Here is a 57671-nt window from a genome sequence, read left to right on the forward strand (position 1 = left end):
TTACCACCGAGGGTAGTCTTACGTTTGAAGTTATAGCCCACTTCTGCCTGATAGGCCCACTCACCATCGGCCAACTGGGTGGCATAGGGGTAGAGAGCGGCAAGGGCATAGGTGTGATCGAGTGTGAAGGCGGGTAGGTGGTTGATAAATGATGATGTGCCCAACATGCTTCGCTTGCTGCGGAACGACATGTTTTCTGAGCGCTTGGCCTGTACCAGAATGCTGAGACCGTTCTCGGAATAGGAGCCTGAGAGCATGGCTACGTGTCCCGGGTCATAGGTGTAGTCATTATCGAATGAGGGGTCTTGTGTCTTTTGGGCATATTCTGCAAGGATACCCCAGGGGCCGCGGTTCAGGGTGGTGCGAACGTCCCATGCGTTGACATACTTGGGGAGGTTCAGACGATGGGTGGGGTCTACGAAAATATCCTCGTCCTTTTCATATTTGTTTACCCATGAGGCACCGAGACTCAGACGGGTGTCGTGTTGCTGTAACTTTGATATCCATTCGTCAAGGGCTACCTCTGCGTCAGCACCTGATACCAGTCCGCCATCCCACTTCCAATAGTGACGTTGCTTGCCTGAGAGGAATTTCAGAACAACACCCTTGAGGGGTTTTGCCTGTAGACGGGCACCCAACAGTGAATTGTCGATGCCTAGTGACCGCTCTTCGTAAGTGCGGAGGATAAAGCCTGATCCGAACTGCTCATAGAAGGTGCCTAAGGTGAACTCGTTATTCCCCAACTTGCCTTTCACCCACAGGTTTGGGATTCCCCAGCCTTTGAAATCGTTCTCAAAGCCTGGCAGTGGGTGCTCAAGATATTCCAGACGGGCCCCAGCATCTACATGCTTACTCTGCATCTGCAGGTCAACATAGGTGTTGGTAAGGAGGTCACCTGTTTTCTTTGCACCAATCTTTTCGTCGTCCTGTGGCAGAAGTACGTCACTTTGTATGCTACCAGAAAGTGTGATGCCTTTTTGCTCCTCTTGCGCACCAATATGTAGAATAGATATTGTTAAACTGAAAACTATCAATAGTGTTCTCTTCATGTTACGCTTATTTTATGAGTTCGCGTACTTTTTCAATGAGTTCTTCTTCGGCACCATCGGTATAGCCGTTATGCTTGTAGACTATATTCCCTTTCCCATCGCAGATTAGTACAAAGGGGATTGTCTGAATGCCTAATGCACGCTTGAAGTCGCTGTTGGGGTCAAGTAATACATCGTATTCCCAACTATGGTTATTGACTAGGGGTTTAACTTTGTTCATATTCTGAGCCTGGTCTATACTAACGGCAAAGATCTTTACACCCGTCTCTTCTTTCCATTCGTCGTAGACTTCGGCGATGGCATCCAACTCACGATTGCAGGGCTTACACCAAGTGGCAAAGAAATCAATGATGAACGGCTTGCCGTCATTCTTCAAAGTGTCAGTGTTAACTGTTTTCCCGTCAATGGTCTTCAAGGTTACAGTTGGTAATTCTGCTTTTGCTCCTATCGTAAATATCCCCGAAAACATAAAAAATAGCAAAAATTTCTTCATTTTTTCAATAAATATACTGTTAATCCTTACAATTCTGCTGCAAAGGTAGTAAAAAAAGTAATAAAATGAAATAAAACTTACTTTTTTTGCACAAAAAAACGGTATATCCTTACGAATATACCGTTTGTATGGTAGATAAAACCAAGGGTATTACACCTTAATCTCAACCTCAACACCGCTGGGGAGCTCAAGCTTCATCAGGGCGTCAACAGTCTTTGCTGTTGAGCTGTAGATGTCAATCAGACGCTTGTAGTCTGACAACTGGAACTGCTCACGGCTCTTCTTGTTTACGAAGGTAGAGCGGTTAACGGTGAAGATACGCTTGTGAGTGGGGAGGGGGATAGGACCGCTGATAACAGCACCTGTAGCCTTTACTGCCTTCACAATCTTCTCGGCTGATTTGTCTACGAGCTTGTGGTCGTAGCTCTTCAGCTTGATACGAATTTTCTGACTCATGTCTTAAATTAAAAATTAAATATTAAAAATTAAATTTTTGAACTGCCACTAAAGAGTCATTTGCTCAGCGACAGCATTTATTGTAAGTGAAGAGCGGAAGCAAATTATTCACTTTTCACTCTTCACTTTTCCTTTCTTTATACGAGGTCTGCACGGCCCTTAACCTCCTCGAGCACTGCCTTAGCGATAGCGCTTGACAGAGGAGCGTGGTGATCGTACTCCATAGAACTGGTGGCACGACCTGAGGTGATGGTACGCAGAGCGGTTACATAACCGAACATCTCTGACAGGGGAACCATAGCCTTAACGACACGGGCACCTGAACGAGCCTCTTCCATACCTTCTACCTGACCACGACGCTTGTTGAGGTCACCGATAACGTCACCCATGTTCTCCTCAGGTGTTACCACCTCGAGCTTCATGATAGGCTCCATCAGAACGGGCTTAGCCTTAGCGCAAGCCTCCTTGTAAGCCATCTGGGCAGCGATTTCGAATGAGAGCTGGTCAGAGTCAACGGGGTGGAAACCACCATCGACAACAACTACCTTCAGTGAGTCAACAGGATAGCCGCCGAGGATACCATTCTTCATAGCTGTCTCGAAGCCCTTTTGGATTGAGGGGATGAACTCCTTAGGAATGTTACCACCCTTAACCTCGTTGACAAACTGCAAGCCAGGATTGTTCTTCAAGTCGTAATCCTCATCAACGGGACCAACCTTAACGAGCATCTTAGCGTACTTACCGCGACCACCAGACTGCTTCTTGTAAACCTCTTCGATTTCAACCTCCTTGGTGATAGCTTCCTTGTAGTTAACCTGGGGCTTACCCTGGTTACACTCAACCTTGAACTCACGCTTCAGACGGTCGATAATGATGTCGAGGTGGAGCTCACCCATACCTGAGATAATGGTCTGACCACTCTGCTCGTCGGTACGTACGGTGAATGTGGGGTCTTCCTCAGCCAACTTAGCAAGACCGTTGTCCAGCTTAGCGATGTCGGCCTGTGACTTAGGCTCAACGGCGATAGAGATCACAGTGTCAGGGAAGGTCATTGACTCCAGCACGATGGGCTTCTCCTCGTCGCAGAGGGTGTCACCAGTGCGGATATCCTTGAAACCTACACCTGCGCCGATGTCACCTGCGTCGATAGAGTCCATAGGAATTTCCTTGTTAGAGTTCATCTGGAACAGACGGCTGATACGCTCCTTCTTACCTGAACGGGGGTTGTAAACGTAAGAACCGGCCTTCACGCTACCAGAGTAAACGCGGAAGAATACCAAACGACCCATGTATGGATCGGTAGCAATCTTAAATGCAAGAGCTGAAGTTGCTTCGTCCTCGCTAGGCTTACGACTTTCCTCTTCGTCAGTGTTGGGGTTTGTACCAACCACAGCCTCTGTATCCAGAGGTGAGGGCAGGAATGAGCAGACAGCGTCGAGCAGGGGCTGTACACCCTTGTTCTTGTATGAAGAACCGCAGAGCATAGGAGTACACTCCATAGCGATAGTACCCTTGCGGATAGCTGCGATAATCTCGGCTTCAGAGATTGAGTCGGGATCGTCGAAGAACTTCTCCATCAAAGCCTCGTCGTACTCGGCTGCAGCCTCGAGGAGCTTCATGCGCCACTCGTCGCACTCGTCCTTCAGGTCAGCGGGAATCTCCTCAACATCGTACTCAGCACCCATGGTCTCATCGTGCCACAGGATAGCCTTCATCTTGATGAGGTCTACCAGACCCTTGAAGTTCTCCTCTGCACCGATGGGCACCTGAAGAACAACGGGGTTGGCACCCAGGATGTCCTTCATCTGCTGCACAGTTTCGAAGAAGTCAGCACCAGAACGGTCCATCTTGTTCACATAACCGATACGGGGTACGTTGTACTTGTCGGCCTGACGCCAAACGGTCTCTGACTGAGGCTGTACACCATCAGCAGCAGAATAAGTAGCAACTGCACCATCGAGTACACGGAGTGAACGCTCTACCTCAGCGGTGAAGTCCACGTGTCCCGGAGTATCAATCAGGTTGATCTTGTAATTGTTGTTGTTCCACTTCCAGTTACAGGTGGTAGCAGCAGAGGTGATAGTGATACCGCGCTCCTGCTCCTGTGCCATCCAGTCCATGGTAGCAGCACCATCGTGCACCTCACCAATCTTGTGGGTCTTACCTGTGTAGAACAGGATACGCTCAGAAGTGGTGGTCTTACCAGCATCGATGTGAGCCATGATACCGATGTTACGGGTCAAATGCAAATCTTGTTTTGCCATCTTTTCCTTTTCCTTTTAATCTTTTTACCTAAAATTAGAAGCGGAAGTGTGCGAATGCACGGTTAGCCTCGGCCATACGGTGCATATCCTCCTTACGCTTGAATGCGCCACCCTGGTTGTTGAAGGCGTCCATAATCTCAGCAGCCAGCTTGTCGGCCATAGATTTGCCACTGCGCTTGCGAGCAAAGGCAATCATATTCTTCATAGAGATACTTTCCTTACGGTCGGGACGAATCTCAGTAGGAACCTGGAAAGTAGCACCACCGATACGGCGGCTCTTTACTTCTACCTGAGGAGTGATGTTGTCCAGAGCCTGCTTCCAAATCTCCAGGGGAGCCTTCTCTGCATCCTTCATCTTGTCTTTTACAATCTCCAGAGAGTTGTAGAAAATCTCATATGACTTCGACTTCTTACCGTCGAACATCAGATGATTCACGAACTTTGACACCTTAGTGTCGTTGAAGACGGGATCCGGCAGGATCACACGCTTCTTTGGTTTTGCTTTTCTCATTGTTTTGTTTGAATGATTTTGTCTGCTAGGGCTGTTCTTTGTCTGTTCTTCAACGTCCACACTCGGACATTTACTCAACCTTGTGTAAGATTCACCAGCAAAACGGTTTTCTTTTTCTTTTCTTTGATTCGGCTACTTAACCATCACCGGTTAATTACTTCTTAGCCTTTGGACGCTTAGCACCGTACTTAGAACGACGCTGTGTGCGGTTTGCTACACCGGCGGTATCCAGAGTACCGCGAACGATGTGATAACGTACACCGGGAAGGTCCTTTACACGACCGCCACGAACCAGCACGATGCTGTGCTCCTGCAAGTTGTGTCCCTCTCCGGGAATGTAACTGTTGACTTCCTTCTGGTTAGTCAAACGAACACGGGCTACCTTACGCATAGCCGAATTAGGCTTCTTAGGAGTGGTCGTGTAGACACGTACACACACACCGCGACGCTGAGGACAGTTGTCCAGCGCGGGTGACTTAGACTTGTCTACGATCACCTTTCTGCCTTTGCGAACCAATTGTGAAATTGTAGGCATAATTTAATTTTTTAATTTTGTTGTTTATTATATATATTATTGTATAAATTTTCGCATACTATCATATCTCCACACTTCTGCGGAGACATTTCGGGCTGCAAAGGTACGCAATTTTCCGCAATCTACCTAATCTATATGGCTAGGAGGTTGCGGAAAAAGAGTATAATTAACAAAATATAACGTTAGTAACGTTTTTTAAAAGCCGATTTTGCTTTTTATTTCATTACTTGACGCACCGATGTAGGCCATGAACTTTGTTGGCTCATATTTCCAGTTGTGGGTTTGCTCGTCCCATGTCATGAGGTCTTTTTCTGTAATTCGGAAGGTGGCTGTCTTGGTCTCGCCCGGCTTCAACGACAGTTTGGTAAAGTTCTTCAGTTCCTTGATTGGACGGGTTGCTGCGACCTTGGCCTGACCCACGTAGAGTTGTACGGTCTCTTTTCCTTCGCGTGTTCCCGTATTGGTCACGTCGATAGTCAGCTTCCATCCCTCAGCATCTTTTGTAATGGCGGGTTTACTGTATTTGAAAGTGGTGTAACTCAGTCCAAAACCAAAGGGGAAGAGAGGCTTGGTCTTATTCTTTTCAAAACCGCGATAGCCTACAAAGATGTCTTCCTTGTAATATACCTGACGTCGAGCCATTTCACCAGCACTGTTCTTTGGCGTCTCAACACCTGTAATGCCGGGGTAGGCTTCCTGACCATATTTTACGTAAGGGTAATCCTCGTAGTTCTTTGCGAAAGTAACAGGAAGCTTGCCACTGGGATTCACCTTTCCGGTAAGCACGTTGGCTAATGCTGTGCCCGACTCGCTGCCTAAGTACCAGCAATGTAGGAGGCCCTCCACCTTGTTGAGCCAAGGCATATGATAGGGGTTGCCGCCAAAGTTCGCCACGATCATTGGAGCATCGAATTCGGCCAAAGCAGAGATGAGTTCGTTCTGACCGAATGAAAGGTCATATGACTCGCGATCGCCATTCTCGCAATCCTGTTTGTGGTTCTTGTTGAGTCCTCCTATATATATAATAAGGTCGGCATTCTTGGCTTTCTCCAGTGCTTCCTGCTTCAGTGCCTCCTGTTTGGCTGGGTCAACCTTGTCCTCGTGGTCATACATCGCACGGCCGGAGGCGTAGCCTGTGGCGTAGTCAATTGACAATTGAGAATTGATAATTGACAATTGGGTGCGTAGGGCTTCTAGTGGCGAGATATCCCGGAGTGTTTTCAGTTCCGATGAGCCACCGCCTTGGGTTAAAGAGCGTGTGGCATTCTCGCCAACAACAAGTATCTTCTTGTATTTGCTGAGCTCAAGGGGTAGCAATGACGACTCATTCTTCAGCAAAACAATACCTTCTTCGGCAATCTGTCGGCACACATCGTAATGTGCTTCACTACACTGGTTGCCAATCACCTTGTTGGGATTCATGGCTGTGCGGAAGATGGTGCGCAACACGCGGGCGGCTTTCTCGTCGAGCACAGACATAGGTACCTTGCCATCGTTGACCAACTCTCTAAAGGGTTTTGCCAAGTAGTAGTCGTCATAGCCAAATGCGCTTTCACGCAGTTTGCCGTCTGTGTAAGTGCCCATCTCGATATCCAGTCCACCGTAGATAGCCTGCATGGTATTGGTGGTACCGCCCCAGTCGCTGACCAGTGCGCCGTCCCAGTTCCAGTCTTTTTTCAGAATGCCGTTAATCAGTTTGTCGTTATGACAGCAGTGGTCACCTTCCCACAGGTTGTAGGAGCCCATAATGGTCCATACATGTGCTCTCTCTACAGCCTGTTTAAACGGATACAGGTAGATCTCGTGGAGGGCACGCTCAGACACGTTGACGTTGACAGAGAAACGGTCAATCTCCTGGTCGTTCAGTACGAAATGTTTCAGACAGCAGGCGATGCCGTTCTTCTGGGCAGCCTTGATGTAGGGCACTACTATCTCACCAGCCAGGTAGGGGTCTTCACCCATATACTCAAAGGCGCGTCCGTTCATCGGCGTGCGCTGGATGTTGACACCGGGCCCCAGCATAATATCCTTGCCTCGGAAAGCAAACTCCTCACTGACAGCATTGCCGTAGGCGTTGGAAAGGTCACGGTTCCACGTGGCTGCCAGGCAGGTGAGAGAAGGGAAGGCCACTATATAGTCGTTGGTCCATTTCGCTGGACTCCAGGTGTTCCATTCCAATTCTTCGCGTACCCCATGGGGGCCGTCGTCCATATTCAGTTGTCGGATGCCTAAGCGGGGTACGCCAGCGCTGGTAAACTTGCTCTGTGCGTGGAGAATTTTAATCTTCTCCTCAGTGGTCATACGTTTCAGTGCATCCTTTACGCGCTCCTCAATAGGTGCCTGTGGGTTGAGGTACGTCTGTGCTTTGACAGCAGAGGAAATCAGTGCTAATGAAGCAAGGATTAAAAACTTTTTCATTTCTTTGTTTTGGATCGGTGTTATGTGTTGTTAAAAGAATATCATGGATAGAGCGTAAGCCACGATAGTTGATACGAACACACAGATAAGACCAGGCATCATAAATGAGTGGTTGAGCAGGTACTTACCGATAATTGTGGTACCACTTCGGTCGAAGTTTACCGTGGCAATATCTGATGGGTAATTGGGGATGAAAAAATAACCATAGACGCTTGGCAATACGCCCAACAGGATAGGGCCTTCGATGCCAAGAGAATAGGCAAGTGGCAACATGGATACCACCACAGCACCTTGTGAGTTGATCAGTACCGATACTAGGAAAAAGACGATGGCAATGGTCCATGGATGTGACTTTACGATATCTTCGAGCATGGCCTGAATCTCTGGCATGTAGTTGGAAAAATATGTGTCGGCCATCCAGGCAATACCGTAGATAGCCACCACAGCCACCATGCCACTTTGCCATACAGGTCCTGCAACGGCTTTCTTGGGTTGTGCTCTACAGAAGATAATCATCAGGGCAGCTGCCGAAATCATCACAATCTGAATGACGAGATTCATCTTCAGGGGCTTACCATCCCAAGATGGCAGGATGTTGATGCCGAATATCTGTAACACAGATAACATCACGATGACACCTAGAGCAAGCATGAATACATAGACGGCTCGCTTGGCTTCTGGAGCAATTCTTTTGTCGAGTGTTGTGGCACTGTTGCCATAAATGTAATTGTACTGCTCTGGGTCTTTTAGCTTTGCCTGGAATTGCGGATCCTTGTCCAAATCCAGACCGCGGTTGTAAGAGGCTGCTGCAGCTGCCATCAGTCCGCATAGACAGGCGGGAATGGAGATAAGCACAATCTGTATATTATTGACCTCAAAACCGTTTTCTGCAGATATGGCAGAGAATGCCACCACGGCTGCGGCAATGGGGGAACACGTAATACCCACCTGTGAGGCTATGGATGCAACACCACAGGGACGTTCTGGACGGATTCCTTTCTTCAGGGCGATATCGCAGATGATGGGCATCAAGGTATAGACTACGTGACCGGTACCCACAAAAACAGTGAGGAAGAAGGTACAGAGAGGTGCGAGGAACGTAATCCATTTGGGGTGGTTGCGCAGTAACTTCTCGGCTATTTGTATCATCCAGTCCATACCGCCTGACGCTTGTAGCATACCTGCACAGGTCACGGCTGCAATGATGATGTAGATAACATCGGTAGGAGGATTGCCTGGTTTCATACCAAAACCGAAAACGAGGATGGCTAAGCCAATACCGGAAATAGCACCCAACGCCAAACTGCCGTAGCGTGAGCCGACGTACAACGCAAGGAGTACGACCATTAGTTCTACAATCATCAAAATACTCATAGGATATAGTTTTAAGTTATAAGAATACGCAAAGATAGGAATTATTTCCAATATTTGGGAAGTATGAATGGCGCAAAAATCCGTCTTTAAGATTTTTTAAGTATAGGATTCTGATATTATTGTGTATCTTTGCAACCTGTAATATCATAAACGAAGAGCTTATGAAGAAGTATCTATTGCTTGTTTTTATCATAGTCGTTGACCTGTTGGTAGTGATGCCTTCGCTTGCGCAGAAACGTGGAAAGTATGAATTTAAGCGCAACTTGCCTGTTTATGCTGACTCGTTAATCAAGGACCTGACTTATCCCTTGGCTTGGGGAAATAGTGATATCAAGGATTTTGATGTGTGGCGAAAAGTGGCGCGCCAGAAGGTGTTCGACTGTATGTTGACGCCCCCGCCAGCTCCAGCAGACGGCTTTCAGATGAAAGTATTGGCTGAGGAACAGCGTGATGGTTATAAAGCTCGTAAGATAGAGATTCGGTTGTCGCGCTATTATACGGTACCTGCCTATCTGTTGATACCAGACGGTAAGGGGCCTTTTCCTGCAGTTAATGCCTTGCACGATCATGGGGCACATCTCTTTATCGGAAAGGAGAAGATGATCCGTCCGTTGGCTTGCGAGGACTCACTTGTCAGAGCTGATGCCCAACAGTGGGCTGATCAACTTTACGAGGGGCGGTTCGTTGGTGATGATTTGGCTCGTCATGGATATGTTGTTTTCTCTGCCGATGCTCCGATGTGGGGTGAGCGTGGACAACAAGAAGGACCTAAACGCGACCGTTATGATATGATTGCCGGCAACATGATGATGTATGGCATTGACTTATCAGCCTATATGACCTATGACGATATTGCCGGTACGGAGCTTCTTGCCTCGTTACCAGAGGTGGATGCTGAGCGTATCGGTTGTATGGGTTGTTCCATGGGGGGCTATCGTGCCTGGATGTTGTCGGCCTTGAGTGATCGTATCAAGGCTGGTGCGGCCGTTTGTTGGATGGTGACTACCGATGAACAGATGTCGTTCAACTATAGTCGCACGGAGAATGGCGGTTTTGCCAACTGTTTCCCGGGCTTGCGTCGTTGGCTCGACTATCCTCATGTGGCCAGTATGGCTTGTCCTAAGGCGATGCTGTTTATCAATGGTTCGCAGGATAAACTCTTCCCTGTGCCTGGTGTCGAGAAAGCCTTCAAGGTGATGCACGATACCTGGAAGAGTCAGGGGGTCAACGAAAAACTGGAGACGGAACTTTGGGATATTCCCCACAGTTGTCCTGTGAGGGCCCAAGAACGCGTACTCCAGTTCTTCCAGAAAAATCTGTGATGTGTTTCTTATGCCTCGCCCTTACCTGATCCGAAGGGGGCGATAGTGCGTGGACCTTGCTCTTCTTCTGGCATTTTTATCTTTCCGAATTGATGCTCGTAGCGCATGAGATTCTCCTGGAGTGCACCCAACAGACGTTTGGCGTGTTCGGGAGCCAGGATGACACGACTACGTACCTGGGCCTTTGGCAGGCCTGGGAGCATGCGTGCGAAATCGACGATAAATTCTGATGATGAATGGGTGATGATGGCAAAGTTGGCATACTCACCTTGCGCCTTGTCGGGCGTCAGTTCTAATTGCAGTCCTTGCTGCTTCTGTTCGTTTTCGTTCATTGTATGTTTTTTATCTTTTTGCAATTTTATCTTTTATTGTGCCTCACGTCCTAGTGCCAGAGCCTTGATGTTGGCCTCTACAATGGCTTCACCCTTGCGACCGAAAACTCGACGGATGGCATCTTCCAGTTTTTCATATTCAATACCGAGGGCCTTTTGGGCAGCCCCCAGCAAAATTACATTAGCAGAGCGGGGAACCCCGTTGTCCTTGGCCATCTGCTCGATATTGATGCTGATGACATGAGGCAGTTTCTTGAGGTCGGCCTCAATGACAGCCATGTCAGGATAATTGGGGATATTCACGAAAGGAGTGGCTGAGGTGATAATCCAACCGTCTTTCTTCAGGTAGGGCAAGTAGCGCAGAGCCTCCATGGGCTCCATGGAGATGATTACGTCGGCTCCACCCTTGGGTATCAAGTCGCTATGGATGGGATCGCTGGAAATGCGCAGGTTTGACTGCACATCACCGCCGCGCTGACTCATACCGTGTACCTCGGCCTGCTTGATATAGAGGTTCTCGTTCATGGCTGCTTCGCCAATGATGGTGGCGATAGAGAGGATACCCTGTCCTCCTACACCGCACAATATAATGTCTGTCTTCATTTTGCTGCTTTCTTTTGTTTCAAATGACGTTGTAGGGTCTGCATACATTCACGACGTGGAATGATGACAGATGTGCCCTTGTAGTTGATCTCATCGCGAATCATCTGTGTGATTTCCGGCATGTTCTTGGGCAGAGGGACAACAACCTTCAGGTGTTCTTCGCTCAAACCGAGTCCGCGGCAGATGGCTTCAAACTTATTCGTACCTGCAGAATCCTGACCGCCAGTCATACCTGTGGTAAGGTTGTCGGAGATAATCACGGTGATATTTGCATTCTCGTTGATGGCATCCAATAGACCGGTCATACCTGAATGGGTGAAGGTGGAGTCCCCAATAACGGCAACAGCTGGCCACTGGCCTGCATCGGCAGCACCCTTGGCCATAGTGATAGAAGCGCCCATATCAACACAAGAGTGGATGGCGCGGAATGGGGGCAGGAAACCAAGGGTGTAGCAACCGATATCACCGAAAACACGGGGATTCTCGTATTCCTTCAGAACTTCGTTCAATGCAGCGTAGACATCACGGTGACCACAGCCCTGACAGAGTGCAGGTGGACGTGGAGCAACATCTGCGCAGGGGTCGAAGCATTCGCCAATCTCCATGCCCAGTGCTTTCTTTACAATATCGGGGGTCAGTTCGCCTGTACGGGGCAGGGTCCCGTCGAGCTTGCCTTTGATGTTCATACTCTCGCTGACACCGCGTACCATATCCTCGATGAATGGCTGCCCCTCCTCAACGATGAGCACTTGCTTGCATTCGCTGAGCATGCGGCGTACCAGTTTCTTGGGGAGCGGATACTGTGAAATCTTCAGGATGGGGTAGGGACTTCCACTGGGGAAACACTCGTTTACGTAGTTGAAGCCGATACCACTGGCAATGATACCCAGCGACTTGTCCTGACCTTCTATATATATATTATAAGGTGAATTGGCGGCATCTTCCTCCAAGGAAGCCTGTTGAGCCGTCACGATATCATTGCGCTTACGGGCATTGGCAGGCAGCAGCACCCAGTTCTTGGCCTCGGCGTTGTAGTTAAGCTCGTTCTGTTGGCGCGGAACGTCAACACACTCAACGACGGCGCGACTATGTGCCATACGGGTGGTGACGCGCATCAATACTGGCAAGCACTGCTTCTCTGAGTAATCGAAGGCTGCAGCCATCATGTCGTAGGCCTCCTGCTGATTGCTGGGTTCGAAAATGGGCACCATTGCAAACTTGCCGTAGAAACGAGAGTCCTGTTCATCCTGAGAGGAGTGCATCGAGGGGTCGTCAGCCACGAGGACTACCACACCACCGTTCACGCCAGTCATGCCGCTGTTGACAAACGGGTCGGCACAGACGTTCATGCCTACGTGCTTCATACATACCAGTGCACGCTTGCCCATGAACGACATACCCAATGCGGCCTCCATGGCTGTCTTTTCGTTGGTTGACCAACGGCTGTGTACGCCGCGTTCCTTAGCAAGGGCGTTGCCCTGGATGAACTCCGTAATTTCTGTCGACGGGGTGCCAGGATAAGCATACACACCTGATAGTCCGGCATGTAGCGCTCCCAGCGCAATGGCTTCGTCGCCAAGTAATAGTTGTTTCTTCATATTTACTGGTTTTTTAATATAAAATCATCTGCATCCTGTAAAACAGGGAATTTCTCTCTGAAGCGCAGTAGTCGCGCTATGTTGAGTTCGCCAATAGCAATTCCTTCTTCGTGATCGTTGCAATGGGCTATCGTCTTTCCGTAGGCATCTATGATGGCAGAGGCTCCAGAATAGGTACAGGCAGGGTCCTCTCCTATGCGATTGACGCCAATGACGAAGCATTGGTTCTCTAATGCACGGGCCTTGAGCAGCGTCTGCCATACGTCAATGCGTGGTGTTGGCCAGTTGGCCACATAGATGACTGCGTCATAATCCAAACAGTTGCGACTGAATACGGGGAAACGCAAATCGTAGCATACCTGCAGGAGAAATCTGATTCTGCGCCACTCTACGATAACACGCTCCTGTCCGGCTACATAGGCATCCGTCTCACCTGCATAGCTGAAGAGGTGATGCTTGTCGTAATAGTCGTAGGTGCCGTCGGGACGTACAAAGAAAAGACGGTTGCGTAAACTCCCGTCCTCATCTTTTGTGGCGATGCTTGCAGCAAAGGCGGCATCCTTTTCTTTTGCCTGCTGTTGTAGCCACGTCAGACCGTGGGAGATGTCTGTGGTTTCATTACCTTTAGCCATGAATCCCGTGGTGAAAGTCTCTGCCAATACGTATAAGTCAGCCTCCGACTGTCGGTCGAGAAGTTGGCTAAGGTGGCGGAGATTTTCCGTCGGCTGTGCCCATACAATATCGTGCTGTACGATGGCTACTTTCATGCTTAGGTTACTATTTGAGTTTGCAAATTTACAATGTTTTTGCGGGATTGCCAAAGTTTTTGTGATTAAAAATTATAATAAATAAGGTAAAAACTGCGTTATTGATAACGTGTTAAGGCGAAATCTGTTGATATTGGCCCTACTACTGATGGCCTTGCAGGGGGTGCAGGCACAGTATGATCCGTCGTTCAGTCACTACTGGGCGATGGAGACGGCGTATAATCCTGCCGCTGCTGGTAAACAGAATAAAGTGAACGTGGTGGTGGATTATAATATGTCGCTGGTGGGTTTTGAGCATAATCCAAAGACGATGTTTCTTTCTGCGGATCTGCCCTTTCAGTTCCTAGGTACTTATCATGGCGTAGGCGCGCAGATCGTGAACGATGATATCGGTGTGTTCTCGCATAAGAAATTCTCGGTGATGTATGCACCGAAAATAAAACTTCTCGGTGGTGTGTTGAGTCTGGGTATACAACCGGCGATGCTCAGCGAGACTTTGAAAGGCTCTGAACTGGATTTCATTGACTCTGGTGATGAAGCACTGCCCACGTCAAATGTTGACGGAACGGCCTTTGATCTTAATGCAGGAGTCTATTATCAGCAGAAGTCGTGGTATGCAGGTGCATCGGTTCAACATCTGCTTGCACCCGAGGTAGAAATAGGCGAAACCAATCAATTGGACATTGCTATGTCATATTATTTTATGGCTGGATGCAATATTCGCCTTAGAAATCCGTTCTTATCAATACAGCCATCTGTTATGGGACGTTCAGACGGGGTGGGATATCGCACTGATTTTACAACACGTCTGACCTACGTTCATGAGCAGAAAGTGATGTATGCAGGACTGGGCTATAGTCCGGGAACATCGATTACGGCTTATGTTGGCGGCAAGTTCCACGGTGTGATGTTGGGCTATAGTTATGAATACTACACAACGGCCCTGAGCATCGGCAATGGCGGGCACGAATTGTTTGTGGGCTATCAGACAGATATCAATTTCTCGAAGAAAGGCCGGAACCGTCATCAGAGTGTGAGACTATTATAAATAATGAATAAAGAAAAAAGTCGAAATATGAAACAAAATGTTTTTTGCCTTCTAGTCGTAGCACTTGTTCTCGCAAGTTGTTTCGGTGGAAAGGAGACAACATCTGCAGGAGGTGAACTGACAGGATCCAACGGACATGCTTTTACAGAACCCGCTCCTTATGGAATGGTGCTTGTGAAGCGTGGTCATCTGCGTATGGGACTGGAAACCGCTGATTCGCTATGGGGAAAACAAACACCTGTAAAGGATATCTCAGTAGAGGGCTTCTGGATGGATGATACGGAGATTACAAATTCTGAGTATCGTCAGTTTGTGAATTATGTACGCGACTCAATCATTCGCGAGCGTCTGGCTGATCCTAACTATGGTGGTGACGAAAGTTATAAGATTGAGGAGGAGGAAGACAAGGATGGAAATCTTGTGAAGCCACACCTGAACTGGAAGAAAGCTCTGCCCCGTAAACCTAATGAGGATGAACGTCGTGCCATAGAGAGCGTATATGTGACGAACCCTGTAACGGGCGAGAAAATGTTGGATGCCAGTCAGATGAACTATCGCTATGAGGTTTACGACTATGTTGAGGCAGCCAAACGTCATAACCGTCTGAATCCTCAGGAACGCAACCTGAATACGGATGTGGTTGTGAATCCTCAGGAAGAAGTGTGGATTTCCAAGGATACTGCTTATATTGATGAGGAGGGTAAGATTATTCGTCAGACCATCAATCGCCAGTTGAGTGGTCCATGGGACTTCCTTAATACTTATATTATTAATATCTATCCTGACACTACCTGTTGGGTGAACGACTTCCCCAATGCTGATAACGAGGTGTATATGCGCAATTATTTCTCAAGTGCGGCCTATAATGACTATCCCGTGGTGGGCGTTACTTGGGAACAGGCTAATGCTTTCTGTGCATGGCGCACGGAGTTCCTGCTGAAGGGACTTGGCCCTGCTGCCCGTCAAGTTCAGCGCTATCGTCTGCCAACGGAGGCAGAATGGGAATATGCCGCTCGTGGCAAGGAACAGAATGAGTTCCCTTGGGCTAACGAGGATGTGGCAAGTGGCAAGGGTTGTTTCTATGCTAACTTCAAACCTGAGAATGGTAACTACACCAAGGATGGTAACCTGATTACGTCGAAGGTGGGAATTTATAGTGCAAATAGCAACGGCCTTTTTGATATGGCGGGTAATGTGGCTGAGTGGACTTCTACCATTTACACAGAGGCTGGTGTGGATGCTATGAATGATATCAACCCGCAACTGAAGTATAATGCGGCCCTTGAGGATCCTTATCGTTTGAAGAAGAAGAGTGTACGTGGTGGTTCATGGAAAGATCCCGAGAACTATATCCGTTCTGCATGGCGTAGCAGTGAATATCAGAACCAGCCTCGCTCGTACATCGGCTTCCGTTGCGTACGTTCGTTGGCAAATACGACAAGTGAGAAAGTGAAGCCCGCTAAGGCGTCTGCAAAGAAATCAAGAAAGTAAAATAAGTCGTTATATCGTAATAACGGAATAACGCCATAACGAAATATCACAATGACAAAGTATAGTAAATTCAATATCATCTACCGCTTACAGAAGTGGTTGGATAGTGTACCAGGGCAGACATTCATGAACTATGCCTATAGTTGGGGTGCATCAATCGTTATTCTGGGTACACTTTTCAAATTGACCCACCTGCCAGGAGCAAACTTGATGCTGTTTATCGGTATGGGTACTGAGGTGTTTGTGTTCTTTATCGCAGCCTTTGACCGTCCATTTGACAAGACTGCAGATGGTATGGACCTGCCTACGCATGTTGATGGAGAGAATGTTGAGATGGCCTCTGGTGTTTCTGGTGTATCAGGTATCTCTGGCGTAGGTGGCGGTACCGTGATTATCGGTGGCGGAAATGTTGGTGGTGGTACCATTGCCGCAGACGGAACTGCTGGAGAGAATGTGGCAACCGGTGGTGTAGCGACTGCTGGTGGCGTCGTTGGCGGTGGTATCATCGGCGGCGGTGTCATTGGTGGCGTTGTTGAGCAGCCAGAGTTGCCCGAGATTGATGCAGAGGAAATGGAAGAGGCTACGGCTGGTTATGTGGAGCAGTTGAAGAAACTCACAGAAACCCTGCAGAAGGTGTCTGAGCAGAGTGAGCGTCTGACACGCGACAGTGAGGAGATGGAGAATCTCAACCGTACCCTCACAGGCATCTGTAAGGTTTACGAGATGCAGTTGAAGGGTGCTTCTCAGCAGATTGGCACTATCGATCAGATTAACGAGCAGAGCAAACGTATGGCAGAACAGATTGCGGAACTTAACCAGATCTATACCCGCATGATTGAGGCTATGACGGTGAATATGCCGAAGGTAGTGAAAAGTGAAGAGTGAAAAGTGAAGAATTTGCTACTGCCAGATGGCGGCAGAAACAATAAGAAACTATGGCAATAAAGAAAAGACCTGTATCTCCGCGCCAGAAGATGATTAACTTGATGTACGTCGTCTTGATGGCAATGCTTGCGCTGAATGTCTCGAATGAGGTGCTCAACGGTTTCTCTATCGTGGAGGAGAGTTTGAAGCGTACCACTGAGAATGCAGCAAAGGAGAACCTGGCTATATACGAGGATTTTGACCAGCAGATGAAAGCCAACCCTCAGAAGGTGAAGGAATGGTATGAGAAGGCACAGCTTGTAAAACTGTCGAGCGACTCTCTCTATAATTTGGCTGCTGATTTGAAATTGGCTATTGCGCAGGAGGCAGATGGTGCTGATGGTAATCCTGCTAAAATCGTAAACAAGGAGGACCTTGAGGCCGCGAACCAGGTGATGCTGGCTCCAGGACGCGGACGTGGCGATGAGTTGAAGAAAGCGATTGAGCGTTATCGTGAAGGTATCCTCAAAATGGTGGATGATAAGGACCAGCAGCGCCGTATTGCCAGTGACCTGACTACGGAAGTTCCGTCCACAGGATTGGGTAAGAACTGGCAGGAGTATATGTTTGAGTCCATGCCAGCGGCAGCTGCTGTTACTCTGCTGTCTAAACTGCAGAGCGATGTGCGCAATGCAGAGAAGGAAGTGTTACATAAACTGGTTCAGAACATTGACGTGAAAGATATCCGTGTGAATGCGCTGAATGCGTTTGTGATTCCTAACTCCCAGACCATCGTTCGTGGTGATAGGTTCTCTGCTCGCATCGTCATGGCTGCCGTGGATACCACGCAGGTACCGGAGATATTCATCGGTAACCAGAAAGTAGACTTGAAAGACGGACTTTATGAGACCGTTTGCGGACGTACTGGCGATTTTACCCTGTCGGGTTATATCCAGACAACAAATGGTAATGGTGATGCCATCCGTCGGGACTTCTCCCAGAAATATACTGTGGTCGATCCCAGTGCAACGGTTTCGGCAGACCTGATGAATATGTTGTATGCCGGCTATTCTAATCCCATCAGCATCTCTGTACCAGGTGTGCCTCTGAATAAGATTTCTGCAACGATGACCAACGGTACTCTGACACCTACAGGGCCTGGTAAGTATATCGCCCGTCCGTCAAAGATAGGCGAGAATGCTACGATAACGGTTATATCGACAAATACTGGACATCCTCAGCAAATGGGACAGTTCTCGTTCCGTGTTCGTCGTCTGCCGGATCCAACACCTTATATAGATATGAAGGATGAGAAGGGTAATCCTTTGCGTTTCAGAGGCGGTGGATTAGCAAAGGGTAGCTTGTTAGGCGTAGAAGGTATTGGTGCTGCTATCGATGACGGTATCTTGGATATAGGTTTCCGTGTACTCTCGTTTGAGACAGTATTCTCAGGCAATATGGGTGAGTCTGTCTTGATGGCAGGTGATGGTGACAGATTCTCAGCTCGTCAGAAAGATACGTTCCGTAAGTTGGCACGTAATCGCCGTTTCTACATCACGAATGTCGTGGCGATTGGCCCTGACGGTATCCAGCGTACGCTGAAGACCCCGATAGAAATCATTGTGAAATAATTGAAAACAGATAATTATGAAGAGACTATTGTTCTTTTTGATGATAATGCTGGCTGCAGGTACCGTGACTGCCCAGCCAAAAAAGAGTCGCACTCAGCAGAATGCTAATGCTACCCAACAAAAGCAGCAGAATAATACGCAGGGTATGACCCGCCGTATGCAGATTCAGTATCCCACGGCGTTTGATATGCCAGAGGATGTAGTATGGCGTCGTGACATCTATCGGGAGATTAATCTTGAGGATGAGATGAATTCGGGTCTCTACTATCCTGTGGAGCCTGTCGGGAAGCAGATGAATCTCTTCACCTATATTTTCAAGTTGGCGCTGAACGGATATATCCCTGTCTATGAGTACAACCTGGATGGCAATGAGGTATTGGAGGCTTCAGCCAAGGTTGACATCAAGACTATCCTGGACAACTATCATATTTTCTATGAGGAGAAGAATGGTAAGCTCCAGGTGGAAAACAGTGATATCCCCTCTTCAGAAGTAAAGGCTTACTATTTGAAGGAGAGTGCCTATTACGACCAGGCTAATTCTTCTTTCCACATCAAACCCCTTGCTCTTTGTCCTGTCATGATGCGTGAGGATGACTTTGGTGGTGACGCTATGAAGTTGCCTTTGTTCTGGGTGAAGTATTCAGAAGTGGAGCCATATTTGAGTCGTCAGTCAGTGATGATTAGTGACAAGAATAATGCGGCCACGATGAACTTGGACGATTACTTTACTTTGAACCGTTACAAGGGAAAGATCTATAAGACGACAAATATGTTGGGTAAGACGCTGGCCCAGATTGCCGGTGAGGACTCTACTAAGTATTCGGCTGAGCAGAAGCGCATTGAGGCCGAATTGGAGGCTTTCCGCAATAATATCTTTGGCGACAAGGCCAAGCGCGATTCTTTGGATAGTATAGCAGTCAACGACCCTAAGGCGCTGAAGGAAAAGGCTAAGCAACAAAAGCGTGAGCGTACGAGAACGACGAAGAGCAAGAGTACGTCATCCGCTTCATCGAGTAGTAGCTCTTCTGCTCCCCGCGTCTCTGTGCGGCGACAGCGTCATTAAGGTCTGTCTATATGATAAAGAGGTTATTCCAGATAGCACTCCCGATAGTTATGGCATGGCTGATGGTCATGCCTTTGTCGGCTCAAGGCGTAGCGTTTGGCGTGAAGGGTGGTCTTGAGGTGGTCAGTATGGAGTTTAATGATGATGTGTTTGACAAATCCAATCGTGCCGGTTTCTTTGTTGGGCCTACCTTTGTGATATCTACTGCCTTGCCTGGACTGGCAATTGATATCTCTGGTCTTTATAATGAGCGTACGCTGAAGGTTGAGGGGGAGTCCGTTCAACAGAAGTCTATACTGATTCCTGCCCATGTCCGTTATGGTGCCAGTATTATGGATTTTGGTGGTGTGTTCCTTACGTCAGGTCCTCAATTGTCATTTAATGTAGGTCCTTCAAAGTTCTATTGGGAGGATGTGAATAAGAATGCAAAGCAGTTCCTCTTGCAAGACACCAAACTGGCAATAGACTTTGGCGTTGGTCTTTCAATAGGGCAGCATCTGGAGGCTATTGTCTATTATAGTATCCCGATAGGTAAGACTGGAGATTTTACATGGAACAAGGTCAGTAAGGCTGCCAATGAGGCTTCCTCTGCTTTGAATAATACGAATACGACCGCCAACTCATGGATGTTGTCGGCCACCTATATATTCTGATGAATCAGTATGCGGATGTCATATTGCCTGTGCCGCTCGATGGCTATTTTACTTATGCCGTCCCGCAGGAGGCACAAGGACGCGTAGCCACGGGGATACGCGTTATCGTGCCTTTTGGACGTAGTAAGAACTATGTGGGCGTCATAGCTCGTCTGCATGATGATAAACCGCAGGGCTATGAGGTGAAGCCCATTTCTGTTGTCATTGACACTCTTCCTATTCTCCTGACCGGTCAGCTGGATTTCTGGCAGTGGATATCCTCTTATTATATGTCACCTATAGGTGAGGTCTATAAGGCTGCTCTCCCTGCAGGCTTGAAGGCAGAAGAAGGTTATAAACCACGTACGGAGACTTTTATCCGACTCACCGCTAACTATCAGAATGAACCTACGTTGCATGCCGCACTGAATATGTTGGCACGTGCTGCTAAGCAACGTGATGCTTTTATTGCCTATCTTTCCTTGTCGCATTGGGATAGTATCGAGGGTAATGTGTGTCGTGAGCCGGTGGTGGAGATTACCCGTGAGGAACTGATGAATGCTTCAGAGTCCACGCTTCCTACGATAAACCAGTTGGTGAAGCGTGGTATGCTGGAGACCTATGAGGTTGAGGTGGGACGATTGAATCAGGGAGGAACTCCTCATCCAGAACATATTAAGCCTTTGAGTCATGCCCAACAGGATGCCTATAATCAGATTCTGTTGTCGTTTATGAAAAAGCAGGTCACTTTGTTGCATGGCGTCACCTCCAGTGGTAAGACAGAGATTTACATCCATCTTATACAGCGTGAGCTGGATCAACATCGTCAGGTGCTTTTCCTTATGCCTGAGATTGCCCTCACAGTGCAGATGATGCAGCGCCTGCAGCGTGTGTTCGGTAATCGCTTGGGTATCTATCATTCTAAGTACAGTGATGCCGAACGTGTGGAGATATGGCAGAAGCAACTTTCGCAGAATCCTTATGATGTAATCCTGGGTGCCCGCAGTTCCGTATTCCTTCCTTTCCAACGATTGGGTCTTGTCATTGTAGATGAAGAACATGAGACCTCTTATAAACAGCAGGATCCTATGCCTCGTTATCATGCACGCAGTGCGGCGATTATGTTGGGAGCAAAAACTCTGCTTGGTACGGCTACACCATCAATGGAGTCATATTTTAACTCACAGACGGGAAAATATGGTTATGTGTCGTTGACGGAACGCTATCAGGGTATTCAGTTGCCGGAAATCCAGGTGGTGGATACGCGTGATTTGCAGCGAAGGAAAATGATGCGTGGACCATTCTCACCAGTCTTGCTGAGCAGTGTGCGACAAGCTTTGGAACGTGGTGAACAGGTCATCCTTTTTCAAAACCGTCGTGGCTGGGCTCCGATGATTGAATGTAAACAGTGCGGCTGGGTGCCTCGCTGCCAGCATTGTGATGTTAGTCTGACGCTCCACCGTAACATGAACCAACTCTCATGCCACTACTGTGGTTTTACCTATCAGGTGCCTACGGAGTGCCCCGCCTGTGGCGGTAAGGACTTACAGGGACGGGGTTATGGTACGGAGAAGATAGAGGATCAGATTCGTGACATCTTCCCTGAGGCGCGTGTGGCCCGTATGGACCTTGACACTACTCGTACCCGTAATGCCTACGAACGTCTGATTACAGACTTCTCCGCAGGTCGTACCAATTTGCTTATTGGCACCCAGATGATTAGTAAAGGACTGGATTTTGATAAGGTCAGTGTTGTTGGTATATTGGATGCCGACAGAATGCTCAATCAGCCCGATTTCCGTGCCTTTGAACATGCTTTTATGATGATGGCTCAGGTCAGTGGACGTGCGGGTCGTAAGGGGCGGCAGGGACTTGTTATCCTGCAGACAAAGAATCCCGAATTGCCTGTCATCCAACAGGTCGTACGTAATGATTTCGAGCAGTTCTCGCGCGAGCTGTTGGAAGAACGACAACTGTTTCATTATCCCCCGTATTATCGTCTTATCTATGTTTATCTGAAGCATAGTAAGGATGATGTGGTGAATACTGCCGGCATTGAATTAGGTTCCCGCTTGCGCCAATGGTTTGGTGACCGTGTACTTGGTCCTGATAAGCCTGCCGTGGCTCGTGTGAAAACCTTGAGTATTCGTAAATTGGTGATAAAACTCGAAAACGGTATTGATATGCCACGTGTGCGTCAATACCTTCTGTTGGCACAACAACAGATGTTGCAGGATAAACGCTATGGTTCCCTTCAGATTTACTATGATGTAGACCCGTTATAGTATGTTTTCCTTTTTTTTTGATTGTTTTTTCTGTAAATGAGACTTCGTTTCACTATTTTTTTGTAACTTTGCAGTCGATAACAAATAATAGTTCATAAAACCATTAATCATTTAATTTTTTCCCTTTTATGAAAAAGATTCTGATGACGTTTGCAGCCGTCCTCTGCTGCGTAATGACAGCAACAGTGTTTACCGCATGTGGTGATGATGACACCAGTTATCCTGCTACCTATCGTTACGAAGTGAGATTGGAACAAGGTAGTGTCGCCTATACCCAGGAACTTCAGGAAGTTCTGGCAGCCTTTAACCATGCTGTTGGTGCTGATGCCTATTACCAGACGATGCTCAAAAGCCCTAAGGATGAAGAGATGAAGGCAGAGTGTGAAGTCGTAAGAAAGAGATACGAGAACATCCAAAGTGCCTATATGAAGTTCTATCTTATTCGTATCACGGCAACTGCAGAGCCTGGAAAAGAAGCAAAGGGTGATGTGATTGCTACTTACGAATTGGGACAGGCTCTTACAACACCTTATGTCACTTATTCCTTTGCTTCTTCTGAGGATGAAGCCTATGCAGCTTTGGAAGCCAAAAAAGAGGAACTTGGTGATTCGCTCTATAAATTGAATCGTAGAACACTCCTCAAGATTGTAGGCAGACACACAAGCTATAGTACATCCCAGTCTTTGTATGAGCAGACTTTCAGTGATGTATTTGGAAAGTATTTTAAAGAGTCTCAAAATGATGAGGAGCAAATTATACTGCATTGCGAAGGAATTGCAGAAACCTGTTCTACAGAACCGCTGGCTGTTGATGTCACTGTTTCAGTCTCAAAGATAGGTCTTCTTGATAAAAAGGAGACGAAAATCTGGGAAAAAACTTTTAAGGCCAATATGTAATAGGTGTAAAGATAAAAAGAAATCAGGAGGGAAGCCTCCTGATTTCTTTTTGTGATATCTCTAATTTCCTTGTGTGATATACCAACGTACAGACCAGTGGAGCTGTTCACTAGGCTGAAGCAGTGTATAGGCACCCTGACTCTCCAACTCGATATAGGTCTTTCCGCGGTTTACGTAGACCTGGATTTCAGCCTCACCGGGAGCTGCCTCGCCAGGTTTCAGGTCTTGGAATTTCTTGGTCAGTGTCAGCCCGTTAGCGGTGTATGACAGCCAACCAGTGCCATTGGCATTTACTTTTCTGTTCTGAGGTGCCTCATCAGTTTTGTACCATGCTACACCGTTTTTCTGCTCAAAGGTCATGAGACCTGCAGGCCAGATACTGTCAATGGGGGCTTCAAAGCTAATCTGTCCGTCGCCATTGGATACGCGTGTAATCTCCCAAGGGGCTACACGACGGGGCTCCGTGCCTTCGTTCTTAATGGAATATGTGATAACTATGGCGCCGTCTTTTTTATCCACCTGAAAGTCTTTGCCCACGCTGAGGCCCAGGCGCTGAGACACAGGACTGGTGATAAAGAGATGATTCTCTTCTTCTGTGTTGACGGAATAGGTCTGTTTATCGAATTCGGGTACTGGTGGCCAGTTCCATTCCTTTTGTGGTGAAGTCCAGAATGTACTGCCGAAGGATTCGGGAAAACGCGACTGTGAGATAACTTCCTGGTCCTTATACTTCAGAGAAAGAATCTTGCCGCCTTTTGTGATGTTGACAGTCATTGTGACATCACCATTTTTAAGGGTGAATACTTTGTCGTTGTTCTCCTGAGCCGATGCCGTGAAGACTGTGCATACGCATAAAATAGTTAATAGAATTTGTTTCATCTTTTATGGTCTTTTTTAGTTATACGCCGCAAAGGTATGAAATAATTGATAATTTACAATTGATAATTGAAAAATATTTTTTATTTTTGCAGTCGCGAACCATTAACTATTAAATAATTAACGCATATTATGATGAAAAAAGCATTCTTACTTTTGACGTTGACACTCCTGACGGTATCAACAACACATGGCAAAACAGCCCGCCAGTTTACACTCAACCTAACGGACGATGGGAAGGCACAGATGGTATGTTTCCTGCCAGAGGAATCTAATGGAAAAGCTATCGTAGGTATTCCCGGTGGTGGTTACTCCATGTTGTCGAATACACACGAGGGCACCCTGGCTCATGAATGGCTCAATAATCAGGGTATTGCCTATTTCGTGGTGAATTATCGATTGCCTAATGGCGATCGTACCATCCCCGTAGGCGATGTGGAAAAAGGCTTCCGCATTGTGAGAGACTCTGCACAGGTTTGGGGTATCAATCCGGAGAAAGTGGGCATCATGGGATTCTCTGCCGGCGGCCATTTGTCATCGGTCATCTCGACACACTCCCCCAAGGAGGTACGTCCTAACTTCACCATCCTGTTTTATCCCGTTATCTCGATGGACGAGAATGTGAGTCATAAGTGGTCGTGTAAGAATTTCTTAGGAGAAGAGGGACAAAAAGACTCTGCTCTGGTGCGCGATTTCTCAACACAGAATGCTGTGAAGAAGGGTGAGACACCTCCCGCCATTATCATCATGTCGACCGACGACAACCTGGTGCCACCGGTGACCAATGGACTTGAGTACTATAAGGCCATGAAGGAAGCTGGCAATGAGTGCGCCATGATGATCTATCCCAACGGTGGCCATGGCTACGGTTTCGGCAACTGGTTCAAATATCACGACGAGATGCTAGCCACTCTTGGTAAATGGCTGGATGCACGATAAATTAGAAAATCCCGAAAGGCAATCTGCTTTTCGGGATTTCTTTTTTATCGTAAATGCTTAGAGTTTCCACTCATTCTGCCAGCGGACAACGGGCTTGCCGTTCTCAAACTCAATGGGCAGCCAGATGTAACGGGCATCAATGGGATGGCGAGGACGCCAGATGTCGGCCATGAAGATATGACGGCCATTATCGAGCGTGAGCACATAGGTACTCTGTCCTTCGAAAGTCTTATCGGCCTTCGGACCGCGACAGGGGTTTGGATGCTGTGTCCATGGGCCCCAGATGCTGGGAGCCGAGAACATGCGAGCCTCGTTAGGTGCCCATCCGGTACAGCCTGAGGTAATCATCCAGTAGGTGCCATTGTGCTTAAAGATGGCAGGTGCCTCGTTCTGTCCGCCAGGAGCTACGCGGGTATAGCGGCCGGTGTGGTGCAGATAGTCGTCGGTCAACTCGGCTATATGGAGTGTGAGGTTCTCCTCCGATGAGAAGATATGGTATGCCTTACCATCATCGTCGATATAAAGAGTCATGTCGCGTGACATCTGGCCAGTGGCGAAGTCGCGCTTCAGGATGAGCCCCTGATTAACGGCCTTGCGCCAGATGGGCGTCCACCATTCCTTGAAGTTGTCTTCGTTCAGAGTGTCGGCAGTAGTGATATCCTGTGCTTTGAACTCCACAGGCCAGGTACCGGCATCGGCACGCTGTGAATACAGGAACTTATAGGGCCCTTCGGGGCGGTCGGCCACGGCCACACCATAGCGGGCCGCATCATAGCCACGACCCTTCAGCTCGAGGTGAAACCACATGCAGAACTTCTTCGTCACAGAGTTATAGATGACCTTGGGACGCTCCAGGATACAACCGCGCTCAATATCGTGGCCACGTTCATCGCTCACGCTGAGAGCCACACCGCAGTTGTGCCAGTTCACCAGGTCCTTCGAAGCATAGCACATCACACCTACCAGTGCATCGCTGGTACGTTCGCTCTTATGCTCGCCAAACCAATAGTAGGTGTCGCCATACTTCATCACACCACCGCCATGGGCGTTGATGTGGCGTCCCGTATCGTCGCGCCACAGCTCACCAGGACGGATCGTCTTTTGTTGCTTGCGTACCTGTTGGTTGTTCCAATACTGTTCCAGACGCTTGGCCTCGGCCTTGGTGATATGAATGACAGAGCCGTGCTTGGGCGACACGAAGTTGGTCATCTTCATCTTTCCATCGCCAAAGTGGCCCAACGGCGTGAATGTCTTGAAGTCGGAGGTCTCTACAAATCCAAAGTTGTTAGGGCGGATGGAATAGATATCATACATCACAACCCATTTGTTCTCACCGATTCGTTTCCATACGTTAGGTGCCTCACAACCCGTGCGCTCTGTATCAATCTGCTCAGCATGGTAGTCGTCGAAATGATTAATCTTGTCGGATATCATATATTTGATGCCACCAGGATTCTCCTGTGATACGTAGGTCATGAAGTAGCGACCGTCGGGCATTGGACAGATATCGGCATCGAGCACCTGAATCGTTGTGTCGGGGTATTCAAAGAGCAACTGAGGCTCGGTCTCGAGGGTCGTAAAGTCCTCGTTAGCATAACTGTAATAGAGTTTTGTGCGACCGCCAGCCTTCTGACGGATGGTGAAATAGACCATCGGTTTACCCACGGCAGCGTCCCAAATAGTCTGCGGTGCCCAGGCACAGGCTATCTCGCCGAATCTCTCAGGGAATAGTTTGTCTATACGAGCTACATGGTGAGTCCAATGTATCAAATCATCGCTGGCCATCAGTACCAGTCCACGATTGTTGCCCCAGCCGTATGCCTCGGGACGCTCCCATTGTGTGGTGCGGATACCTTTCTGTTTGCCAAAGATATGCAAGTCGGTCATGGCGATATAGAATTTACCGTTTGGTGCGCGATAGATATGTGGATCGCGGATGCCATGTTGCTGGGCAATCGAGTCGCCAGAGATAATTGGTTCGGCATTATTTACTGCGGTAAACGTATAGCCATCGTAGCTGATAGCCATGAACAGACCATGGGTGGGGTCACTAAAGTAGGTGAAGAGATAGGCGCCCATATCCTTTTCTGTAAGCACCTTCTTTGGCTTAGCAGCCGATGTATGTCCTGCAAGGAATAATGATGCAAATACTAAAAAGAGAATTCGTTTCATATTCTATGTCTTATGGTTTTATTATGAGTTTGTCACCGCTTAGATCTACATTGAAGAGATGGGGAATGCGCACGGTGCGACCGCGGTCGTCCTTGGAATGGTGGTGTACTGACATCATCCACTGACCGTCGAAGCGCTGGAAGAGCATGGAATGCCCAAAGCCTGGAGGCGTGATGGGATTGGGCTCCTGAATCCAAGGACCGTCGAGGGTACCGCTTTCGCTGTAGGCTACTCCCTGTGTATAGACATCATAGACCCATGAGGTCCAAACCATGCCGAGTCGGCCTGTGGCGGTACGGAAGAGATAAGGTCCATCGGTCACTTTGTTCCATGTTATTTCGCCTTTGTCGTTCTTCTCCCTGCTCCAGGGGGAATCGCTGGCACGGAAGAGCACCTTCGGCTCGCCTATGGTACCACTGAGGTCGGACTTCAGTTCTATCTTTTCCATCGTGCCGTTCCAGTTCTGCAGCCACTCACCACAGAATATCATATAGGGCTTGCCGTCGCTATCCTTCCAGTAGGTGCCGTCGAGCGTAGGACGATTGGCTGGCAGATAGGTAGCATCACCAAAGGTACGATAGGGTCCCATGGGATTATCTGCACGGAGTACCTGCGAGGCACGTCGTTCAATGACATTACCGCGCACCGTATCAATTTTTACTTCTTGGTTTGTAAATGTAGCAAAATAGTAATACCAGCCATCGCCCGTCTGATGCAACTCGGCTGCCCATATCATTGGGCGCGGTCCCATCCATGAGTTGGCCTCAAATTCCGTCACACGGAATGGTCCTTCCCATAGCTTCAGATCGCTGGAGCGCCACATCATGCCACCCGTACCCGTCATATAGTACATCTTTGTTTTCTGGTCGGCCAAGATAGCCGGGTCGCTCAGACGTATCGAATCCAGTGGGATATTTTTTCGAATGCGAATGTTGCGCTGTGCAGATACCGCCAGAAGACAAATGGTTGCAAACAGGCTGATAAAGAGAGTTCTTCTCATAATAGCTTATTTAATAGAATTTTACGACATCGTCCAACTGCTTATGACGGGGCAGTACGGGTTGATTCTTGCGATAACCAAGGGCGATGACGGCCATGATAGCCTCGTTTTCCGGGATGTTAAAAAGAGAGCGGAGCTTGTTGGCATCGCGCATACCCATGATGAGCGTGTCGAAACCCATGGCGCGAGCCTGCATGATGAGATAACAGTTAGAGAGACCGTTGTCGTAGGCGCCCCAGCCGTCGCCTACCTCATTGGCAGGATTGCCCTGGAAAAAACCACTCTTGCCACGTTCGAAGGTGGATACGATGAGTACGGGTGCTCCCTGCACATTACGTTTGTTGCCACCGATGAGCTCCTGCACAGCAGCGAGTTTTTCGGGTGTCATCGCCACGTAGTATTTAGAAGGCTGCTGATTGGCCCACGAAGGAGCCTCTTGTACGGCCTCCATCAGCGTGCGCACCTCCTGTTCGGAGATTTTCTTTGTGGCATCATAACTACGAATGCTGCGACGGGTGGTTAATACTTCATCAAATGAAGGTGATTTCTTCTCTTGTGCAACGAGTGGTTGCATCAGCAATGCAGCAAAGGCTGTCAATAATATTTCTTTTCTCATATTTCTTGTTTATTTGAAAATCTTTTGTGCGAATATCGTTAGGTAGATGCGCCAGTTGCGCCAAATGTGACCACCGTCGTTCTCGTAGTATTCATAAGGGTAACCCTTAGAGTCGAGATATTTGCGCAGGTCGGTATTCTGTTGCATCAGAAAGTCGTCTTTGCCAATGCCAATCCAGTATAGCTTGGGTTTTGAGTTGAAAAGACGTGCCATCTGTGCGTCATATTCGGCATTGGGTTTTGGAGCCTGACTGTTCAGCCATCCACCAAGAGCCATCATTGTAGCAGCTGACTGTAAACCGTAGTAATCGAATTCTTCTGGATAAAGACGTGAGATTCCAAAGGTGTGGCCGCCCCCCATTGACAAACCTGTAACGGCACGGCCAGAGCGTTTGGCAATGGTCTTATAACGACTGTCAATAGCACGGACGATATCCATAAAACTCTCTTCCATTGATGCTTTGGCAGGACGATTTTGGAAGGCGTTGCCATCGGGCACGTACATTCCCTCGTGCCACCAGCCAGGAGCCGCATCACAGGTGGGGTTGCCATTAGGCATCACAACAATCATCGGCACACATTTTCCTTCGGCAATGAGGTTATCCATAATCTGCGAGGCACGCCCCAGGTCGCCCCATGCTGTCTCGTCGCCACCCCATCCGTGAAGCAGGTACATTACGGGGAAACGCTTCTTTCCGTCGTAGGCAGCTGGCAGGTAGACTGTCATGCGTCGCTGCTGACCAAGTGTGGGACTGTCGTACCATACGCGAGACAGGGTGCCGTGAGGCACGTTATTTACGGCATAGGTATGTCCTTTGTCCTCGTTGCTCTTGGATACAATAAAGATATTGCTCAGTGTGTTGATGTCGCGGTTCACGTAGCTGTTGGCAGGATCTACAATACGTTGACCGTCAACGGTGAAACTGTAGGAGTATAGCTCGGGTGTCAGCGGATCCGTTGTCACAGTCCATACACCATTTTCTTGTTTCGTCATGTCGAGTCGCTTGCTGGTGAGTTCATCGAAATCACCGATGACGCTGACCTTTGTGGCAGTAGGATCAAAGAAGTTGAAAGTCACCGAGCCGTCTTGGTGGATGACGGGCGATTTCACGTTTGGCCGACGGCCCAATTGTTGTTGTGCCATGCTGCTCATTATCATGAGACAGCTGATGATTAATACTGTTGTTCGTTTCATATATGTTTTTGTTTGGTTATAAACGTTTCCATGTAGCGTGGAGGTGATGCAGCATAGTGGTACTTTCACCGCAGGAACCGGTATGCTGGATGTGGATGCCCCCAAAGGGATTGCTTGTCACGTGTGACTGCAGGTCAACCTGATGGGGTAGGGAGGAGTCGGCAGGTTTGGGTGTCTTTGTTTCTACATGGGCTCTTAATAACCCGTTGGAGTAGTTGAGGCTAATGGTACATCCTGTGCGGTAACAAGTGGAGCTGATGGCCTCGGTCAGAGGAGTAACCTGTCCGTCTTTGTATTCAACCAGGAGGAAGTCCACTGCCTTGGCGTGTTTCACGGTGCGGATGATGCGCAGACCATAGCCAGTCAATGTCTTCGTGTCAAATTTCAGGCAGACATCCATATACTGTCCAGTGGCAGAACCGAACCCCTGACCGGCAGTCTTGGTTGGGTCAACGGTTAGTGTCAGTGACATGTTATCATAGCGTCTGTTTGCTGCTGTGTACATCAGGCGAGCACCTCGTTGTGCTTGCAAAAGACCTTTTCCTATGGCACCGTTGAATCCCTCGCCATATTCCCACATCGGTTTCATGGAATTAAAGGACCAGTCATAGTCAGATGTGTCGATAGGTTTGTGGCCGTCAACGGTCCATAGTCCTTCGGCTATAACTGGTTGCCAGTCGCAATACAGCTGACTGAAATCTGTGTCAAGGCTGTCTTGTCTGGACGTATGTCGCACTTTGACTTGACACTCAATAGGTGCGCCATAGTCGCTTCGTTTCTGTTTTGGAAATAGTACAGCTCTCAACGTGTGTCCTTTATCGGCCTCTTGAAGTAGGTAGATGCCATTTGAACCGGTATTGGTTGTTGCCACGGGAATGCTATCTCTATACCAGATGATGCGGGAGTCGTCAGCCGCTTCTTTCGTATTCAGAAAATAGGTTAGCACAGCCCTGTCTTGAGTCATAGTGAGGCGTGGGTTGCGTACTGTTGGTGGTGGCAGTTGAGAGGGTTTGATAGTCAGATAACAAGCGGCTTCCCGTCCATCGGTTGAGGTGGCGATAACGCAACAACTGATAGTCTCGTCAGTGCTATTGATAGGGATTAACTCGATTGTTTCTGCATCAATGTGTTTCATTACGACGTATTTTTCAAAACCTTCCTCTATCCGCCAGGAAACTATTTCGTTGCAGGATAACCGCAGCGTGTCGTGACCGGTTTGAAGCGTGCTTTCATGTTTGTTGATAGCTAAATAGGGGGCTTCTCTCAGTGTGTTATTGAGAAAAGAAGGTGATAGCGTATTCTTTCTTTGACGGTTGCCGATGATGTAAGGCTTCCCATTAAGCGTGAAATGATGCTGGTAGCAGCGAAGCCAGGGTTGTGGGTAGGCTGTCCAACCGATATAGATGCTGTCTGAAGGAGCATGGTATCTGCAGTCAATAAGTGTCAAAGGCCCGCCCTGTTTGCAGAAATACATCTCGCGATTGCTTGTTTTCACGTTGAAGTCGCAATCTACAAACATCGCTCCCTTGTTGAAAGTGCTCCAGAAGGGCTTCTGTCCGTAGAGGTCAATGCTGCAGTGACGATACACGGCGGTACCGTTCATGGCGTCGTCGGTACATTCGAAATGACAGTTCTCGTAGTAAGAGTGCTCAGCACCGTTCAGCGGGTTCAGGTTCAGTCGACTGATGAAGCGCACGTTGCGAGCCATGAGCCACTTGCCATGTACATAGCCAACATGTGCCTGTGTGATGGCATCGCTGCGTTTTTTACGTGCGAGCGTGGGGTTCAAAGGGTAATCAAGGTCAACATTACAGAAGTTACCCATTGTGAGGTTTTCTACCCAAAGCGAGTCGCAATGAATATCAAACATGGTGAAATTGCCTACAGCTCCCTGTGTCTGTCCGCGAGCAGAAGCTAGCACAATATTTCGTGCATCGGTATCGAGCCCGATGAGATGCAGTATCTTACCCCTGATAACACAGCCAAATGGTTCGCGTCCATTCTCGCCATGCACTACTTCTGGAATATCGGGATTGTCTATCCAATAGACACCAGGCTTAATATATAGTGTAGTGGTATCCGAGAGACTCTTTAACATCTTATGGAAGTTATTGAACATGAATGGACGGTTGGCTACCTCACTATCACTGAGCGAGGCGTCGAGCAACAAGTGATTCTTATCCAGTTGTATGCCATTATCATGCGGTGTGGCAGACATCTCCGATAAGGCATCAAGCCAACAGAGGAAAGCTGCGAGGGAGGCGTTCCAGTTGATGGCAATCTCGTTAGAGGCATACGATTCCTCGTTGTCGATATACGATTCATCAGGGATATTTGACGGATAGACGGTATTGTGCATGTCTTTTTTGTCCTGTTGTCCAGGGTTCGGACCACCAACCAGCATGCCTGGGAAGGGCATTTCTATGCCGTCGGCCGAACTGATACGGTGATGGGGGTGCATCGGACTTTTGTCACCAAAGCCGGTGACGTAACAGTAACCAGTTGCGTTGCGTCCCAATAGGTAGTCGGCATTCTGAAGTGCGAAGGTGCGATATTTAGAAGTACCTTGTATCTTGTCGGCATAGAGCAATGCCATGGCCTGACAGCAACAGCGTTCTGCCAGACAGCCCCATCCAAAGTCACGGGCGTTGTTACCAAAAGGCGACTGAAACGAAGATTTCTCAACATTTCTGATGGCATTCTTGCAATAGTCCATGAGTTGATGAAGCATATCGTTGTATAGAGGTGATGCTTTTGCTGAAAGCCATTCGAATGCACCGAGTGCGGAAACATTTCCCCATGATGGTGTGTTGAACCGTTGAGGCTGGTTTTGCTGTGCATCTTCAAAATACATCTGCTTGTGGGTTAGTCGATAGAGGGCAGACGCGGCCCAGAACAGCTCATCACGTGAATTGAAATCGGCATAAGTCCCTGTGGTGATTTCCGGATGGTGTAACTGGTCCTGACGATATAGTGCTGTAGGGTGTTGCTTCGCCCATTGATAGGCTCGTTCTGCCATGATGGTGGCTTGCTCTGTGAAACCCGGATAATCTTGTTGGTAAGGGTCAAAAAGACGCGCGGCGTCCGCCATTACTGCGGCAAAGTCGAGGGTGGCAGTTATGCTCTTGGCCACCACGTAGCGTGGTTGCCTACATGCTGTGGGCATAATGAAACCTTCGAAATTGGGGGTCGTCAGCTTGTGATATACACCGCCATCGTCTGGGTCCTGCATGGTCTGCAACCAACGCAGGTTGAACATCATTTCGTCAAGCAGGTCGGGTGTTTGATTATGACTCTCAGGAATCTCCGTATTTAAATTGGTGAAGTAGGTTGACTGTTGTTCGTATGCAGCAAACATCAGTCCGATGCTGAAAGCGGAGTTGACAACATATTTGTTGTAATCACCCGCATCATACCAACCATAGGGAGAACTGATTACGGTGCCGGCAGGACGTTTGTCGGTGGCAGCTGATGGGTGAATAAGTACCAATGTGTCGGGGTGTCCTAGGGGACGTTTGTAAATGCCGCCCTGTTCGATGGGTATCCCAGAACGTATAAGATAGAACAGGCGTAAGGATGATTTGGCAATATCATGATAAGGATGGTCCGATACCTGGATGCTGCATCTTTCTTTGCCGATGCTAATCTGATAATTACCAATGGCTGTCAGTTCACCAAGATTGACAACATAGCGGGTCTTCCCCGAAAGGGGTGATACAGCTTTCCGAATACTTGCAGGTTTCAGCGTTTTCCCCTTAGGTGTTTTGATTTTTAATTTGTGTATGGAGGCTGTATCCTCTACAACAATGAATTTTTCTTGCTGCGGATAGCAGCCCACCTGGTTATAACGTATCTGCCCCCGTGTCTTTGCCGGTAGTATTATGAGAACCGCGAGGACAGTTAGTAAAACGATTTTTTTCATTGTTGTTAAGCCAATCTTTATAGTTTAGTTTGCAAATTTACAAATATTCTGTAATATCTTATTGTTTGTTTGTATGATTTATATAAGGAATAGCGTTTTTTAACAGTATAGATTCCTATGTACTCTTTAAATAAATCAATCAAATAGGTCGTGTGTCATTTTTTCTGATATTTTACCATGATAATCCAATAAAAAGTGTTACCTTTGCACCCAATTTTTAATTTTTATATATTTATATCCCTTTTTATATGCGTAACGAATGGCGTGGTTTTAAAGGAACCAAATGGACAGAAGAAGTTAATCTTAGAGATTTTATTCAGAACAACTACACAGCTTACGAAGGCGATGAGTCATTTCTGGCCGAGCCTACAGATGCCACCAATATATTGTGGGGACGTCTGCAGGAACTGCAGAAAGAAGAGCGTGCCAAGGGTGGTGTGCTCGACATGGAGACCGAGATCGTCTCAAGCATGACGGCCTATGGCCCTGGCTACATTGATGAGAGTAAGAAAGACCTGGAGAAGGTAGTTGGTCTGCAGACCGATAAACCCCTGAAGCGTGCCTTCATGCCTTTTGGTGGCATTAAGATGGCTGAGCAGGCTTGTACAAACTACGGCTACAAACCATCAGAAAAGCTGCACGAGATTTTCACCAAGTATTGCAAGACTCATAATGATGGCGTGTTTGATGCTTACACCGAGGAGATGAAGCACGTACGTCATAACCATATTCTTACTGGTCTGCCCGACACTTATGGCCGTGGCCGTATCGTCGGTGACTACCGTCGCGTAGCTCTGTATGGTATCGACTTCATCATCGCTGAGAAGGAGGCCGATAAGCGTAACTGCGGAGCCGGTGTGATGAGCGATGATGTCATCCGTCAGCGTGAGGAGATTTCTATGCAGATTAAAGCCCTGAAGGAGATGAAGGCTATGGCTCAGATTTACGGCTTCGATATCTCTCAGCCTGCTAATAACGCACGCGAGGCTGTTCAGTGGCTGTACTTCGGCTACCTGGCTGCTATCAAGACTCAGAACGGTGCTGCCATGTCTGTAGGACGTGTGTCAACCTTCCTCGACATCTATATCCAGCGTGATATGGAAGAGGGTACACTGACCGAGAGCGAGGCACAGGAGCTCATCGACCACCTGGTGATGAAGTTCCGCATGGTGAAGTTCGCACGTATCCCTTCATATAATGAACTTTTCTCTGGCGACCCTGTTTGGGCTACCTTGGAAGTAGGTGGTATGGGCATGGATGGCCGTCACATGGTGACCAAGAACGACTACCGTTTCCTGCACACCCTGGAGAACATGGGTCCTTCTCCCGAGCCTAACCTCACCGTACTTTATTCTCCACGTTTGACAGAGAACTTCAAGAAGTATGCTGCGATGATCTCGGTTAAGACCAGTTCTATCCAGTACGAGAACGACGAGGTGATGCGTCCTGTATGGGGCGACGATTATAGCATCTGCTGCTGTGTAAGTGCTACACAGACCGGTAAGGAGATGCAGTTCTTCGGAGCACGCGCCAACCTGGCTAAGTGCTTCCTCTATGCTTGTAACGGTGGTGTTGACGCCAAGACCCGCGAGCAGGTAGCTCCCGGCTTCCGTCCCATTAAGGATGAGTATCTCACATGGGAGGAACTGGCGCCCCGCTTCGATCAGGCTATGGACTGGTTGGCTGGTGTATACGTAAACACCCTGAACCTGATTCACTACATGCACGATAAGTACTTCTACGAGGCTGCCGAGATGGCCCTGATTGATACCAACGTACGTCGTACATTCGCTACCGGTATCGCAGGTTTCTCACACGTAGTTGACTCTATCTCTGCCGTTAAATATGCTAAGGTTAAGATGATCCGTGACGAAGAGGGCTTCAACGTTGACTATGTAGCCGAGGGTGACTTCCCCCGCTACGGTAACGATGATGACCGTGCCGACGAGATTGCTGTATGGCTGCTCAAGACCTTCGTGAAGAAGATTCGCAAGCACGCTACCTATCGTAACGCTACTCCAACCTGCTCTATCCTTACCATCACCTCTAACGTGGTATATGGTAAGTACACAGGTAACCTGCCCGATGGTCGTCGTGCCGGTACTCCTCTGTCACCAGGTGCTAACCCAAGCTATGGTGCTGAGAAGAACGGTCTGCTGGCTTCACTGAACTCAGTAGCAAAGCTGCCTTACGAGTATGCCCTCGACGGTATCTCTAATACTCAGACCATCAGCCCCAATACCCTGGGCCAGAACGACGAGGAGCGCGCTAACACGCTGGTTCGCGTGATGGACGGTTACTTCAGCCGTGGTGCTCACCACCTGAATGTGAACGTGTTTGGTGTAGATAAGCTGCGCGATGCCATGGAGCATCCTGAGAAGCCCGAGTACGCTAACTTCACCATCCGTGTATCTGGTTACGCTGTGAAGTTCATCGACCTGACTCGCGAGCAGCAGGAGGATGTTATTGCACGTCAATCTCACGAGAGTCTGTAATGAGTAGTACAGGCTATATACACTCTACCGAATCCTTTGGCTCTGTTGATGGGCCAGGGATTCGGTTTCTGATTTTCCTGCAGGGGTGTCGGATGCGCTGTCGCTACTGTCACAACCCTGACACATGGAAACTTGGTTCTGATGCCTGCGGCACAACAGCTACCGTTGATGAGCTGCTGAACAAGGCAGAGCGCTATCGCAGCTACTGGGGCCCCGATGGCGGTATTACCGTGAGCGGTGGTGAGGCTTTGCTGCAGATAGATTTCCTGATTGAACTGTTCGAGGAGGCTCATCGTCGTGGCATCAATACCTGCCTGGATACTGCTGCCCAACCTTTTACCCGCGAGGAACCTTTCTTCGGTAAGTTCGAGCGACTGATGCATAGTACCGACCTGGTGCTGCTCGACATCAAACACATTGACGGTGAGAAGCACCGTTGGCTCACAGGTCACGACAACGAGAATATCCTGGATTGTGCCCGCTATCTGTCGGACATTGCTAAACCCGTATGGATACGTCATGTATTGGTGCCTGGCATCACTACCGACGAAGAGCAGTTGGTGCGCCTGCGTCAGTTTATTGACACACTACAGAATGTTCAGCGTGTCGAGGTACTGCCATATCATACTTTAGGTATATTTAAATGGCAGAAACTTGGTATTCCATATACGCTTACCGAAGTTTCTGCCCCTACTGCTGAACAAGTAAAACACGCAGAGTCTATTCTCGTGCCTTAGTTAATGCCTTGTTAGCCTCTTGCCATCTTGTAGATGTTTTGTTTTTATAGTTTTGTGTTAATCTTTAATAAGTTGGTGTCGGCACTTGATGAACCTATCATCAGCTGATACTGACCGGGTATGAAGTGCATGGTATTGCTCTTCGCATCCCATGATTCAAGGTTTTTACGGGGTAGGGTGATGGTGACAGTACGGGTTTCACCAGCCTTCAGGTTTACTTGCTGATAGCCGCAGAGAGTCTTCTGTGGTCCTTCGGTATCGGCAGTACGACGGAAATAGATTTGTACTGTCTCTGTACCATCCAGTTTGCCTGTGTTCTTCACTTTGGTGGTGACAGTCACAGATTTGTCGTTTACCTTGACGCCGGGCTTTGAAAAAGCAAATGTGGTATAGCTCAGCCCATGACCAAAGGGGAACAAAGGTTCACCGGTGAAGTAACGGTAAGTGCGATTCTTCATCGTGTAGTCCAGGAAATCGGGCAAATCGTCGGTACTCTTATAGAATGTGACGGGCAGTTTGCCGCTTGGGTTGTAGCGTCCAGTCAGGACATCAGCCAGTGCCGTTCCTCCTTGTTCGCCGGCATACCACCACTGCAGGATGGCATCGCAGGTCTCCAGTTCTGGGACCATGGCGACGGCACCTCCAGAGCAGTTGACAAAGATTATTTTTTTTCCTGCTTCGTGCAACCAGCGAAGCACGTCGCGCTGTGCCTGTGGCAGTTCGATGCTGGTGCGGTCGCCACCTCGGAAACCTGGTTCGCTGACACGCATCTCCTCTCCTTCCAAACGGGGTGAGATACCACCGATAAAAATGATGGTTCTGGCATCGCCTACCTGAGCGAGAAGTTCCTGGGGGGTAGGTGTCGATTTGTGTTGTATATCGAAGTTCAGTGCGCCATAGCCTGATTCCTGTACGTAGTCTATTTGTATGCGGTAGTGCTGTCCTGCTTTTACTGTCAACTCTTTCTGTCCGTTCTGAATTCGGTGACGAACCTTCCATATATCGACAATGGTGTCACCGTTGACCAGCAGGCGAATCTTGTCGTCACCGCTGATATTGAAGATAAGGGTCTCGTCGCGAGTAGGAATAAAAGTACCGTCAAGACGGGCTGAGAAATTCTCCAGGTTGACACCGGGCGCAAAGACGGTGTTACCACCATTGCTTAGTTTGACGGGTTCTGTCAGAGTGACGGTGGTAACGGGCTTACCACTCATGCTAGTATTGTTATAATAGGTAACTTGCATGCCCTGATTGCCCAGGGGCGCTTTGATTTCTGCAAAGCGGCTTTCAACGCTTTCGTTGCGTGTTAGGTCACAGCCTGGGATATAAGGTATGCTGCCAAGCTGCTGACGAATACCTTCAAGGGCGGTGATGGTCTTGGTGGGGTATCCGGAATAGTTGCCCCATTGCATCACGGAGTCGTTGGCATTAGGTCCCATGACGAGGATGCCGGATGTCTTGGATAATGGTAAGACGCCATTGTTCTTCAGTAGGACGATGCTTTTGCGGGCCATGTCCAGGGCCAACTGCTTGTGCTCTTTAGATGCAACCGAGGAAGACGGTATCTTTGTCCACTCTACCAGTTTGTCATCATCGAAATCGCCTACCTCAAAACGGGCGATGAGCAGACGGCGCAATGAGCGGTCAAGGTCGGACTCCTTGATGTCACCACGACGTACGGCTTCAGGCAGGTTCTTGTATTCTGAGCCGCACTCAACATCCGTACCGGCAAGTACGGCCTGGGCTGAGGCTTCCTCGCTATCCTTGGCTGTATTATGCCAGCGGGGCAGGAAGTCGCGTATGGCCCCACAATCGCTGGTAATCAGTCCCTTGAATCCCCATTCGTCGCGCAGAATCTGTTGCTCATAGCGTGTCTGACTACAGCAGGGCTGTCCGTCTATGCGTTGGTAGGCACACATCACCTCTGCTACCTCACCTTCCTGAACCAATGCCTTAAAGGCTGGCAGATAGGTCTCCCAAAGGTCACGCTCAGGCAGGTCTTCTATATTGAAGGTGTGACGGTTCCACTCCGGACCGCTATGCACAGCAAAGTGTTTGGCACAGGCCAATAACTTCTTGTAGTTGCCAATCCATTTTCCATCATAGGTCATGCCCTGCAGGCCACGTACCACGGCCAATCCCATCTTTGATGTGAGGAAGGGATCTTCGCCATAGGTCTCCTGGCCACGGCCCCAACGTGGATCGCGGAAGATATTGATGTTGGGCGTCCAGAAAGACAGACTCTGATAGCGACGGATACGTCCTGATTCTTTTGCCTGGCGCGCTTTGACACGAGCCTCATCGCTCACAGCTGTGAAGACTCGATGAAGCAAGGCATCGTCCCATGAAGCAGCCATCGCCATTGTAATGGGAAAGACGGTGGCGTAACCATTGCGTCCTACGCCATGCAATGCCTCGTTCCACCATTGAAACTGCGGAATCTGCAGACGGTCGATGGCTGGTGATACATCCATCATCAGTTGTACTTTCTCTTCTAATGAGAGTCGTTTTAGCAGGTCATCGGCACGCTGTTCTGCCTTCAGTTGTGGGTTCTGATAGGGGAGTGACTGGGACTGAGCCGATAGCGGTAGTGTCAGAAAGATTGTTAGCAGAGTGCTAAGTAGTTGCTTTCTATTCATAGATTTTGTTTTAGTAAACGGGTTGAGAATAATCGTTTGCAAAGATACAATATTATTTGCAAACCACCAACATGTTTCCATGGAAATAAGCAGAAAAAACATCTGGGCTCGCATCGCTGCGAACCCAGATGAAAATACTACTTGGTTTGTGAGTTAATTATAACTCTCTTTACTTATGATGATGATTAAAATAGTTGTTTCTTGATTTCCTGCTGGACATCAGTGGGAGTGTTCAGACTTTTACAGCAGTCTAGGATATACTTCACTACTTTTTGTGACAGGGGTGTTTTCTTCCAAGCCTCTGTACGGTTCATCCAACGACCATGAAAGTGGATGTTGTCCTTCATCACGAGAATATCATTGCGGGCAGGCTTACGCCCCATCTCAATATACCAGCCGTCCTTATAGGAATAGGTTCCGTACTCATGGGGTAAGACCTTGATCTTACCGTCATTTGACAGCGCAATTTCTGCGCAGGCATATTCCCCGTCGGCTCCATAGTATTTAAAGGAGGTGTAACTGGTGCCTTTTCCGCACGTTATCTTCTTCTCTCCATCATACTGCATCCATTCCAGTGTCCATGTGCCAAGGAGTTCCTTGTCGGCGATTTTAGGTTTTTGGGCATTGGCTTGCAGCGTACTCATGAGTACCACTGCCATCAAAAAGATAATTTTCTTCATACGTTTTGTTCTATTGGTTAGACTTATGTGAATCCACGCTGCAAAGGTAAGTCCTTTTTCTTGTCGTTCCAAGTTTTTGAGTTTGCATCTGTTTTGCATTTCACATGCAAACAGTTTGCAAACTCCTTATGCTCCAATACTCATGATGAATTCGTCCCATTCGCGGGCTCCGCCTTTCTTGTCAAACACCTTTTTGTAGAGTCGGCTGCGTACGGTACTGATGGTACTTGTGTCACGGCTTAATATCGTTGCAATGTCTGTTGGAGCAATACGCAGTTTAATAAGCAGACATGTCTGATACTCCAGTTCAGACATGACGTGGAGGTTCCTCAGCTGACTGCTGAAGCCTGGGTAGATTTTCTTGAGTTGAGCCTCTATTTCATACCATTCCTCTTCTTTCAGTCGCTGACCAGAAGTGATACGATGTTGCAGCGTATAGTATTCGTCTGAAGAGAAATATGCAGATTCAATATTCTCGATAGCCTGCTTGACGGGCTGTGGCAGTTCTTCATGTATCTCCTGAATCTGTTGGAGTTGCTGTTGCAGCCGTTTCTTTGCCTTACGGTTTACTTGTGCGATATGGGCTATAGATAATAGCACGATGAGACAACCTATTGTAGCGTATTCTAATAGATGGATAACATTTGCCTGTTCTCGCTCTTTGGCGGATAGCACATAACTGTGGGGAGCATCGAAGGGTCTTTCGTATTCCATATGCCGGTCGATGATGGCACGTATCTCTTCGCCCCATTCCTCACCAATGCTATCGGCACGTTGCCAGGTGAATATCCTGCCTATTTGTTGGATGGTGATAACGGAGTCGTTGACCACTGTTATGGGTCTCTGGTCATCGCCTTCCATATAGAGATATTCGTCGCTGCCTTTGTCAAAAAGTGTCACGCTGCTTTTGTTTTGTGGTTCTACTACCAGTGCCTGTTCGGTCTGTATCAGCTTACATTCAAACATTGCGCTGTCGCCTTGGTATATTCGCAGTCGTGTCTGGTCGTTTGGCATGTAATGAATGATGTGTCCTTCGGGCGTACAAACCTGTTGCAGCATCCAGGCGCCTTGGAGAGAGAATGCCTGTTGCTCGTCACAGCGTGAACTGCAACCTGATATCAACAGCACTGTTATCATCATCAAAAATAATTGCTTCATGTTTAGGGTTGAAACGTTTTAGTATTTTGCGTACAAAGATAAAGAAAAAACCGTGATTACGCAATAGAAAAGAGTTTGCAAAGTGTTTGCAAACTCTTTTATGAGACTTTTTGAAAAGTGTACGATACGAGTTTCATGCAGTCCGACGTTGTCGTATTCACAGTCCGACGCCGACGTACTGGCAGTCCGACGCATTCGGACTCGTTCTATTTGCGGATATACTTCAAGATAAGCCAGGTGCCAAAAACTTGAAGAAGTAGTCCTGGCCATCCGATAGTGAAATCGGCAATGGTGGCTGTGATGCCACCAGTGAGAGCAAGTTCACCTACGCACTCGATGGCTTTCGTTACAAGTACTACGCCAATGAGCAGAGGCAGGTTGACGGTCTTAAAACGCTGTGCGGCCAATCCTGCAACGAGAGCGAGGACTGCAAGTTTCATGGTCATCACAGGCAGGATATCCATAGCGGGCATACCGGTGATGAGGTGGTTGACTGTCGGCGAAAGCAGAGCAGCCAGGAGCCCCGTTTTCCATCCGAATTTATACGCCCCTGCCAGAATTACCAGCGAGAGGGGCGAGAAGATGATGCCACCCTGCGGAATGAGATGGAACACCTGAGGCAAAACCAGGTTGCAGACTACGAAGATAGCCGCCCACATATAGGTCTTCACCTCGTCATAATTTAGTGCGTAAAGTCTTACTGTTGTAGCTTCCATATTTTTTTACATTAAAGATTAAACATTAAGGATTAAAAGTTTATGCTCACGCCGCCCATGAAAGTGGCACGAGGCATGGGATAGCCTGCGTTGATTTCATACTTCTGTGCCAGTAGGTTCTCTCCGCGTGCCCAGAGGCTTACATTCTTCAAGGCTGCATAGCTGATGCTGGCATTCAGGAGCCTGAAATCTTCCTTAGTTTCTTTTGCGCCTACTTCAGTATAGAGGTTTTCTATATGCTGTAATCCGAGGGTGGCAGCCCACTTGTCTTTGTGGAAGTCGACGCCTACATAGAAAGTTGCTTCAGGAGCTGCGATAATCTTATTCTTCATGTGCAGGTATGAGGAGTTGGCATGGATATTGAGGTATGGGTTGATAGGACAACTGGCTTCCGCTTCGACACCCCAGTTTTCTATCTCTCCTGTGTTCATGAAGCGCTTACCTCCGCTGACAGGCATTTGCTGAATGATGTTGCTGCCCTTGATGTAGAAGGCATTGATGCCGTAGGTATAGCCGTCGTCTATGCGATGACGCCAACCTAACTCATAGTTCATCAGACGCTCAGCATTCAGGTCGGCATTCTTCGTCCCAAAAAGGTACATCTCTCGAATGGTAGGATTACGGAAACCTTTGCTTACCGTAGCTTTCAGTTCTCCGTTATCCATCGGTCTTACAACAAGACCTCCCTGTGGAATCCATTCTGTACCAGCTTGGGAATGGTTGTCCAGACGCACCCCGGCATCAAGAGTCAGCCAGTCGGTGAGGTCTTGGCAGACATCTATGTAACCGGCAATTTCGTTCTCACGCTTGTTGACCATAGCTGCCAAGTCCTCGCCTGTAGCCATCACCTGGTTCCAGGCCTTGCCGTAGATATGCTGATAGTCAAGGCCAATAGTTAGACGATTTCCCTTGAAGAGGTGTGCGTTCTGATACCAGGTTATGCCCATCAGTGCATCCTCTGAGCGGAAATAGTTGGTCTTTGCGGGAGCCGTTGGCGCGTGTCCATCATTGATTTTGTGATTGCCAAAGGTATAGTATAGACTTAGTCCGCCATTTGTCTTCCCATAGTTATTCGTTACGCCAACAGAGGCAATGCCACGTGTAATCCATTGGTCGGCATCCACGAGTGGAGCTGCTGTTGAACCTGGATAGGAGGCAATAAAACGTGTCAGTTCTATATCGGCAGATACGTTCCAGTTTGTATGAAGGTCGTAGCCAAGCTTTGCCATTCCGCCAAACTGCTCAAACCCCATGTCGGGACGGTGGTTGTCTGTACGGTTATACTGTGCGGCAACGGTTGACGAGAAACGTCCTAAGCGTATCTGGTTGGATGCTTCAGTCTGGATGGTACCATAGCTGCCTGCACCTAAGGTGACGTTGGTATTAATACCGTCTTTCTTTGCCTGACGGGTCACGATATTGATAACACCCCCCATGGCATTCGAACCGTATAGTACCGATGCAGGGCCACGCAGAATTTCAATGCGTTCAGCCATAAGCGCTTGATAACTGTCTGCAATAGTATGTCCAAAGAGCCCCTGATAGTGGGGATGTCCGTCGATAAGTACCATCATCTGTCCGGCACCACTCTCTGCCGTACCACTGCTGATGCCGCGTACATTGATAGCTCCAGAGCTGCCACCACTTACACCATAGCCCATCATACCCCGACTAGTCACGAATAGTCCAGGCACCTCGCGCATCACCGTTGGCAGGATGCTCGGCTGGTGCTCTGCCGTCAGTTGGTCTCGTTTGATAACAGTCACCGTCATAGGCAGATGACGGATATCTGTGGCACTCCTTGTACCGGTGACGACAACTTCATTCAGTGAGAGTGAGTCTGCCACTTCTGCCGACATCATTGTGCAGGCAGATGTAGCGATGAGTAGAGTCAGTAATCTTTTCATTATTTCTTGGTTTCTTTCAATGTAATAACGTTAATAATCTGGTTTTATTTTTGTGTGAGTGGTGTTTATCTGCCACGACGGTCGTTGTTGCCCCATTTCTTGTCATAGCGGCCTTCTGTATCAACCTTGCCTCCAAACATGTTCAGACGGTAGCGCACGTGGAGCATTGCATACGAGTTGATGCTGTTATAGCGAGTGTCACTACGTCCATTGGCGTTCACCCAGCGCTCATAGTTGGACTGCTGTCCTAACAGGTCGTAGAAGTTGAGGGCTACCACAAGTGTCTTAGTCTTGAGGAAGGACTTTGATACCTGACCGTTCCAGATCAGTTCGTTCGTATTTGATGACGGGTCGTTAAAACCTCTGCGACTATTCTCGTGGAGATTGGTGGAGATCTCAAAACCACTGGGCAGGCGTACCATCATCTGTCCTCCGTAACTGAAACGCCAGGTGTCGAGATTGGCCGAGGGCTGCAGCTCGTTGCGGGAGTGCTGATAGTTCACGTTACCATCGAGCGTTACCTCTAACCAGTCATTGCGGAAACTGACATTCAGACGTTGGTTCACATTGGTGGTCTTTGTGGTGTTCTTTGCTGCGTCGGCTTGGTTCTGTGCCACATAGCTCACGTAGTTGTTATATCTCAGACGCGTGTCACTACCCATATTCCAATGGGCAGCGCTGTCGATAGCTGTGCTGAAGTTGAAACCACCGTCAGCGTTCCAGTTACCATTGATATTCTCTGGACGTGAGGTGCTACCACCTGTCTCTGCATTATAGCGTACAAGGTTTGAGATGGAGTTGCGGATATGGCGGTAGTTGCCGAAGAGTACGAAACTGCGTTTGTATTTCTGGATATAATTGCTATAATAGGCATTCAGCGAGTTCGTGAATTGTGGTTTCAATCCAGGATTACCTTGCGTGATGTAAAGTGGGTTGGAGTCGTCGGTAATGTCGAGCAATTGCGTGATGTCTGGCTGTCGGGTGTCGCCGCGATAGGTCAGACGGATAGACTCCTGGTCGCTGAAGTTATAGTGGAAATCCAGTGTCGGCGTGAAGTTGATAACGTTACGGATGGTGTCAACATAAATGCCGCGGTAGTCCTGAACGAAATTTGAGTGTTGAGGCTGTATCAGGAAACCGATGTTGTAGTCGTACTCCTTCTGCCAGTGACGCAGGGTCAGGCGGATATTGTGCGTGTAGTTCTTGTATTCAGAGTAGCGACTGAGGTTCTTGTCGAGCTGAGCATCCATCATCTCTTGGTCAAAACTGCCAATCCATGGATTCCAGTCGCGATACTCCGGCACGATACCAGTGAAGGGATTCTGGGTAAGGCGTGAGAAATCGTATGTCTGACGATCGCTCTTATTCTGACTATAGCGCAGTTCATAGTTGGCCTGCAGATGAGCGCCCTCCCAGAGTGGCTCACTATAGAGGGCGCTGAGCACGTAACCCTTGTTGTCGCTGGGTGTGGTGTTATAGCGGGCTGTGAAATATGTCGAGTCCTGTCCGGCTTGATTCTTGACACGATGCAGGAAAACCTCATTATTGGATGCGTTGCGATTCTCGTTATCGCCTATAGAGCCTTCTACACGTAATGTGATATTACGGCCGCGTGGGTTCAGACGTCTGTAAAACTGGAACATTGCCCAGGCATTCTTGTTCTCCCCATAGCTGAGGCTGGCACCATGATTATGGTTCACAAGATAAGGATAGAGTGGGGATGTAGGGTCATGGATATCATCTAATGGATCGTTAGCATATAGGTAAGGATCGTCGCTGAAAGTGGCATTGGATGAGGTTGAAGTACCATCACTGGTTCCCATGCTGCCGTTGGCGCGCATCAGCAGGTTGGTCAGCGAGTCGGGCTTCCACTCCACGCGGAAATTTCCGTTCCAGTTGTCGCTACGTGACAATTGCTTCGAGTAGCTGTTGCTGAATGTACGATAGGAGTCGCTATAGAAATTCTCACTGGCATTCTCGTTCATATTATCGCCGTCACGATGGTTCCAGCGTACGGAGCCATCCATCTTCAGCTTCTCTCCGTCGTCATAATTGAAGTTGGCACCTAGTGTCTTACGGGCATTCAGTCCGCGACGGTTCCACCATCCGGCATTCTCTTCCTTGTTGTTGAAATTGCCCATTATCATGATTCGGGTCTTGTCCGTAAAACTACTTCCCATGCCGCGTGAGGCATAGCGATGGTGCGTTCCTCCTGCTAGGTCGAGGTTGGTCATGTAACCACGGTTCATTCCTTTCTTGATGGTAAAGTCGAGCACGGTCTCCTTGTTGCCGTCTTCAATACCTGTGATTCGGGCTTGGTCGCTTTGCTGATCATAGAACTTCACGCTCTGTATGATTGAGACTGGCAGGTTCTTCAGTGCCGTCTCTACATCGCCGAGCATAAACTCCTTGCCATCGACCAGAATTTTCTCAATCTTTTTGCCGTTGACGGTGATGTTTCCGTCTTCGTCAACCTCTGCACCGGGCATGCGCTTAATGAGTTCTTCGATGGGTGAACCTTCGGGAGTGCGATATGCATCGGGATTATATACCAGTGTGTCTTTCCTCACTACGACCTGTGCTGCACGACCTGTGACAACAGCCTCCTTCAGTAATACGGCATCTGACGACAAAAGAAGGTCGCCTAACTCAATGCTTTGATTACGTCGTAGTGTCACCTCGCGTTGTATGGACTGATAGCCTATCGATGAAATCTTCAGTTTATAGATACCGTTTGTCGGCGCCTGGATAGAGAAATGACCTCGAATGTCGGATACGGTACCACCGACGAAGGTGGAGTCTCGTTGGCGGAATAATTGTACGGTGGCTTGCATCATCGGTTCTTTTAATTCGGCATCCTGAATAGTACCACTGATAGTCAGACCTCTGTCTTCTGGCGATTGTGAAAAAGCGTTGAGGGCGAAAAAAGCCCAAAGTGTCAGTAAAATTAAATAGTATCTCATTGTTTAGTCTTGTGTTGTTTTGTGCTGTCTCTTAATTCTAGGCGGGCTGTGACAACAACATGTTGTACACTGTCGTCGCCATTAATCTGGTCAAGGAGTAGGCGAAATGCTTTATTGCCTATCTCCCGGAGGTTTTGCTTAACGAAAGAAATACGTGGGTGTGACATCTCTGACACCCAGTCGCTTAAATAGCCGATAAGGGCAATTTCTTTTGGAATCTTCAGACCACGACTGGTGATGGCTTGTAGTGCTGAGATAGCCAGTAATCCGTGTGAGGCCAGTATTGCATCAGGTGGCTCTGGCAGACTCAATAATTCCATGGTGTCTGTAAGACCTGAGTTGAAACTGATATGATGACACTTTACCAGTTCTGGACGTATGGGGATATTGTGCTCACGTAGTGCTTTTAGGTAACCGTGTTTACGGTCGGCAGTCTGTTTTACCTGGTTTAATCCACCTAAGAAGGCAATGTTTCTTGCGCCGCTTTCTATTAAGCAATTTGTTGCGTAGCAGGCAGACGTTACATCGTTAATCATGACAGATGAAATGTCTATATCTGCCACACGGTCGAAAAGTACAACAGGGATATTCGACTGGCGCAGTCGTTGCAAATGTGAGAAATCTGTTGTATCCTGCGACGCACAGATAATGATACCTTCAACATGCATATCGGTCAGCAACTCTATACAGTTTAGTTCGTTCTCGTAAGAGTCTTCTGTATCGGTAATGATGCTCATATATCCATATTTGCGTGCCTCTGCTTCAATACGTTTCACTATCTGTGCATAGTGGTTGAACGATATGTCGGGTACAACAATGCCTATTGTATGTGTTGTGTCATAACGGAGACTCGCGGCAAAAGGATTTGGGCGGTAGCCACCGTCTTCTGCCATTTGCTCAATCTTTTTCTTTAGCTCTGGACTGACGCCGTCGAGTCCTCTGAGTGCCCGGGACACAGTAGAGACATTAATTCCCAACTGCCGTGCTATATCCCGCTGTGAAATACGTTTCATGTTAGTTCCTATTGCCGTACAAAGTTATAGTTTTTCAGAAGAATTGATACGCAACAAACTGATTAAATGTTGCGCAACGCATTGCGTAATGCCCCAAAATAGAAGCCACCTGCCTCAATGGCTGATGGCTTCTTACTTAAAATAACTAAGCTATGTTGTCTTTTGCGTTGGTTTTGACAATGCAAAGATATGGTTTTTGCATTGATAACCAATACGTATAGAATAAATTCTAAACGCAAAGCGTTGCGTAGTTTTCCGTTATTTTTTGAGTGGTTCCGTAGCCTCTTTCAGCCATGCAACTTCTTCGGCCGATAAATGAGGAGATAAACGGTCGAAAACCATCTGGTGATAGTCGTTCAGCCATTGTATTTCTTCTGATGTCAGCATCTCAATGTTGATAGGAGCCTTGTCAATAGGACAGAGCGTAAGTGACTCGAATTGTAAGAATTTTCCGAACTCAGTTTCCATGTAAGGCACGATGAGAAGTGTATTCTCCGTACGTGCGCCATACTTTCCTGGCAGGTAGATGCCCGGTTCGTCGGTAATGGTCATACCGGCTACGAGTGGGGCAGGCTTCCATTCCATGCGGAACTGATGAGGGCCTTCATGTACATTCAGATAGGTACCCACACCATGACCTGTGCCATGCAGGTAGTTCAATCCCTCTCTCCACATATCCTTGCGGGCCAGGATATCTATCTGCGTACCACTGCTGCCACTGGGAAATTTACATAACTCTATCTGGATATGTCCTTTAAGCACCAGCGTATATATCTTCTTCTGCTCATCAGTCACAGGGCCAAGGGCGATGGTACGGGTAATGTCTGTTGTGCCGTCCAGATATTGTGCCCCACTATCGAGCAGGAGCAGTCCTTCCGGTTTCAATGGGATATCAGTCTCTGGTGTGGCCTCGTAATGAACAATGGCACCATGGGCTTGATATCCGGCTATGGTATCGAAGGAAATGTCACGATACAGTGGCTGTTCGGCTCTGAGGGCAGTCAACTTTTGGTCGATACTTATCTCAGTCTGTCCACCAGCCTCAACCGCAGGTTTAAGCCATTTCAGGAATTTTACCAGAGCAATACCATCCTTCAGCATCGCCCGACGGAATCCTGCAATCTCAGTCTCATTCTTTACTGTCTTCATCCGCTTTACAGGCGATTCAGCTTCAATAATTTGAGGTCTGGGATTTGAGGTTTGAGGCTTAAGATTTACCACTTGGTATAACGTATAGTTCACCTCATCGGGATCGAGCAGGATATTGTACTCAAAGTAGTCCTTTAGACCTTTACCCACGTTCTCGTAATCATCAACGCCGATGCCCTCAGCTTGCAGATAGGCCGAAACCTCAGCTGTCAGTTTTTCCTTGTTGACAAAGAGTGTTGTTGTGTTGGATGAGATGAGCAGGTAACTTACAAAGACGGGGTTGCAATGAACATCCGTACCACGAAGGTTGAGCGTCCAGGCAATATCATCGAGGGCAGACATCAACATACCGTCTGCATGTTGCTGGCGCAAGGCTCTTCGGATACGGGCGAGTTTGTCGTGCGTGGTCTCTCCTGCATATTCCATGGGGAATATCTCCACGGGATTCTGAGGAATAACAGGACGGTCTGTCCATATCTGTTTCAGTGGATCCAGATTCGTACGAAGGGTGATGCCTCCCTGATGACGCAGCTCGGCAATCAGTTCCTTTACGGCATTGGCAGAAGAACACGTGCCGTCTAGTCCTACTTCTGCGCCTGCTTCACATTCTTTGCCCAGCCATTCGGCAATAGTCGGTGTCCCTTCAATCTTCAACTTCATCAGTTGAAACTCTGAGCCTTTCAGTTGTTCCTCTGCTGCAATGAAATAGCGGGAGTCAGTCCAAAGGGCGGCACTCTTCATGGTGACTACTGCGGTACCTGCCGAACCGTTGAATCCACTGATAAATTCGCGTCCTTTCCAGTGATCAGGGATATACTCGCCTTGGTGTGGATCAGTACTGGGAAAAATGAATGCAGCCAAATGTTCACGACTCATGATTTCGCGAAGGGCTGCTAGTCGTTGTGATATTGTCATTGTTTTTTCTTGTTGTTTCGTTATCTTGTTATTGCGTTATCTCGGAAATCTGGGGCCTCAGCCTCCGATGATGACCTGCAGCCCTTGTGCCTCCAATTGCTGCTTACAGCGTTCTAAGGTTTCTTCAGAAGGAGCTGCCATAGGATATCCTTTCGGATTAAAAATGCTTCCCATCCTGCGATGCTTGTCTTTTCCTACATCATGATAAGGCAAGAGGTGGATGGGATGGGGAATGGATGAGAGGAATTGCGCTGTTGCCCCGATGTTTTCCTCATCCGCATTAATACCCTCTATCAGAGGTATGCGGATAGAGAATTGGGCCTGTCGCTCTGCCAGGTAACGGATGTTCTGCAGAATCAGTTCATTGCCAACACCTGTATAAAGCCGATGTTTGTCGCTATCCATCAGTTTCAAGTCTACGAGGAATAACTCACATTCGTTGGCGATGGCTTCTACGACCTCTTGTGGCGCATAAAGCGAGGTGTCAACAGTACGGTGGAAACCACGTCGCCCCAGTTCCTTGAGAATCTCAAGCGAATATTCGGCATGCATCAGGGGTTCACCGCCACAGAGGGTGACCCCGCCACCGCTATCCTCCATGATGTCACGCTCTTTCTCAATCTCGGTCATCAGCTCCTCCATTGTGTAGGCCCGTCCGCAAATCTCACGGGCCATTGTAGGACAGTCATCCACCTTGAATCCTGGTTCCAGGCAGGTGCCACAGCGGATACACTTAGATTGTTTGAAGAGCTCCTGTGGTTCTGCTGACCACGACTCAGGGTTATGGCACCACACACAGCGTAGTGGACAGCCCTTGAGGAAGATTGTTGTCCGAATGCCAGGACCATCATTGATGGCATAGCGCTTGATGTCAAAAATCAGATTAGAGGTCATCGTTTTCCGTTCGTGCAATAATCTCGTTCTGCAACTGCTCTGTCATATCATTGAAATAGTCGCTATAGCCTGCCACGCGTACCAGTAGGTCGCGATATTCCTCTGGGTGCTTCTGGGCATCATGAAGAGTGGCTGTGTCAACGATATTGAACTGGATATGATGACCACCAAACTTAAAGTAGGTACGAATGAGTGAGGCGAGTTTGCGTTGGTCCTCGTCGCGTTTCAGTAGCTGGGGCACGAAACGTACGTTCAGCAGGGTGCCGCCACTCTTTGTCTGGTCAAGTTTTCCAAGTGACTTAATCACAGCAGTAGGACCATGACTGTCAGAACCATGAGCGGGCGAAGTACCGTCGCTGATGGCGAAATGGGCGAAACGACCATTGGGCGTGGCGCCGCAGACACTACCGAAATAATTATGACAGGTAGTTGAAAGCATATTCAGCTGCGTCTTTCCACCACGGGTATTGGGACGACCTTCTATGGCTTTTACCAAATCATCATACACACGTACGGCTATCGTGTCGGCATACGCATCGTCATTGCCGAAGAATGGTGTGTGGTTGCGGATGTATTGACGCATCTTTTCCCCATTCTCCCAATTGGAAGCACAGGCATCCAGCATCTCTTCCATCGTGTAGCGCTTGTCCTCGAAGACATGTTTCTTCAGAGTTGTGAAACAGTCGGTAATCGTACCCAGACCCGTGCATTGGATGTACGTTGTGTTGTAACGCGCACCACCACTATAGTAGTCCTTACCCTTTTCTATACAGTCGTCTATATACAGACTGAGGAAGGTGGCAGGTGCATAGAGTGAGAACATGCGCTCGATATAGTTGTTGACGCTCAACTTCAGGTTCACGAAGTATACCATCTGCTTGTGCCATGCCTTATAGAGTTCCTCAAAGGTCTTGAACGAGCGTGGGTCGCCAGTCTCCAGTCCCAGTTTCTTTCCTGTTTGCGGGTCGATACCGTTGTTGAGCGTTATCTCCAGAATCTTCGGCGTGTTCAGGTAGCCCGTCAGCAGATAGGCCTCCTTGCCAAAAGCGCCCACCTCGATACATCCTGAGCAACCGCCTTCTCGGGCATCTTCGATTGTCTTGCCGGCACGTACCATCTCCTGTACATATGTGTCGGGGTTGAATATGGAGGGGTAACCGTGTCCCTGACGAATCACCTTGATACCTTCGAGCAGGAATTCATCAGGTGTATTCTGTGCGATATGGATGCTGAGACCAGGTTGCAGTTCATGCAGTTCCTCCTGGATCTCCAGTATCATGTACGAAAGGTCGTTGGTGGCATTCTCTCCGTTTCTGTCCACACCACCTATATTAATATTGGTGAAGTCGTTATACGTACCCGACTCTAATGCCGTGACTCCTACCTTTGGAGGTGCCGGCTGGTTGTTGAACTTAATCCACAGGCATGATAACAGTTCCTTGGCTTTGTCGCGTGTCAGCGTACCATCCTCAATACCCTTTTGGTAGAACGGCCACAGATGCTGGTCTATATGTCCCGGGTTCATCGAGTCCCAGCCGTTGAGTTCGGTGACGGTGCCCAGGTGTACGAACCAATACATCTGGATGGCTTCCCAAAGGTCGCGAGGCGCATGGGCTGGTACCCAGCGACACACGTCGGCAATTTTCTCTAACTCCTTCTTGCGCTGCGGGTTCTGTTCCTTTGCTGCCTTTTCCTCGGCTAACGCGGCATGACGCTCTGCAAAGAGAATGGCTGCATCACATGAGATGGCCATTGCTTCCAGTTCCTGCTGCTTATCGGTGGCCTCAGGGTCGTAGATATAATCCAGTTCGCTGATGCGTTTCTCGATACGTGCCTTCACGTCGAGCAGTCCCTCGTGGTACATCTTGCCATCCATCGCTGTATGACCGGCAGCGCGTTGTTCCATGAACTCCGTGAAGACACCTGCATGATAGGCCTCTTCCCATTCCTTCGACACATGGTTGAAGATGCGTTCACGCTGGGTCTTTCCTTGCCAGTAGGGAATGACCTCGCGCTCGTAGGTGTCGATATCCTCCTGACTGATGGTATAGCGTTGCAGTTCACGCTCGTTCAGCGTGTGCAAGTCTTCCACCGAGTGGCAGGTCAACTCAGGGAAGGTAGGCACGGCTTTAGGCAGCGGACCGCGCTCACCTACAATCAGTTCCTCGTCACCGATATAGATAGCCTTCTTCTTGCATATCTCGTAGAAATTCCGGGCCCGGAGGATGGCAATAGGCATGGTGCCGTAGTTCTCCTTATAGAAAGCAGTCTCTATCAGGGCACGTTCGATGCTCAGTGTGGTGGGCGTGTCGAAATTCTGTTGGCGCAAATGACGTATGCGCTCATTCATGCCACCCAGGTTCTCAGGGTATTTTATTGTATAGTTCATATCAGTTGTTTTTTGCTTTGTATACTTCTTCAATCGTCATCGGCTTCTTGATGGTTCCCAACAGGCGGGCACCCTTTTCGGTCATGGCATAGTTCAATTCGTTGCGCAGACCGGTGAAGTTGCGCCAGGGCTTCAGCTTGTCGTAGCAGATGAAGTCGCGGAACTGACCTTCAGCCTCCCATCTGTCCATCAGTTCGGGAATAAAATAGATGCCTGGTTCAACGGTGAATACAAATCCCTTTTCCAGTGGACGGGCCAGTCGTAACGACTTGAAACCAAACTGCTTGCTCTTTACCTGTCCCTCGGCATAACCAACATATTGCTCTCCCAGATTCTCCATGTTGTGGACGTCCAGTCCTACCATGTGACCCAGTCCGCATGGGAAGAACAGGGCATAAGCGCCACATTCGGCTGCTTCTGCAGGGTCGCCCTTCATCAGTCCCAGTTCCTTCATGCCTCGTGCTATCTCCGTGGCAGCAGCGATATGAGCCTCACGGAAAGGCACGCCCAGTTCCAGCTTGTCTACTGCGGCATAGAAACTGCGCAGGTGGATGTTGTAAACCTCAGCCTGACGGTCCGTGAATTTCTCGCCCACAGGCATGGATGATGACAGGTCGCCGGCATAATGACTCTTTGTCTCTGCACCGGCATCAAGCAGGAATATGTCGCCCTCGTTCAACTGGTGTATGAAACCATGATTATGCAGTACCTGTCCCTGTACTGTTGCTATGGTGGGGAAGGCCAGTGCATTTCCATGACGACAGGCTACCTCTTCTACAGCTGCAGCCACCTCGCTCTCGTGGATGCCCGGGCGCACGGTACGATAGGCGGCAAGGTGCATCTCTGTGCTCAGGTCAACCGATTCCTCAATCAGCTGAATCTCCTCGTCATCTTTATAGTTGCGCTGACTGACAATGGCTTTAATGAAGGGCACGCTGGCTTTGTCGGCTTGTGCCGCTGCCTCTATGCCGAGCAGTTCCCACAGCCATACTTTGTGATCACCGCGATAAGGAGGCAGGAAATGAATGGGCTGACTCTTGGCATGCGCCTTGTCGATATAGTTCTTGAGTTCCTTCATGGGCAATACCTCGCTGATGCCAGCCGGTTCACATTTATCACGAAGTGATGGCTGGATGCCCGTCCAGACAATATCGTCGATGGTCAACTCGTTGCCAAACACAATCTCCTTGTCGGCATCGATATCAATGACAGCTGCCAGCGCAGGGTAGTCGAGACCGAAGAAATAGAGGAATGTAGAATCCTGACGGAAACGATAGGTGTTGTCGGCATAGTTCATGCCTACCTCGTCATTACCAAGAAACAAAAGCAGTCCGCTTCCTACGTCCTTCTTCAGACGGGCGCGACGCTTGATATAGGTGTCCTTATTGATTGCCATATTCGTTTACTTTCTTGTGTTTGCTAATCTGCATGTTGGTTTGTGGGAAATATTCGGCCAACAGGTTATACAGGTCAGGGTCAAAGACCTGTAGTTCCTCGCGTGTGTTACACCAGTTGTGCTTGCCGTCGGTATGGGGCATCTCTGCATTCACGTTGAACCAGTCCTGCACGGCCTCGGCAAAATATTCCTCTTTATCTGTCTCGCGATAGGTGCCAGCCAGGATACCCTTGGCTTTTGCCTGTTCATAACAATGCTTCAACCGACTATCGAAATCGGGCACGGCCAGCATCAGGCCAATGAGATGGATGCTATGGGCAAACTCATGAATCAGGATGTCTTCCGCATGATATTTGTCTATCTGGTAGGCCAGGATGTTTTCCTCTGCACACGAAGTGAGTGGCAACTCCAGGTCACCTCCCAGTCCACGGGCACGCAAGTCCCAGTTCAGCGCCGTATCGTTTACCAGATAATGATGCTCAGGGATGTCGGTGGTGCCTTCATAGCGTGCCATGATGGCCACACGGGTACCACGGGCCACCATCGAGTCGAGTACCGCTTCAGGCAACATCGACGTCATGGCGTACAGCGTTCTGTGGGCAGCCACAAAGGCGGAATCAGGCACGCGCCAGGATGAGATGAGCGCCAGTCCGTTGACATCCACATATTTCTTGTAGAAGGGATCCAGACCCAGTGAATCGGGTGGGGTGGTGACCACACATTCAGGTATGTTGAGCACCTCTTCTTCTACAGCCTTTTCTGATGCGTTCTGGTTGTTCTTGCAGGCAGAAAAAAGCAGCGTTACAGTCAGGAAAAAATAGATTCGTTTCATTTTAGTTGTAGAATTTGCAATTTCCAGTTGGCAAAGATACTAAATAAATTATAATTGACGATTAAGAAGTGAAAAAAAATCTCTTTTGAAAACAAAAAAACTCAAACCTCCAAGCTTATATCTCAAATCTTTTGCGTAACTTTGCGGCACAAAATAAAATCTTAAACAAAATACTTATATAATATGGCTTTTTTAACTGACGAGAAATTGGTTATTGTTGGTGCCGGTGGTATGATCGGTTCTAACATGGTACAGAGTGTGCTGATGTTGGGTCTTACTCCTAACATCTGCTTGTATGATATCTATGAGCCCGGTGTTCATGGTGTTTACGACGAGATGTGTCACTGCGCATTCCCTGGCGCAAACATCTCTTACACTGTTGATCCCAAGGAGGCTTTCACAGGTGCTAAGTACATCATCTCTTCAGGTGGTGCTCCCCGTAAGGAGGGTATGACCCGTGAGGACCTGCTGAAGGGCAACTGTCAGATTGCAGCCGACTTCGGTGAGAACATCAAGAAGTACTGCCCCGACGTGAAGCACGTGGTGGTTATCTTCAACCCCGCTGACGTTACCGCTCTGACCGCTTTGATTCACTCAGGTTTGAAGCCCAACCAGCTGACCTCTCTGGCAGCTCTCGACTCTACCCGTCTGCAGCAGCAGCTGGCTCAGGAGTTCGGCGTTCGTCAGGACAAGGTTACCAACGCCTTTACATACGGTGGTCACGGTGAGCAGATGGCTGTATTCGCCAGCAAGGCTCTCATCGATGGCAAGCCCCTCTCTGAGCTTCCTCTCTCTGCCGAGCGTTGGGCTGAGATCAAGCACATGACTACACAGGGTGGTAGCAACATCATCAAGCTCCGTGGTCGCAGTTCATTCCAGAGCCCCGCTTATCAGGCTGTAAAGATGATCGAGGGTGCTATGGGCGGTGAGCCCTTCAAGTGGCCTGCAGGTTGCTATGTTAACGCTTACGGCTTCAAGAACGTGATGATGGCTATGCCTACCGTTATCGACAAGGACGGTGTTCACTTCACAGAGCCCGAGGGTACTGCAGAGGAGATGGCTGCACTTCAGGCTTCTTACGAGCACCTGCAGAAGATGCGCGACGAGATTATCTCTCTCGGCATTATCCCCGCTGTTGAGGATTGGAGCAAGGACAATACAAACCTCTAATTGAGGGTAAAAGTAATAACGAAAAGTGAAAAATTTGCTACCGCATTAAGATTGATGCGGTAGCATTTTTTTATTTATATTGCGGTAGCAAATTTTTCACTTTTCACTATTCCTTTTTCCCTTATCTCGCTGCTTTGTTGAAAGCCCAGGTGATGAGTCCTGGTGTCGTCTTGCAGAAGAATTTCAGGATGGCGAGACCTATCTCGCTGTAGAAGAAGCGTGAGGCATATTCCTCCCATTTCTTGTTTTCAAATACCTGCTTGTTGA

General features: G+C 48.5%; 44 protein-coding genes and 1 pseudogene (2 of these 45 running past the window's edge). 13 read left to right on the forward strand and 32 right to left on the reverse strand.

Features of this window, described 5'->3' with window-relative positions; all coding sequences use genetic code 11:
* The 8 genes from L6468_RS01900 to L6468_RS01935 all read right to left on the reverse strand — a co-directional run.
* A protein-coding gene (locus tag L6468_RS01900) for a DUF6029 family protein (RefSeq protein WP_091850994.1) crosses the window boundary here: on the reverse strand, positions 1-1049 show its 5' portion. Its footprint begins 544 nt before the window's first position; only the first 1049 of its 1593 coding nucleotides appear in the window; the start codon lies at positions 1047-1049; its stop codon lies beyond the left edge, outside the window.
* A 7-nt stretch (positions 1050-1056) separates the two neighbouring features.
* A complete protein-coding gene (locus L6468_RS01905; protein WP_237794635.1) occupies positions 1057-1542 on the reverse strand; it encodes a TlpA family protein disulfide reductase in 486 nt (161 codons plus the stop codon).
* Between the two features lie 150 nt (positions 1543-1692).
* Positions 1693-1998: a 30S ribosomal protein S10 gene (rpsJ, locus tag L6468_RS01910; protein ID WP_091814681.1), complete on the reverse strand. Its 306-nt coding sequence runs from the start codon at positions 1996-1998 to the stop codon at positions 1693-1695.
* 137 nt (positions 1999-2135) lie between these two features.
* Positions 2136-4262 (reverse strand): elongation factor G, encoded by a 2127-nt coding sequence (gene fusA, locus L6468_RS01915; protein ID WP_237794643.1) that lies wholly within the window; start codon positions 4260-4262, stop codon positions 2136-2138.
* Positions 4263-4296: 34 nt separating this feature from the next.
* Complete coding sequence (rpsG, locus tag L6468_RS01920) at positions 4297-4773, reverse strand: 30S ribosomal protein S7 (RefSeq protein ID WP_091814789.1); 477 nt, start codon at positions 4771-4773, stop codon at positions 4297-4299.
* A 154-nt stretch (positions 4774-4927) separates the two neighbouring features.
* Complete coding sequence (gene rpsL / locus L6468_RS01925) at positions 4928-5308, reverse strand: 30S ribosomal protein S12 (RefSeq protein WP_013063973.1); 381 nt, start codon at positions 5306-5308, stop codon at positions 4928-4930.
* A gap of 195 nt (positions 5309-5503) precedes the next feature.
* Positions 5504-7726, reverse strand: a complete 2223-nt coding sequence (locus L6468_RS01930) for a beta-glucosidase (RefSeq protein WP_237794650.1) — start codon at positions 7724-7726, stop codon at positions 5504-5506.
* 30 nt (positions 7727-7756) lie between these two features.
* Complete coding sequence (locus tag L6468_RS01935; protein ID WP_218122933.1) at positions 7757-9100, reverse strand: anaerobic C4-dicarboxylate transporter; 1344 nt, start codon at positions 9098-9100, stop codon at positions 7757-7759.
* Positions 9101-9261: 161 nt separating this feature from the next.
* On the opposite strand from L6468_RS01935, the gene L6468_RS01940 reads away from it, so the two are divergent.
* Entirely contained in the window at positions 9262-10422 is a 1161-nt protein-coding gene (locus tag L6468_RS01940; RefSeq protein ID WP_237794652.1) for a dienelactone hydrolase family protein, read from the forward strand.
* An 8-nt stretch (positions 10423-10430) separates the two neighbouring features.
* Here L6468_RS01940 and L6468_RS01945 read toward each other — a convergent pair whose 3' ends face one another.
* Genes L6468_RS01945 through L6468_RS01960 form a run of 4 tightly spaced genes read right to left on the reverse strand, consistent with a single transcriptional unit; the run spans position 10431 to position 13722 of the window.
* The gene (locus L6468_RS01945) at positions 10431-10754 is read right to left on the reverse strand and encodes a DUF3467 domain-containing protein (RefSeq protein WP_091814670.1); all 324 of its coding nucleotides are present in this window, start codon (positions 10752-10754) and stop codon (positions 10431-10433) included.
* 33 nt (positions 10755-10787) lie between these two features.
* Positions 10788-11357, reverse strand: a complete 570-nt coding sequence (locus L6468_RS01950) for an indolepyruvate oxidoreductase subunit beta (protein WP_091814667.1) — start codon at positions 11355-11357, stop codon at positions 10788-10790.
* Entirely contained in the window at positions 11354-12955 is a 1602-nt protein-coding gene (locus tag L6468_RS01955; RefSeq protein ID WP_091850979.1) for a thiamine pyrophosphate-dependent enzyme, read from the reverse strand. The genes L6468_RS01950 and L6468_RS01955 overlap by 4 nt, the downstream gene beginning before the upstream one ends.
* Positions 12956-12957: 2 nt before the next feature.
* On the reverse strand, positions 12958-13722 hold the full coding sequence (locus L6468_RS01960) for an amidohydrolase (RefSeq protein ID WP_237794654.1): 765 nt from the start codon (positions 13720-13722) through the stop codon (positions 12958-12960).
* A 133-nt stretch (positions 13723-13855) separates the two neighbouring features.
* Between L6468_RS01960 and L6468_RS01965 the strand changes: the two genes are divergently transcribed.
* From L6468_RS01965 to L6468_RS02000, 8 genes are all read left to right on the forward strand, one after another.
* Positions 13856-14770: a PorP/SprF family type IX secretion system membrane protein gene (locus L6468_RS01965; protein ID WP_255380506.1), complete on the forward strand. Its 915-nt coding sequence runs from the start codon at positions 13856-13858 to the stop codon at positions 14768-14770.
* Positions 14771-14797: 27 nt separating this feature from the next.
* Positions 14798-16261 (forward strand): T9SS ring complex lipoprotein PorK/GldK, encoded by a 1464-nt coding sequence (gene porK / locus L6468_RS01970; RefSeq protein WP_091814656.1) that lies wholly within the window; start codon positions 14798-14800, stop codon positions 16259-16261.
* Between the two features lie 51 nt (positions 16262-16312).
* Positions 16313-17146 (forward strand): type IX secretion system motor protein PorL/GldL, encoded by an 834-nt coding sequence (gene porL / locus L6468_RS01975; RefSeq protein WP_237794656.1) that lies wholly within the window; start codon positions 16313-16315, stop codon positions 17144-17146.
* A 50-nt stretch (positions 17147-17196) separates the two neighbouring features.
* A complete protein-coding gene (gene porM / locus L6468_RS01980) occupies positions 17197-18756 on the forward strand; it encodes a type IX secretion system motor protein PorM/GldM (RefSeq protein WP_237794658.1) in 1560 nt (519 codons plus the stop codon).
* 16 nt (positions 18757-18772) lie between these two features.
* The gene (porN, locus tag L6468_RS01985; RefSeq protein ID WP_091850965.1) at positions 18773-19819 is read left to right on the forward strand and encodes a type IX secretion system ring subunit PorN/GldN; all 1047 of its coding nucleotides are present in this window, start codon (positions 18773-18775) and stop codon (positions 19817-19819) included.
* Between the two features lie 11 nt (positions 19820-19830).
* On the forward strand, positions 19831-20472 hold the full coding sequence (locus L6468_RS01990) for an outer membrane beta-barrel protein (RefSeq protein WP_237794660.1): 642 nt from the start codon (positions 19831-19833) through the stop codon (positions 20470-20472).
* Positions 20442-22736 (forward strand): replication restart helicase PriA, encoded by a 2295-nt coding sequence (priA, locus tag L6468_RS01995; protein ID WP_431356639.1) that lies wholly within the window; start codon positions 20442-20444, stop codon positions 22734-22736. The genes L6468_RS01990 and priA overlap by 31 nt, the downstream gene beginning before the upstream one ends.
* A gap of 128 nt (positions 22737-22864) precedes the next feature.
* Positions 22865-23632, forward strand: coding sequence for a hypothetical protein (locus L6468_RS02000; RefSeq protein ID WP_091814641.1), 768 nt, complete (start codon positions 22865-22867; stop codon positions 23630-23632).
* 60 nt (positions 23633-23692) lie between these two features.
* On the opposite strand, the gene L6468_RS02005 is transcribed toward L6468_RS02000, so the two are convergent.
* Positions 23693-24511, reverse strand: coding sequence for a DUF4380 domain-containing protein (locus L6468_RS02005; RefSeq protein WP_237794662.1), 819 nt, complete (start codon positions 24509-24511; stop codon positions 23693-23695).
* A 129-nt stretch (positions 24512-24640) separates the two neighbouring features.
* Here L6468_RS02005 and L6468_RS02010 point away from each other — a divergent pair, with 129 nt between their 5' ends.
* A complete protein-coding gene (locus L6468_RS02010) occupies positions 24641-25447 on the forward strand; it encodes an alpha/beta hydrolase (RefSeq protein WP_237794664.1) in 807 nt (268 codons plus the stop codon).
* Between the two features lie 57 nt (positions 25448-25504).
* On the opposite strand, the gene L6468_RS02015 is transcribed toward L6468_RS02010, so the two are convergent.
* The 6 genes and pseudogenes from L6468_RS02015 to L6468_RS02035 form a co-directional block, all read right to left on the reverse strand.
* Positions 25505-26590 carry a glycoside hydrolase family 43 protein gene (locus L6468_RS02015; protein ID WP_237796632.1) on the reverse strand — a complete coding sequence of 362 codons (1086 nt, stop codon included), beginning with the start codon at positions 26588-26590 and terminating at the stop codon, positions 25505-25507.
* Between the two features lie 66 nt (positions 26591-26656).
* Positions 26657-27619, reverse strand: a pseudogene (locus L6468_RS14820) (glycoside hydrolase family 43 protein); the annotation flags it as partial.
* 10 nt (positions 27620-27629) lie between these two features.
* Positions 27630-28619 carry a glycoside hydrolase family 43 protein gene (locus L6468_RS02020; protein WP_373277367.1) on the reverse strand — a complete coding sequence of 330 codons (990 nt, stop codon included), beginning with the start codon at positions 28617-28619 and terminating at the stop codon, positions 27630-27632.
* Between the two features lie 10 nt (positions 28620-28629).
* On the reverse strand, positions 28630-29235 hold the full coding sequence (locus L6468_RS02025; RefSeq protein ID WP_091814629.1) for a nitroreductase family protein: 606 nt from the start codon (positions 29233-29235) through the stop codon (positions 28630-28632).
* A gap of 9 nt (positions 29236-29244) precedes the next feature.
* Entirely contained in the window at positions 29245-30429 is a 1185-nt protein-coding gene (locus L6468_RS02030; RefSeq protein ID WP_237794666.1) for an esterase, read from the reverse strand.
* Between the two features lie 16 nt (positions 30430-30445).
* A complete protein-coding gene (locus tag L6468_RS02035; protein ID WP_237794668.1) occupies positions 30446-34351 on the reverse strand; it encodes a glycoside hydrolase family 9 protein in 3906 nt (1301 codons plus the stop codon).
* Between the two features lie 248 nt (positions 34352-34599).
* Here L6468_RS02035 and pflB point away from each other — a divergent pair, with 248 nt between their 5' ends.
* Both pflB and pflA read left to right on the forward strand, forming a co-directional pair.
* Positions 34600-36846, forward strand: coding sequence for a formate C-acetyltransferase (pflB, locus tag L6468_RS02040; RefSeq protein WP_091814623.1), 2247 nt, complete (start codon positions 34600-34602; stop codon positions 36844-36846).
* A complete protein-coding gene (gene pflA, locus L6468_RS02045; protein ID WP_237794669.1) occupies positions 36846-37583 on the forward strand; it encodes a pyruvate formate-lyase-activating protein in 738 nt (245 codons plus the stop codon). The genes pflB and pflA overlap by 1 nt, the downstream gene beginning before the upstream one ends.
* 44 nt (positions 37584-37627) lie before the next feature.
* Here pflA and xyl3A read toward each other — a convergent pair whose 3' ends face one another.
* The 12 genes from xyl3A to L6468_RS02105 form a co-directional block, all read right to left on the reverse strand.
* Positions 37628-40222 (reverse strand): xylan 1,4-beta-xylosidase, encoded by a 2595-nt coding sequence (gene xyl3A / locus L6468_RS02050; RefSeq protein WP_237794671.1) that lies wholly within the window; start codon positions 40220-40222, stop codon positions 37628-37630.
* 185 nt (positions 40223-40407) lie between these two features.
* On the reverse strand, positions 40408-40902 hold the full coding sequence (locus L6468_RS02055) for a hypothetical protein (protein ID WP_237794673.1): 495 nt from the start codon (positions 40900-40902) through the stop codon (positions 40408-40410).
* A 126-nt stretch (positions 40903-41028) separates the two neighbouring features.
* Positions 41029-42060, reverse strand: coding sequence for a hypothetical protein (locus L6468_RS02060; protein WP_237794675.1), 1032 nt, complete (start codon positions 42058-42060; stop codon positions 41029-41031).
* 206 nt (positions 42061-42266) lie between these two features.
* Positions 42267-42776, reverse strand: a complete 510-nt coding sequence (locus tag L6468_RS02065) for an ECF transporter S component (protein WP_237794677.1) — start codon at positions 42774-42776, stop codon at positions 42267-42269.
* 32 nt (positions 42777-42808) lie between these two features.
* Entirely contained in the window at positions 42809-44683 is a 1875-nt protein-coding gene (locus L6468_RS02070) for a TonB-dependent receptor (RefSeq protein WP_237794679.1), read from the reverse strand.
* 65 nt (positions 44684-44748) lie between these two features.
* A complete protein-coding gene (locus tag L6468_RS02075; RefSeq protein WP_237794681.1) occupies positions 44749-47646 on the reverse strand; it encodes a TonB-dependent receptor in 2898 nt (965 codons plus the stop codon).
* A complete protein-coding gene (locus L6468_RS02080) occupies positions 47643-48659 on the reverse strand; it encodes a LacI family DNA-binding transcriptional regulator (RefSeq protein ID WP_237835135.1) in 1017 nt (338 codons plus the stop codon). Before L6468_RS02080 ends, L6468_RS02075 begins: the two co-directional genes overlap by 4 nt.
* A 258-nt stretch (positions 48660-48917) precedes the next feature.
* The gene (locus tag L6468_RS02085) at positions 48918-50723 is read right to left on the reverse strand and encodes an aminopeptidase P family protein (protein ID WP_237794685.1); all 1806 of its coding nucleotides are present in this window, start codon (positions 50721-50723) and stop codon (positions 48918-48920) included.
* A gap of 57 nt (positions 50724-50780) precedes the next feature.
* Positions 50781-51617: a glycyl-radical enzyme activating protein gene (locus tag L6468_RS02090; protein ID WP_091814594.1), complete on the reverse strand. Its 837-nt coding sequence runs from the start codon at positions 51615-51617 to the stop codon at positions 50781-50783.
* The gene (gene hypD / locus L6468_RS02095) at positions 51607-54006 is read right to left on the reverse strand and encodes a trans-4-hydroxy-L-proline dehydratase (RefSeq protein ID WP_237794687.1); all 2400 of its coding nucleotides are present in this window, start codon (positions 54004-54006) and stop codon (positions 51607-51609) included. The genes L6468_RS02090 and hypD overlap by 11 nt, the downstream gene beginning before the upstream one ends.
* Position 54007: 1 nt before the next feature.
* Positions 54008-55402, reverse strand: coding sequence for an aminopeptidase P family protein (locus tag L6468_RS02100; protein ID WP_091850920.1), 1395 nt, complete (start codon positions 55400-55402; stop codon positions 54008-54010).
* Positions 55389-56234 (reverse strand): hypothetical protein, encoded by an 846-nt coding sequence (locus L6468_RS02105; protein ID WP_237794689.1) that lies wholly within the window; start codon positions 56232-56234, stop codon positions 55389-55391. Before L6468_RS02105 ends, L6468_RS02100 begins: the two co-directional genes overlap by 14 nt.
* A gap of 183 nt (positions 56235-56417) precedes the next feature.
* Here L6468_RS02105 and L6468_RS02110 point away from each other — a divergent pair, with 183 nt between their 5' ends.
* Positions 56418-57404 carry a malate dehydrogenase gene (locus L6468_RS02110; protein WP_091814585.1) on the forward strand — a complete coding sequence of 329 codons (987 nt, stop codon included), beginning with the start codon at positions 56418-56420 and terminating at the stop codon, positions 57402-57404.
* A 121-nt stretch (positions 57405-57525) separates the two neighbouring features.
* On the opposite strand, the gene L6468_RS02115 is transcribed toward L6468_RS02110, so the two are convergent.
* Positions 57526-57671 carry the final stretch of an NAD(P)/FAD-dependent oxidoreductase gene (locus L6468_RS02115; RefSeq protein ID WP_091814582.1) on the reverse strand. Its footprint extends 901 nt past the window's final position, so the window shows 146 of its 1047 coding nt (coding positions 902-1047); its start codon lies beyond the right edge, outside the window; the stop codon is at positions 57526-57528.

This window comes from Prevotella communis, from assembly GCF_022024115.1.
Classification (GTDB): Bacteria; Bacteroidota; Bacteroidia; order Bacteroidales; family Bacteroidaceae; genus Prevotella; species Prevotella communis.

Coding starts and splice junctions, on each gene's coding strand:
- L6468_RS01905 (WP_237794635.1), bottom strand. CDS start 1,542: ATGAAGAAATTTTTGCTATTTTTTATGTTTTCGGGGATATTTACGATA.
- rpsJ (WP_091814681.1), bottom strand. CDS start 1,998: ATGAGTCAGAAAATTCGTATCAAGCTGAAGAGCTACGACCACAAGCTC.
- fusA (WP_237794643.1), bottom strand. CDS start 4,262: ATGGCAAAACAAGATTTGCATTTGACCCGTAACATCGGTATCATGGCT.
- rpsG (WP_091814789.1), bottom strand. CDS start 4,773: ATGAGAAAAGCAAAACCAAAGAAGCGTGTGATCCTGCCGGATCCCGTC.
- rpsL (WP_013063973.1), bottom strand. CDS start 5,308: ATGCCTACAATTTCACAATTGGTTCGCAAAGGCAGAAAGGTGATCGTA.
- L6468_RS01930 (WP_237794650.1), bottom strand. CDS start 7,726: ATGAAAAAGTTTTTAATCCTTGCTTCATTAGCACTGATTTCCTCTGCT.
- L6468_RS01935 (WP_218122933.1), bottom strand. CDS start 9,100: ATGAGTATTTTGATGATTGTAGAACTAATGGTCGTACTCCTTGCGTTG.
- L6468_RS01940 (WP_237794652.1), top strand. CDS start 9,262: ATGAAGAAGTATCTATTGCTTGTTTTTATCATAGTCGTTGACCTGTTG.
- L6468_RS01945 (WP_091814670.1), bottom strand. CDS start 10,754: ATGAACGAAAACGAACAGAAGCAGCAAGGACTGCAATTAGAACTGACG.
- L6468_RS01950 (WP_091814667.1), bottom strand. CDS start 11,357: ATGAAGACAGACATTATATTGTGCGGTGTAGGAGGACAGGGTATCCTC.
- L6468_RS01955 (WP_091850979.1), bottom strand. CDS start 12,955: ATGAAGAAACAACTATTACTTGGCGACGAAGCCATTGCGCTGGGAGCG.
- L6468_RS01960 (WP_237794654.1), bottom strand. CDS start 13,722: ATGAAAGTAGCCATCGTACAGCACGATATTGTATGGGCACAGCCGACG.
- porK (WP_091814656.1), top strand. CDS start 14,798: ATGAAACAAAATGTTTTTTGCCTTCTAGTCGTAGCACTTGTTCTCGCA.
- porL (WP_237794656.1), top strand. CDS start 16,313: ATGACAAAGTATAGTAAATTCAATATCATCTACCGCTTACAGAAGTGG.
- porM (WP_237794658.1), top strand. CDS start 17,197: ATGGCAATAAAGAAAAGACCTGTATCTCCGCGCCAGAAGATGATTAAC.
- porN (WP_091850965.1), top strand. CDS start 18,773: ATGAAGAGACTATTGTTCTTTTTGATGATAATGCTGGCTGCAGGTACC.
- L6468_RS01990 (WP_237794660.1), top strand. CDS start 19,831: ATGATAAAGAGGTTATTCCAGATAGCACTCCCGATAGTTATGGCATGG.
- priA (WP_431356639.1), top strand. CDS start 20,442: ATGGATGTTGTCGGCCACCTATATATTCTGATGAATCAGTATGCGGAT.
- L6468_RS02000 (WP_091814641.1), top strand. CDS start 22,865: ATGAAAAAGATTCTGATGACGTTTGCAGCCGTCCTCTGCTGCGTAATG.
- L6468_RS02005 (WP_237794662.1), bottom strand. CDS start 24,511: ATGAAACAAATTCTATTAACTATTTTATGCGTATGCACAGTCTTCACG.
- L6468_RS02010 (WP_237794664.1), top strand. CDS start 24,641: ATGATGAAAAAAGCATTCTTACTTTTGACGTTGACACTCCTGACGGTA.
- L6468_RS02020 (WP_373277367.1), bottom strand. CDS start 28,619: ATGAGAAGAACTCTCTTTATCAGCCTGTTTGCAACCATTTGTCTTCTG.
- L6468_RS02025 (WP_091814629.1), bottom strand. CDS start 29,235: ATGAGAAAAGAAATATTATTGACAGCCTTTGCTGCATTGCTGATGCAA.
- L6468_RS02030 (WP_237794666.1), bottom strand. CDS start 30,429: ATGAAACGAACAACAGTATTAATCATCAGCTGTCTCATGATAATGAGC.
- L6468_RS02035 (WP_237794668.1), bottom strand. CDS start 34,351: ATGAAAAAAATCGTTTTACTAACTGTCCTCGCGGTTCTCATAATACTA.
- pflB (WP_091814623.1), top strand. CDS start 34,600: ATGCGTAACGAATGGCGTGGTTTTAAAGGAACCAAATGGACAGAAGAA.
- pflA (WP_237794669.1), top strand. CDS start 36,846: ATGAGTAGTACAGGCTATATACACTCTACCGAATCCTTTGGCTCTGTT.
- xyl3A (WP_237794671.1), bottom strand. CDS start 40,222: ATGAATAGAAAGCAACTACTTAGCACTCTGCTAACAATCTTTCTGACA.
- L6468_RS02055 (WP_237794673.1), bottom strand. CDS start 40,902: ATGAAGAAAATTATCTTTTTGATGGCAGTGGTACTCATGAGTACGCTG.
- L6468_RS02060 (WP_237794675.1), bottom strand. CDS start 42,060: ATGAAGCAATTATTTTTGATGATGATAACAGTGCTGTTGATATCAGGT.
- L6468_RS02065 (WP_237794677.1), bottom strand. CDS start 42,776: ATGGAAGCTACAACAGTAAGACTTTACGCACTAAATTATGACGAGGTG.
- L6468_RS02070 (WP_237794679.1), bottom strand. CDS start 44,683: ATGAAAAGATTACTGACTCTACTCATCGCTACATCTGCCTGCACAATG.
- L6468_RS02075 (WP_237794681.1), bottom strand. CDS start 47,646: ATGAGATACTATTTAATTTTACTGACACTTTGGGCTTTTTTCGCCCTC.
- L6468_RS02080 (WP_237835135.1), bottom strand. CDS start 48,659: ATGAAACGTATTTCACAGCGGGATATAGCACGGCAGTTGGGAATTAAT.
- L6468_RS02085 (WP_237794685.1), bottom strand. CDS start 50,723: ATGACAATATCACAACGACTAGCAGCCCTTCGCGAAATCATGAGTCGT.
- L6468_RS02090 (WP_091814594.1), bottom strand. CDS start 51,617: ATGACCTCTAATCTGATTTTTGACATCAAGCGCTATGCCATCAATGAT.
- hypD (WP_237794687.1), bottom strand. CDS start 54,006: ATGAACTATACAATAAAATACCCTGAGAACCTGGGTGGCATGAATGAG.
- L6468_RS02100 (WP_091850920.1), bottom strand. CDS start 55,402: ATGGCAATCAATAAGGACACCTATATCAAGCGTCGCGCCCGTCTGAAG.
- L6468_RS02105 (WP_237794689.1), bottom strand. CDS start 56,234: ATGAAACGAATCTATTTTTTCCTGACTGTAACGCTGCTTTTTTCTGCC.
- L6468_RS02110 (WP_091814585.1), top strand. CDS start 56,418: ATGGCTTTTTTAACTGACGAGAAATTGGTTATTGTTGGTGCCGGTGGT.